This window comes from Paenibacillus abyssi, from assembly GCF_014640295.1.
Classification (GTDB): Bacteria; Bacillota; Bacilli; order Paenibacillales; family Paenibacillaceae; genus Paenibacillus_D; species Paenibacillus_D abyssi.
The window spans coordinates 1-57671 of the sequence record NZ_BMGR01000022.1; the positions used below are offsets into that span (position 1 = coordinate 1).

Annotated in this window: 49 protein-coding genes, 1 rRNA gene, 1 other RNA gene, 2 pseudogenes, 1 riboswitch and 1 other annotated feature (1 of these 55 running past the window's edge); of the genes and pseudogenes, 16 read left to right on the forward strand and 37 right to left on the reverse strand. The window is 48.8% G+C overall.

Going from position 1 to position 57671, the window contains the following annotated elements; genetic code table 11:
- The 17 genes from IEW11_RS23420 to rpoE form a co-directional block, all read right to left on the reverse strand.
- Positions 1-59 (reverse strand): 16S ribosomal RNA (locus IEW11_RS23420); the annotation flags it as partial.
- A gap of 343 nt (positions 60-402) precedes the next feature.
- Positions 403-666 (reverse strand): pro-sigmaK processing inhibitor BofA family protein, encoded by a 264-nt coding sequence (locus IEW11_RS23425; protein WP_188533521.1) that lies wholly within the window; start codon positions 664-666, stop codon positions 403-405.
- Positions 663-932, reverse strand: coding sequence for a DUF2508 family protein (locus IEW11_RS23430; protein WP_188533522.1), 270 nt, complete (start codon positions 930-932; stop codon positions 663-665). Before IEW11_RS23430 ends, IEW11_RS23425 begins: the two co-directional genes overlap by 4 nt.
- A 242-nt stretch (positions 933-1174) precedes the next feature.
- Positions 1175-1774 carry a recombination mediator RecR gene (gene recR, locus IEW11_RS23435; protein ID WP_188533523.1) on the reverse strand — a complete coding sequence of 200 codons (600 nt, stop codon included), beginning with the start codon at positions 1772-1774 and terminating at the stop codon, positions 1175-1177.
- A gap of 3 nt (positions 1775-1777) precedes the next feature.
- Positions 1778-2089 (reverse strand): YbaB/EbfC family nucleoid-associated protein, encoded by a 312-nt coding sequence (locus tag IEW11_RS23440; RefSeq protein ID WP_188533524.1) that lies wholly within the window; start codon positions 2087-2089, stop codon positions 1778-1780.
- A 30-nt stretch (positions 2090-2119) separates the two neighbouring features.
- Positions 2120-3937: a DNA polymerase III subunit gamma/tau gene (gene dnaX, locus IEW11_RS23445; protein WP_188533525.1), complete on the reverse strand. Its 1818-nt coding sequence runs from the start codon at positions 3935-3937 to the stop codon at positions 2120-2122.
- Between the two features lie 89 nt (positions 3938-4026).
- A complete protein-coding gene (locus IEW11_RS23450; protein WP_188533526.1) occupies positions 4027-5490 on the reverse strand; it encodes an ATP-binding protein in 1464 nt (487 codons plus the stop codon).
- A 214-nt stretch (positions 5491-5704) separates the two neighbouring features.
- Positions 5705-5971: signal recognition particle sRNA large type (ffs, locus tag IEW11_RS23455), an RNA gene on the reverse strand.
- 61 nt (positions 5972-6032) lie between these two features.
- The gene (locus tag IEW11_RS23460; RefSeq protein ID WP_188533527.1) at positions 6033-6446 is read right to left on the reverse strand and encodes a hypothetical protein; all 414 of its coding nucleotides are present in this window, start codon (positions 6444-6446) and stop codon (positions 6033-6035) included.
- Between the two features lie 77 nt (positions 6447-6523).
- Positions 6524-6721: a 50S ribosomal protein L31 gene (gene rpmE, locus IEW11_RS23465; protein WP_188533528.1), complete on the reverse strand. Its 198-nt coding sequence runs from the start codon at positions 6719-6721 to the stop codon at positions 6524-6526.
- Between the two features lie 106 nt (positions 6722-6827).
- A complete protein-coding gene (locus IEW11_RS23470) occupies positions 6828-8096 on the reverse strand; it encodes a radical SAM family protein (RefSeq protein WP_188533529.1) in 1269 nt (422 codons plus the stop codon).
- Between the two features lie 20 nt (positions 8097-8116).
- Positions 8117-9454 (reverse strand): transcription termination factor Rho, encoded by a 1338-nt coding sequence (gene rho / locus IEW11_RS23475; RefSeq protein WP_188533530.1) that lies wholly within the window; start codon positions 9452-9454, stop codon positions 8117-8119.
- A gap of 52 nt (positions 9455-9506) precedes the next feature.
- Positions 9507-10760: a UDP-N-acetylglucosamine 1-carboxyvinyltransferase gene (gene murA / locus IEW11_RS23480; protein WP_188533531.1), complete on the reverse strand. Its 1254-nt coding sequence runs from the start codon at positions 10758-10760 to the stop codon at positions 9507-9509.
- 148 nt (positions 10761-10908) lie between these two features.
- Positions 10909-11763, reverse strand: a complete 855-nt coding sequence (gene fba / locus IEW11_RS23485) for a class II fructose-1,6-bisphosphate aldolase (RefSeq protein WP_188533532.1) — start codon at positions 11761-11763, stop codon at positions 10909-10911.
- 133 nt (positions 11764-11896) lie between these two features.
- Positions 11897-12295, reverse strand: coding sequence for a response regulator (locus IEW11_RS23490; RefSeq protein WP_188533533.1), 399 nt, complete (start codon positions 12293-12295; stop codon positions 11897-11899).
- A gap of 201 nt (positions 12296-12496) precedes the next feature.
- The gene (pyrG, locus tag IEW11_RS23495; protein WP_188533534.1) at positions 12497-14101 is read right to left on the reverse strand and encodes a CTP synthase; all 1605 of its coding nucleotides are present in this window, start codon (positions 14099-14101) and stop codon (positions 12497-12499) included.
- A gap of 217 nt (positions 14102-14318) precedes the next feature.
- Positions 14319-14897, reverse strand: coding sequence for a DNA-directed RNA polymerase subunit delta (rpoE, locus tag IEW11_RS23500; RefSeq protein ID WP_188533535.1), 579 nt, complete (start codon positions 14895-14897; stop codon positions 14319-14321).
- Positions 14898-15279: 382 nt separating this feature from the next.
- Here rpoE and IEW11_RS23505 point away from each other — a divergent pair, with 382 nt between their 5' ends.
- On the forward strand, positions 15280-16413 hold the full coding sequence (locus IEW11_RS23505; protein WP_229725625.1) for a S8 family peptidase: 1134 nt from the start codon (positions 15280-15282) through the stop codon (positions 16411-16413).
- 14 nt (positions 16414-16427) lie between these two features.
- On the opposite strand, the gene argS is transcribed toward IEW11_RS23505, so the two are convergent.
- Both argS and IEW11_RS23515 read right to left on the reverse strand, forming a co-directional pair.
- Complete coding sequence (gene argS / locus IEW11_RS23510; RefSeq protein ID WP_188533536.1) at positions 16428-18113, reverse strand: arginine--tRNA ligase; 1686 nt, start codon at positions 18111-18113, stop codon at positions 16428-16430.
- Positions 18110-18574: a YwiB family protein gene (locus IEW11_RS23515; protein WP_188533537.1), complete on the reverse strand. Its 465-nt coding sequence runs from the start codon at positions 18572-18574 to the stop codon at positions 18110-18112. Before IEW11_RS23515 ends, argS begins: the two co-directional genes overlap by 4 nt.
- A 111-nt stretch (positions 18575-18685) precedes the next feature.
- Here IEW11_RS23515 and IEW11_RS23520 point away from each other — a divergent pair, with 111 nt between their 5' ends.
- Complete coding sequence (locus IEW11_RS23520; RefSeq protein ID WP_188533538.1) at positions 18686-19507, forward strand: AraC family transcriptional regulator; 822 nt, start codon at positions 18686-18688, stop codon at positions 19505-19507.
- Between the two features lie 48 nt (positions 19508-19555).
- Positions 19556-19803 (reverse strand) — a binding site (T-box leader).
- A 10-nt stretch (positions 19804-19813) separates the two neighbouring features.
- On the opposite strand, the gene speB is transcribed toward IEW11_RS23520, so the two are convergent.
- Both speB and speE read right to left on the reverse strand, forming a co-directional pair.
- On the reverse strand, positions 19814-20683 hold the full coding sequence (gene speB, locus IEW11_RS23525) for an agmatinase (protein WP_188533539.1): 870 nt from the start codon (positions 20681-20683) through the stop codon (positions 19814-19816).
- 34 nt (positions 20684-20717) lie between these two features.
- Positions 20718-21545: a polyamine aminopropyltransferase gene (speE, locus tag IEW11_RS23530; RefSeq protein ID WP_188533540.1), complete on the reverse strand. Its 828-nt coding sequence runs from the start codon at positions 21543-21545 to the stop codon at positions 20718-20720.
- Between the two features lie 185 nt (positions 21546-21730).
- Here speE and IEW11_RS23535 point away from each other — a divergent pair, with 185 nt between their 5' ends.
- Complete coding sequence (locus tag IEW11_RS23535; protein ID WP_188533541.1) at positions 21731-23848, forward strand: transglycosylase domain-containing protein; 2118 nt, start codon at positions 21731-21733, stop codon at positions 23846-23848.
- A 275-nt stretch (positions 23849-24123) separates the two neighbouring features.
- Here IEW11_RS23535 and IEW11_RS23540 read toward each other — a convergent pair whose 3' ends face one another.
- Positions 24124-24630: a YwhD family protein gene (locus IEW11_RS23540; RefSeq protein ID WP_188533542.1), complete on the reverse strand. Its 507-nt coding sequence runs from the start codon at positions 24628-24630 to the stop codon at positions 24124-24126.
- Between the two features lie 161 nt (positions 24631-24791).
- On the opposite strand from IEW11_RS23540, the gene IEW11_RS23545 reads away from it, so the two are divergent.
- From IEW11_RS23545 to IEW11_RS23580, 8 genes are all read left to right on the forward strand, one after another.
- Positions 24792-26795 (forward strand): M1 family metallopeptidase, encoded by a 2004-nt coding sequence (locus tag IEW11_RS23545; protein WP_188533543.1) that lies wholly within the window; start codon positions 24792-24794, stop codon positions 26793-26795.
- 10 nt (positions 26796-26805) lie between these two features.
- Positions 26806-27621 carry a hypothetical protein gene (locus tag IEW11_RS23550; protein ID WP_188533544.1) on the forward strand — a complete coding sequence of 272 codons (816 nt, stop codon included), beginning with the start codon at positions 26806-26808 and terminating at the stop codon, positions 27619-27621.
- 225 nt (positions 27622-27846) lie between these two features.
- Positions 27847-28034, forward strand: a riboswitch (cyclic di-AMP (ydaO/yuaA leader).
- 5 nt (positions 28035-28039) lie between these two features.
- Positions 28040-28543, forward strand: a complete 504-nt coding sequence (locus IEW11_RS23555; RefSeq protein WP_229725627.1) for a C40 family peptidase — start codon at positions 28040-28042, stop codon at positions 28541-28543.
- 102 nt (positions 28544-28645) lie between these two features.
- The gene (locus IEW11_RS23560; protein WP_188533545.1) at positions 28646-29995 is read left to right on the forward strand and encodes a cryptochrome/photolyase family protein; all 1350 of its coding nucleotides are present in this window, start codon (positions 28646-28648) and stop codon (positions 29993-29995) included.
- 150 nt (positions 29996-30145) lie between these two features.
- Positions 30146-30712: an RNA polymerase sigma factor gene (locus IEW11_RS23565; RefSeq protein WP_229725629.1), complete on the forward strand. Its 567-nt coding sequence runs from the start codon at positions 30146-30148 to the stop codon at positions 30710-30712.
- A complete protein-coding gene (locus tag IEW11_RS23570; protein WP_188533546.1) occupies positions 30696-31967 on the forward strand; it encodes a hypothetical protein in 1272 nt (423 codons plus the stop codon). Before IEW11_RS23565 ends, IEW11_RS23570 begins: the two co-directional genes overlap by 17 nt.
- Positions 31968-32303: 336 nt before the next feature.
- Complete coding sequence (locus IEW11_RS23575; RefSeq protein WP_188533547.1) at positions 32304-33197, forward strand: mechanosensitive ion channel family protein; 894 nt, start codon at positions 32304-32306, stop codon at positions 33195-33197.
- Between the two features lie 63 nt (positions 33198-33260).
- The gene (locus IEW11_RS23580; protein ID WP_188533548.1) at positions 33261-34055 is read left to right on the forward strand and encodes a VLRF1 family aeRF1-type release factor; all 795 of its coding nucleotides are present in this window, start codon (positions 33261-33263) and stop codon (positions 34053-34055) included.
- Between the two features lie 334 nt (positions 34056-34389).
- On the opposite strand, the gene IEW11_RS23585 is transcribed toward IEW11_RS23580, so the two are convergent.
- The 3 genes from IEW11_RS23585 to IEW11_RS23595 all read right to left on the reverse strand — a co-directional run bounded on the left by IEW11_RS23585 (position 34390) and on the right by IEW11_RS23595 (position 38926).
- Positions 34390-36153: a 5'-nucleotidase C-terminal domain-containing protein gene (locus IEW11_RS23585; RefSeq protein WP_188533549.1), complete on the reverse strand. Its 1764-nt coding sequence runs from the start codon at positions 36151-36153 to the stop codon at positions 34390-34392.
- A gap of 203 nt (positions 36154-36356) precedes the next feature.
- Complete coding sequence (gene gdhA / locus IEW11_RS23590; protein ID WP_373289386.1) at positions 36357-37730, reverse strand: NADP-specific glutamate dehydrogenase; 1374 nt, start codon at positions 37728-37730, stop codon at positions 36357-36359.
- Between the two features lie 209 nt (positions 37731-37939).
- A complete protein-coding gene (locus tag IEW11_RS23595; protein WP_188533569.1) occupies positions 37940-38926 on the reverse strand; it encodes a diaminopimelate dehydrogenase in 987 nt (328 codons plus the stop codon).
- Between the two features lie 609 nt (positions 38927-39535).
- On the opposite strand from IEW11_RS23595, the gene IEW11_RS23600 reads away from it, so the two are divergent.
- Together IEW11_RS23600 and IEW11_RS23605 are read left to right on the forward strand one after the other, a co-directional pair.
- Positions 39536-40315 carry a 3'-5' exonuclease gene (locus IEW11_RS23600; protein ID WP_229725631.1) on the forward strand — a complete coding sequence of 260 codons (780 nt, stop codon included), beginning with the start codon at positions 39536-39538 and terminating at the stop codon, positions 40313-40315.
- 43 nt (positions 40316-40358) lie between these two features.
- The gene (locus IEW11_RS23605; protein ID WP_188533550.1) at positions 40359-41123 is read left to right on the forward strand and encodes an exodeoxyribonuclease III; all 765 of its coding nucleotides are present in this window, start codon (positions 40359-40361) and stop codon (positions 41121-41123) included.
- 131 nt (positions 41124-41254) lie between these two features.
- Here the strand turns inward: IEW11_RS23605 and IEW11_RS23610 are convergent, their stop codons facing one another.
- The 7 genes and pseudogenes from IEW11_RS23610 to IEW11_RS23640 all read right to left on the reverse strand — a co-directional run bounded on the left by IEW11_RS23610 (position 41255) and on the right by IEW11_RS23640 (position 47547).
- On the reverse strand, positions 41255-42058 hold the full coding sequence (locus IEW11_RS23610) for an ankyrin repeat domain-containing protein (RefSeq protein ID WP_188533551.1): 804 nt from the start codon (positions 42056-42058) through the stop codon (positions 41255-41257).
- A gap of 501 nt (positions 42059-42559) precedes the next feature.
- A complete protein-coding gene (locus tag IEW11_RS23615; RefSeq protein WP_188533552.1) occupies positions 42560-43081 on the reverse strand; it encodes an SRPBCC family protein in 522 nt (173 codons plus the stop codon).
- Positions 43082-43114: 33 nt separating this feature from the next.
- Positions 43115-43459, reverse strand: a complete 345-nt coding sequence (locus IEW11_RS23620) for an ArsR/SmtB family transcription factor (protein ID WP_188533553.1) — start codon at positions 43457-43459, stop codon at positions 43115-43117.
- 142 nt (positions 43460-43601) lie between these two features.
- Positions 43602-43874: pseudogene (locus tag IEW11_RS23625) on the reverse strand (GH32 C-terminal domain-containing protein); the annotation flags it as partial.
- 113 nt (positions 43875-43987) lie between these two features.
- Complete coding sequence (locus tag IEW11_RS23630; RefSeq protein ID WP_188533554.1) at positions 43988-44905, reverse strand: hypothetical protein; 918 nt, start codon at positions 44903-44905, stop codon at positions 43988-43990.
- Positions 44906-44926: 21 nt separating this feature from the next.
- Positions 44927-45454, reverse strand: a complete 528-nt coding sequence (locus IEW11_RS23635) for a GNAT family N-acetyltransferase (RefSeq protein ID WP_188533555.1) — start codon at positions 45452-45454, stop codon at positions 44927-44929.
- Positions 45455-45822: 368 nt separating this feature from the next.
- Positions 45823-47547 carry a restriction endonuclease gene (locus tag IEW11_RS23640; RefSeq protein ID WP_188533556.1) on the reverse strand — a complete coding sequence of 575 codons (1725 nt, stop codon included), beginning with the start codon at positions 47545-47547 and terminating at the stop codon, positions 45823-45825.
- 213 nt (positions 47548-47760) lie between these two features.
- Here IEW11_RS23640 and IEW11_RS25050 point away from each other — a divergent pair.
- Positions 47761-48034, forward strand: a pseudogene (locus tag IEW11_RS25050) (transposase); the annotation flags it as partial.
- A gap of 63 nt (positions 48035-48097) precedes the next feature.
- Here the strand turns inward: IEW11_RS25050 and IEW11_RS23650 are convergent.
- From IEW11_RS23650 to IEW11_RS23660, 3 genes are all read right to left on the reverse strand, one after another.
- A complete protein-coding gene (locus IEW11_RS23650; RefSeq protein ID WP_188533557.1) occupies positions 48098-51784 on the reverse strand; it encodes a PIN domain-containing protein in 3687 nt (1228 codons plus the stop codon).
- Between the two features lie 568 nt (positions 51785-52352).
- A complete protein-coding gene (locus IEW11_RS23655; protein WP_188533558.1) occupies positions 52353-53210 on the reverse strand; it encodes a sulfurtransferase in 858 nt (285 codons plus the stop codon).
- Positions 53207-54430 carry an MFS transporter gene (locus IEW11_RS23660; protein ID WP_188533559.1) on the reverse strand — a complete coding sequence of 408 codons (1224 nt, stop codon included), beginning with the start codon at positions 54428-54430 and terminating at the stop codon, positions 53207-53209. Before IEW11_RS23660 ends, IEW11_RS23655 begins: the two co-directional genes overlap by 4 nt.
- Positions 54431-54634: 204 nt before the next feature.
- Here IEW11_RS23660 and IEW11_RS23665 point away from each other — a divergent pair, with 204 nt between their 5' ends.
- Complete coding sequence (locus IEW11_RS23665) at positions 54635-55099, forward strand: GNAT family N-acetyltransferase (RefSeq protein ID WP_229725634.1); 465 nt, start codon at positions 54635-54637, stop codon at positions 55097-55099.
- A gap of 52 nt (positions 55100-55151) precedes the next feature.
- Here the strand turns inward: IEW11_RS23665 and IEW11_RS23670 are convergent, their stop codons facing one another.
- Positions 55152-56390 (reverse strand): EAL domain-containing protein, encoded by a 1239-nt coding sequence (locus tag IEW11_RS23670; RefSeq protein WP_188533561.1) that lies wholly within the window; start codon positions 56388-56390, stop codon positions 55152-55154.
- 140 nt (positions 56391-56530) lie between these two features.
- The gene (locus IEW11_RS23675; protein ID WP_188533562.1) at positions 56531-56824 is read right to left on the reverse strand and encodes a hypothetical protein; all 294 of its coding nucleotides are present in this window, start codon (positions 56822-56824) and stop codon (positions 56531-56533) included.
- Between the two features lie 214 nt (positions 56825-57038).
- Between IEW11_RS23675 and motA the strand changes: the two genes are divergently transcribed.
- Positions 57039-57671, forward strand: partial view of a flagellar motor stator protein MotA gene (gene motA, locus IEW11_RS23680; RefSeq protein ID WP_188533563.1) — the 5' portion only. The gene runs 168 nt beyond the window's last position; the window shows 633 of its 801 coding nt (coding positions 1-633); it begins with the start codon at positions 57039-57041; its stop codon lies beyond the right edge, outside the window.

The window sequence follows — 57671 nt, forward strand, 5'->3', positions numbered from 1 at the left end:
TGCATGTATTAGGCACGCCGCCAGCGTTCGTCCTGAGCCAGGATCAAACTCTCCATAAAAGGTGTCTTTATCTCTCGGCTGAAAGCCGATGGATAATGAGCGCCGAATGTGAGCTGATTGCTCATTACGTTTATTGCTTTTCTATAGCTCAGTGAGCTATAGGGCATTTCGCTCGTTGTTCAGTTTTCAAAGAACAAATATTGTTTCTTTTTGTCGACCACCTTCTCAGCGGCGACCTTTATAATATATCACAGTAGGCATCCATAATGCAAGCATTATTTTTTTACCAGCTGTTTGCATCTCGCATCCTTTAATCAGGCGCGAACAATAATGTAGCATAGATCGATCCCGTGAGTCAACACCTTATTTCTTTTCACTTTGATATTTGTCCTAATCCTCTCTTTACAGTACTGTCCATTGAAGGCCAAGAATAAGCAGGATCCCTGGTACGCCTAATAAAACCACTGTGGCAACGGTGGCTGGATTAAGCGGGATATAAAATCCTGCGATCCACCCTGAAAAGTTTAGAACATATAACACCAAGGCAACTGCAATCAGATGAAGTGCAAATCGCTTCAACACCGCCCCTGTGATTCGATTTCTAATGAGAATTACAATTAACATGACCAGGGAAACAATAAGCAATGTAAGCCACACTGTCTTCATCCCGTTTCTCCCTCCCTGCACGACGACCAATTAACAGGCATCTTTTTCGCATGTCTAAGCAGCATTTCATAACGTTTCTCCGCCGCTTCAATAGCAAAAATCGCATAATCAACCTGATCCTTCCCCAATGCATATTCAAAATGCCGCTGAGCATTGACCCAGTCACGATGTGCCTCCCAGATCTCGTTAACCAAATCTTGCACCAACTGATCCTTTTCGCCGCTTATTTTGCTGCGTTGTATTGACCCCTTTATCCACCACTTCATCCTGAACCCCTCCCGCTTGTCCCGATTAAGCGCTCACTATTACCATCTTATCGATGGGGAGTTAAACTTAGAACCAATCCAGGCAAGAGATTCTTATGCCAAGCAGAAACGGCTTACGCCGCCTTTGAAGACGGAGAGATCCGTTCGCGGTAAATGCTAAAAAAGTATAGAGTGAAAACTTATACAAGCTTAGCATTCAAAAAAACCGTCTGGACAATTTGTCCAGACGGTTTCTTCACAAATCAATGCAGTTCACGGCGGCCTTCAAGCGCCTTCGATAAAGTAACCTCATCCGCATACTCCAGATCGCCACCTACAGGCAATCCATGCGCGATCCGGGTGACTCGGATTCCAAAGGGCTTCACAAGCCGCGACAAATACATCGCAGTAGCTTCGCCTTCAATATTCGGGTTCGTTGCCAGGATGAGCTCTTGCACGCGTTCATCGCTCAGTCGCCCTAACAATTCGGCGATCCGGATCTCTTCCGGCCCAATCCCCTCCATCGGAGATATGGCCCCCTGCAGCACATGATACTGGCCTTGAAATTCCTTCGTCCGTTCCATGGCCACAAGATCCCTCGATTCCTGAACGACACAGATCACTGACGCGTCACGCGTCTTATCCTGACAGATCCGGCACGGATCGACATCTGTAATATTACAGCACACCGAGCAGTAATGAAGATTTCTTTTGACGCTGACAAGCGCTTTGGCAAAATCGATAACGTCATCCTCTTTCATCCGCAGCACATGAAAAGCCAGCCGAGCGGCGGTCTTAGGACCGATCCCCGGCAAACGCGAGAATGCGTCGATTAATTTGGCGATCGGTTCGGGATAAAACATCTTCTAGAAGAGTCCCGGAATTTTCATGCCGCCGGTAAATTTGCCCATGTCCTGGTTAGACATTTCTTCTGCCTTAGTCAAAGCGTCATTAACAGCCGTCAGGACCAGATCCTGAAGCATTTCTACATCCTCCGGGTCCACTGCTTCCGGTTTGATTGTAATATCAAGAAGCTTCTTATGGCCGTTTACAGTTACAGAGACGACGCCGCCACCGGCAGTTCCTTCAATTGTCTTGTTTCCGAGCTCCTCTTGAGCCTTCATCATTTGCTCCTGCATCTTTTTCACTTGTTTCATCATTTGATTCATATTGTTCATTTCCATTCACCTCATCATATGAATATATAACTATTTCCCATCCTCGGTTACGACGACCAGCTCTTCACCAAACAGCTTCACCGCTTCATCAACCCATTCCGGACGGCCAGGCTCAGAGCGCGGATCCTCTGACTGCAGTTCGAGCAATTCACCTCCGGATGACTCCGGCTGCCCCTCGGAGGCCGCCATCCAATCCTTCACCATTACCGTCGTAAATTTTAAATCCCGCTTAAATACATCTCGTAATACTTGCTCGATAACCTCTCGGTTGGCGGGCTTCTCCGTCGTTTCCCGATGAATCGTATTTTTGAAAGCGATAAGAACGGAATCATCAATCGCGGATACCGGCTCCCCATTAATTAACCAAGCGTGGATCGAAATCCCCGCCTCTTTCACACGCTGCAGCACTTCACTCCACTGCATCCGTATCTGCTGGAACTCCGCACTGTTACGCGTTCCAACATAAGGGTCAAGTTTGACTGGCATCCGGCTTATGCCACCGCCTGATGGGCTGCCGGCAGCCCGGTTGCCAAAGCCGCCGCCTCCCCGTGACGGTGCAGCAGCAGGGGCTCCCGCCCCCGTATGCTGGGCAGCGCCCGGCGCAGAGCCTGCAACAGACGGGCCGCTGCGCAGCAGCTGCTCAAGCTTGCGCTCAAGCGCTTCTACCTTCTGCTGCAGCTTAACCACTTCTGCGGTAGATGCCGCCCCGCCTGTGGATGCCTCCTGATAACCTTGCGCTTCGGAAGAGGCTTGCGCCCCGCTGTCCGGGAGCGTGCAGATTTTCATAAGTGCAACCTCAAATAAAGTCTGAGGCTGTACAGCGTGCTTCATTTCCACCTGATACTGATGCAGTACATCAATCATCCGAAACAAGCGGTCGCGGTCAAAAGCCTGAGCCATGGACCGGAACCGCTGCGCATCGACGATTCGCTCGGTCATCGCTTTGCCATCCGGAATCAGCTTTAACAACAACAAATCGCGGAAATAATACACGAGATTCTCCAGACATTTATCCGCAGCCTTTCCTGCCAGCATCAATCCGTCCACGAGCGGCAGTATGGCCGCAACATCCCGTTTTTGGATGGCTTCGGCCAATTGGGCAAATTGTTCAGAGGCCATTCCGCCGGTCACATCGACCGCATCCTCGAGCGTCACGCGATTCACCGCAAACGCAGAAACCTGCTCAAGCAGGCTGATCGCGTCGCGCATACCCCCATCCGATAATCTGGCAATATAGACTAACGCATCTTCGTCCGCATCAATCCGCTCATCCTCGCATATTCGCCGCAAGCGTTCGGTCTGTTCCTCAAGGGACACTTGACGGAAGTCAAAACGCTGGCATCTGGAAATGATCGTTGCAGGAAGCTTGTGCGGCTCGGTTGTCGCAAGAATAAAGACGACATGGCCCGGAGGCTCTTCTAATGTTTTTAGCAGCGCGTTAAATGCCTCGGAGGTCAGCATATGCACTTCATCGATAATATAAACCTTGTAACGAACCTCCGATGGCGCGTAACGAACCTTATCTCTTATGTCTCTGATTTCATCAATACCGCGGTTTGATGCGGCATCAATCTCCACCACGTCCATAACTGAGCCGGCTGTTATGCCAAGGCAGGCCTCACATTCATTGCAAGGCTCCGTGGAAGGGCCGTCTTGGCAGTTAATCGCTTTCGCGAAAATTTTGGCCGCGCTTGTCTTGCCTGTTCCCCGGGGACCGTTAAACAAATAAGCATGTGAGATACGCTGCTCCCGAATCGCATTCTGCAGCGTTTGGATGATATGCTGTTGACCAACCATATCCTGAAACGTCTGCGGACGCCAGGCTCGATATAAAGCGATATGGGACACACAGACCTTTCCTTTCTACCCGCACCTCGCGGATATTCATCCGATGGTTCTATTATACACTATCATTATCGTTAGAAAAACTCCTGGCATCAATCCGCCGTATTCCGTGCCCGCTCTTCAATTGAGCACGGAATACTCACTGTAAATATCGTTCCGATCCCCTTCGTCGAGACCCGAATGACACCACCCATCTCATGGATAATGCGCTGGCAAACCGATAAACCCAGCCCTGTGCCATTTTGCTTTGTCGTAACAAAGGGATCAAATATTTTATCAATGATGCCGGGCGGGATTCCCGGGCCGGTATCATGAATATCGATATTGATCCAACGGACAAACCCGTTAACACGTTCAATTTTACCGGACACGGTCAAGACACCGCCTTCGCTCATCGCCTCAATGCCATTTTTGCAAATGTTGAGGAACACTTGCTTGAGCATCTCCCGATCCGCCACAACCCGCGGCAGCGACGCATCCGGATCAAACTGGACCACAATGCCGTGCAACAGCGCTTCATTGCTTACAATCGGCATAATCTCCTTTAACACCATACTTAGCTCCACAATATCAAAATTAACGTCTTTGGGCTTGCTGAGCAGCAGAAATTCACTGACCAGGTTATTGATCCGTTCAATCTCGTTTAGCATAATTTCAGTATAGCCGAATTCCTTATCCAACCCCTTTTCAAGTAAGGTGCTTTTAAACATTTGCAGAAACCCTTTAATCGCGGTAAGCGGGTTGCGAATTTCATGTGCCGTCCCGGCCGCAATCTGCCCGATCATCGCCAACCGGTCGCTTCGCTGCACCTGTGCTTCAAGTGAACGCAAGTCGGAAACATCTTTGAATATCACATAAGCGCCAAGCAATTGATTCTGTTCATCCTTCAGCAAATTGGCATCCATTAACAGTTCCCGCCGCTCGTCTCCACTTGCCCACTGCAAAGGATGGTTACGAACCGGTATTTCTTCAACCACCATCTGCTTTAATAATTGATGCTCCAGCGGTGCTCGCAGGAACAGTTCCTCCATTGTCCTGCCCACAACATCCTGGCATCTGACGCCCAAAACCCGACAAGCCAGCGGACTCATATCGCTAACACGGAAATCGGGCTGCAGCAAAATCACGCCCAAACTTTCATCCCTCAAAATCATTAAAGCGAACTGCTGCAGCAAATCCCCGGTTTCCAAGGGATCTGTACGGTGCAATAAGGCAAGCCGCCGCATTTCTGAGGATTCGTTCATGAATTTCATCATCGCCAAGTCCGCCTCCAGATTCCCGCCATTCGCCTTTCGTACCCTAACGGCGGCAGGTCGTCTCCTCTCCTTAACCTTCGATGTAGCCCGTTCTTCTAACTGTTCAATTATTTCATACATTGATTTCCCGGCAATATCCTTCCCTACGAAGCCAGTCTGCCTCAAAAACAGATCGTTTGACCTTTCTATAACCAAATCGGAATCCATAAGAATCATCATTGTATAGGGGAGCGTGTTCAATAAAGTCTCCAATGCATCATCGCGGACAAAAATAACATGCTCGGATGGTTCACAGTACAACAGCTATCACCCCTTCAGTCCGTTCATACCGCAGCTTGCATGCTTAGACCATTTCAACTATTTCTTTTAGTATTCTCTTCCATTTCATAAGATTCCTTCCTATTTTGAGAGCACTAGCCCTGAAATGAAAAAAAACATCTTTCAAGCAGTCTGTTGGTAGTCAACTCTGCTAAAAAGATGTTCCTCATCTTAACTATTCATGGTGAAAATGTTACCGTGCACCTGCCCTTGATTAATGCGACCCAGGCGGCACTCTTGATTCCAGCTCTGACCAGGCACTCCCCCGGCACATAGACAAACTTGCTTACGGCTGCTTCCTTCCGGACCTGACCGGGTTCACAAGCGTCCATTGCGGAGGACCCGACCGTCAACACTGTTCACAAGCGCCAGACCCTACATCAACATAACCTAAAGCAGGAATTCAACCTCGCTACAGCGGATTGCGAGTTACAGGGCACCGCTACCTCCCCGTCTAGCACGGCAAAAATAAGTATATCCGATTCCACTCCAATACGCAACCTGGCGGATAAAGTTAACAAGTCTCAGCGTTTTATCTTTACATGAATCGTATAGCGCGGCATATTGAACTGCAACATCTCTTGCGCTTCTTTCGCAAGGCTTTCGATTTGGGCCTCGCTAAGACCCCTGTTAGGAACCAGGCGCACATAGATATGGGGATCTTGATTCGTAAAGTGCACATCTTCAATTCCGCCAAGCTGCCGCAGTTTTTCTTCCATAAAGTTAAAATCATTGGTGTAGCTGTAATAATGGATATTATTGGGCAAATTCGGATTGCTGTTGGACAATCCCAAATAACCATCGTGCCCGTAAGTTTTCGGTCCGGTATCACGCAAATGATCATCGCCGCATCCGGATAAAAGCAACACGCAGGCCAGCAGGACAAACCAGGCTAACGCTTGTCTGCGAGTGTATTTAAAGCTGATCAGCCTTATCATAAAAAAGCCTCCCTTCATACCATAGGATGGCTGAGGGAGGCTCTTGTATTCTGCTAATTTGAGGCAGATGCCGGTAATTAGATACCGTATTTCTTTTTGAATTTGTCGACGCGTCCACCAGCATCCAAGAACTTCTGCTTCCCGGTAAAGAACGGGTGGCAAACGGAACAAATCTCAACACGCAGGTTCGGTTTAATCGAACCGGTCTCGAAGCTGTTGCCGCATGCGCAGGTTACAGTGGTGACATGGTACGTCGGATGAATACCTTGTTTCATCGAGTTCACCTCTTTCTGCCCTGAGTCAACGTGCGGACCCAGAGTTAAATCACACATAAACGAAGTATAACATGAAGGGTTCACTTTATGCAATGGAATTATTCGCTCAGCGCGGCGTGCCGTCCATTTGCCTTTTGATCGGCGGTACATGTGTATAAGATCCCATAACGACATCCGGCAGCTCCGCTTCAAATATTTCCATGGCCTGCTTCATTCCGTAAATTTCACCCTGCGCTTTTGGAATAAGCTCCAAGTAGCTCTCCGGATCAATGTTCAAATTACGAAACTGAATGAGCCTCAGGCCCGTACGCTTGGCAAATCCGATCATCGCTTCAATTTCCTCTTCCCGATCGGTGACTCCTGGAAAGATCAGATAGTTAATCGAGGTATAGACCCCTTTATCCGTCGCATATTTAAGCGACTTTTCCACATTAGCAAGCGTATATGCCCGCGGTTTGTAATACGCGTTATAATGATCATCCAGCGCACTGATGGTGCTGACGCGCATCAGATCAAGGCCCGCGTCGACAATCGCACGGATATGGTCGGTCAAGCCTGCATTGGTGTTAATATTGATATACCCGAGTGAGGTTTGGGCACGCACCCGTTTCATCGCCTCGACAATAATCGCCGCTTGCGTAGAGGGCTCGCCCTCACAGCCTTGTCCAAAGCTTATAATGGACTCTGGCGTTTTTAAATGCTCCAGCATAATGTCCACGACCTCATCAACCGTAGGCTTGAAGTTCATCCTCGTTTGAGGGGCAGGAAAGCCGCTGTCATCCGGCTGCTCGGATATGCAGCCAAAACATCCGGCATTGCAGGAATAGGAGACGGGAACCGCTCCTTCCCACCGCTGTAGAAATGTATTTGATGCGGTCAAGCATTCGTAGCCAAGAGCGCAATGGGACAAGTGCTTGTACAGACGGTTCTCCGGATATTTGTCGAGCAGCTCGTTTACACGCAGCTCCAGCTCGCCGCGGTCGCAGTTGAGCGGATTCCAACGCTCTGGATCGTCCGTTGGTTTGGCAGCGACATAGAAAGCCCCGTCCTTCCAAACCACAGCCGAGTATCCAAAGAGCGGAAGCTTCTGTTCTTTGTCCGACTTCACGTAACCGGGTAGAGACAAGCGTGTGAAGCCTTGCGGCAGCAGCGCTCCGACCGCTTGCACCTCACCGGGCAGCAGCTGCATTTCGCCCGTATTCGGGTCCATGCCAACCGGTCTGGTAAACGGCAATCCGACAAGCGTCGCTCCATCGGGCAGTGGAATTAATTCGTCCTCAAGCAGCTCCACGACCATATCGCCGCTTCGGCCGAGCCCATAATAGTCCGGATGATCGAAAACATTGCCTTGTTCATCGGCAAATACGAGATTCATGTTGTTCTACCGCCTTTGTCTTAGGATACCGGCGTCGACCGCACCGGCCGCCTGCCAGTCCCCCCGCTTCCCGAAGACGCCTGCCGGTTCGACCCTGGTCTTTCCCCAACTGTCGAAGCATCCAGCGCATCGAGAAACTCAGTATTGGTCTTACTATCTGCCAGCTTCTTCAGGAAGTTATCGACGAATTCCAAGGAGTCATTCATTCCTTTGCGAATCATCCATACTTTATCCAGCTCTTCCTTCGTCAGCAGCATTTCTTCACGGCGTGTTCCCGAACGGCGAATATCGAGCGCAGGGAAGATCCTCCGCTCAGCCAGTTTCCGATCGAGATGGAGCTCCATGTTACCGGTTCCTTTGAATTCCTCATAGATGATATCATCCATACGCGAGCCGGTTTCGATCAGCGCCGTCGCGAGAATCGTCAGGCTGCCGCCCTCCTCTACGTTCCGCGCGGAACCGAAAAACCGTTTCGGACGATGGAACGCAGCCGGATCGATACCGCCGCTAAGCGTACGGCCCGAAGGCGGGATAACCAAATTGTACGCACGAGCCAGACGGGTAATGCTGTCGAGCAGAATGACTACATCTTTCTTGTGTTCCACGAGCCGCAAAGCTCGTTCAAGCACAAGCTCCGCTACCTTGATATGGTGCTCCGGCAGTTCGTCGAATGTAGAAGCCACAACTTCCCCTTTAACCGAACGTTGCATATCCGTTACTTCCTCTGGACGCTCATCAATCAACAGAACGAATAGCTCGATTTCCGGTTGATTTGTCGAGATACTGTTGGCGATCTCTTTCAGCAGGAGCGTTTTACCCGCTTTGGGAGGTGCAACAATCAAGCCCCGTTGTCCAAGCCCGACTGGGGCAAGCAGATCCATGATACGCGTTGATAGATGGGATGGAGAGGTTTCTAGCACCAGTTTTTTCTGCGGATATAGAGGGGTTAGAGCAGGGAAATGAAGACGTTCTGAAGCATTATCGGGATTCTCCCCATTGACCGCATTCACTTGCAGCAGTCCGAAATAACGCTCATTCTCCTTGGGCGCCCGACATTTGCCGGAGACGAGATCTCCTGTCCGGAGATCAAATTTACGGATTTGCGATGCAGAGATGTAAATGTCTTCGGTGCTTGGCAAATAATTAATCGGCCGGAGAAAACCATACCCTTCCGGCAAAATTTCAAGCACGCCCTGCATAAACATCAGACCGCTTTTTTCCGCTTGGGCTCTTAAAATGGCAAAGATCAGTTCCTTCTTCTTAAGCTGCCCATAATAAGGAATTTGATATTGCTTGGCTAACTTATAAAGCTCCGTCAGCTTTAACTCTTCCAGATCTGCGATCTGCAGTTCCGTCATGTTCTCACCACTTTATTCAATTTTCATCCAGCATTGCCGGATTTCGGCCTATCTATTCGTTCTCACGCCAAACATCGGCTCCGAGACGCCTCAAATTATCAACAAGGAAATCATAACCCCGGTCGATATATTCAACGCCGGTAACTTCTGTGACGCCTTCGGCCACCGTCAAGCCAGCTACTACTAAAGCTGCACCTGCACGTAAATCAGCCGCGCTGACCTTGGCCGCATTAAGCGGCCCGCCCTCGATGATGGCAGATCGACCCTCAACACGAATATTCGCGCCCATGCGCATCAGCTCAGGTACATGCTTAAAACGGTTGCTGTATACAAAATCAGTCAAAATGCTGACACCGCTCGCTTGCGTAAGCAAGCTGGTCATCGGGGATTGCAGGTCGGTTGCGAATCCTGGATAGATCAGCGCCTTCACATCCACCGATTCATAAGATGGTTGTCCGACGATTCGGATCGATTCATCCATCTCGTAGACATGAACGCCCATCTCCTGCAGTTTTGCTGTCACAGCTTCCATATGCTTGGGTATAACATTATCAATCAGGACATCACCGCGGGTTGCGGCGGCGGCAATCATGTACGTCCCTGCTTGAATCCGGTCAGGAATAATGGAATGTCTGCAGCCATGCAGGCTGTCTACGCCTTCAATTCGGATCGTCTCTGTTCCTGCGCCTTTAATCTTGGCGCCCATTGCGTTCAGAAGAGTAGCTACATCTATAATTTCAGGCTCTTTTGCCGCGTTTTCAATAATTGTGGAGCCTTTTGCCCTGGAGGCAGCCAGCATAATATTAATCGTCGCCCCTACGCTCGCGACATCAAGATAGATCTTAGCGCCGCGCAGTTGCTTTGCTGAAATACGAATCGAACCATGATCATTCGTAACTTGTGCGCCTAGCGCTTCAAAGCCTTTAATATGCTGGTCAATCGGCCTGGGCTCAAAGTTGCAGCCTCCCGGCATGCCGATAACTGCCTCGCCGAATCGGCCAAGCAGCGCACCCATTAAATAATACGATGCGCGAAGGAGCTTCACTTTGCCGTTAGGCATAGGAATCGAACGCATGGAGGAAGGATCAATTCTTATTGTATCGCCTTCCCAGGTTACCTTGCCACCCAGATCCTCCAAGATTTCACTAAGAACCGCTACATCACTCAATTGCGGTAAATTATCCAGCACGACCTCGGATTCAGCTAGTAAAGAGGCCGGCAGTAAAGCAACCGCACTATTCTTTGCACCGCTAATTTGTACAGTGCCGCGAAGCGGACGACCGCCTCGAATCATTAATTTCTCCATGTGTATGCTAATCCTCCTATTTGGAAGAAAACAAAGGAAAACCGCCCGCCAGTGGCAGCAAAGGTAGACTCCATATACCAAATTACCCTGTGGATCGACATTTGCATCGCCAAAGCTGGCAAAGGCGGTTATCACTCTGCTTCGGAAGTTAGGCTTGGTTGCTGCTGCCAAATAGCCGGATTTTCTCTTGAACGACAGCTTTCATTGCATTACGGGCAGGTGTCAAGTATTTACGAGGATCGTATACAGTAGCGTTGCCTGCAAGCACTTCGCGGATCGAATTGGTGCAAGCGACTTGATTCTCGGTATTTACGTTGATTTTGCCTACGCCTGCTTGGATAGCCGAACGAATCGCTTCGTCTGGCACGCCGGATCCGCCATGAAGAACAACCGGTACCGGAATCGCATTGGCAACCTGTTGAATGATATCATAATGGATTTTCGGCTCGCCTTTGTACATACCATGTGCAGTACCAACAGCAATAGCCAGGCAGTCTACGCCTGTTTCTTCGTAGAAGCGAATCGCTTCTTCCGGTTTTGCCAAGCTTGCGTGCTCTTCGTCAACGCTGATATCATCTTCAACGCCGCCGATTGTTCCCAGCTCGCCTTCAACGGATACACCCATCGCACGAGCTGCTTTAACGACTTCTTTAGTCAGAGCAATGTTCTCTTCGAGAGAGTAGTGGGAACCATCGAACATAACCGAGGAGAAGCCAGCGCGGATACATTTCATCGCAACTTCAAAGCTGCTTCCATGGTCCAGATGCAGTGCAATCGGCAGTCCGGACTGTTTTGCAGCCGCTTCTGCGATCGCTACGGTAAATTCGATACCCATGTATTTCAGGGCGCCTTCGCTGACACCAAAAATAAACGGGGATTTTTCTTCCATCGCTGCTTCAACAATCGCCTGAGCAAACTCCAGGTTGTTCATGTTGAATTGTCCAACAGCAAACTTGTTGGCTTTTGCTTTAGGCAAAAACTCATTCATAGAAACCAATGGCATGGTAACTCTTCCTCCTACACACTTATTATCTCAAGCCCGTTCCGACTTGTCATACTGAGTTATTATACCACATTAGGACAGGGATTGGTAAAGGGCTTTTGGACTGGCCCGGACAAAACAAAAAGAGGTCCGGTCAGGACCCCATGGCGTAAATATTATTCGACTCTCCGCCTCGAAGCTGCATATTCACAGCCACACGCATCTCATCGATATCAAAAGGCTTTGTAAAATGCATGAGCGCACCCAAATCCGTCGCTTCCTTAATCATGTCCAGCTCGCCATAAGCCGTCATCATGATTACTTTGATCTCCCGATTAATCGCTTTGATGTGCTTCAGTATTTCCAGACCGTCCATTCCTGGGATTTTCATGTCCAGCAGCACCAGATCCGGCGGCTCTTTCGTGACGATCTCCAGTGCAAGTTTTCCGTTGGAAGCCTGAAAGGTATGGTAACCTTCGCTGCTGAATACTTCCACGAGAAGTACGCGAATTCCGTTCTGGTCATCGACAATCAACACTTTCTTCTTCTCCAACTTAAACCCTCCTACAAGTGAGCGACACGTTCATCCGATTGGTCAACTCTTCCATAATCGTTAATATATTCGCGCCGCTCTGCCCATTATCCTGCTCGCAGCTGGAAAAAAAGTAAATCCTTTCTGAATCAACTAAAACGTTAATTTAAAAACAAGGCCGTCTCCTCCATCAGAAGAGAGACAGCCTTGACTTACAAACCGTTAATTTCCGGAATATTTCAATGCAGCTTGAACGAAATCACGGAATAACGGCTGTGGACGATTCGGGCGCGATGTGAATTCCGGATGGAATTGAACCGCGAGGAACCACGGATGGTCCGCGATCTCAATCATCTCAACGAGCCTTCCGTCAGGCGATGTGCCGGTAATGCGAAATCCAGCCTGCTCGATCTGTTCACGGTATTCATTATTGAATTCATACCGGTGACGATGGCGCTCATATACCAGCTCATCCGAATACGCATTCCAAGCCAGCGAATTCTCTGAAATTTTGCACGGATAAAGCCCCAGGCGCATTGTGCCGCCCAGATTCTCGATATCCTTCTGCTCCGGAAGCAAATCAATAACCGGAAAGGATGTGGATGGATCGATCTCGGAGCTGTTGGCATCCTTCAAGCCGGCAACGTTGCGCGCATATTCGATAACCGCAACCTGCATGCCCAGGCAAATGCCGAAGAACGGCACTTTCTGCTCGCGCGCGTGGCGAATGGCCGTGATTTTCCCTTCGATACCGCGGTCGCCGAATCCGCCCGGAACAAGAATGCCGTGTACGCCCTGCAGCGCATCCGCCACATTTTGATCGGTCAGCTCTTCAGCGTTAACCCAGCGCAGCTTCACCTCGGAATCGGCGCTGATGCCGGCATGTCCGAGCGATTCCACAATACTGAGATATGCGTCATGCAGTGCGACATATTTACCGACGATCGCAATTTCGGTCGTCTTTTTAAGCGTTTTGACCCGTGTGACAAGCTGTTCCCACTCTGTCATATCCGGTGCATTTGTATTTAATTTCAAGTGGTTAACGACAATGTCATCCAAGCCTTGCTCACGCAGGTTAAGCGGCACTTCATAAAGATTCGAAGCGTCTACGCACTCTACCACCGCATTGGCATCGATATCACAGAATAACGCGATTTTGCGCTTCATATCCTCAGACAATGGATATTCCGTACGGCACACGATCATATTCGGCTGGATGCCGATGCTGCGCAGTTCCTTGACGCTATGCTGAGTAGGCTTGGTCTTCACTTCGCCTGCCGCCTTAATGTAAGGAATCAACGTAACATGAATATACATCACATTCTCGCGGCCGATGTCGCTCTTGATCTGCCGGATTGCTTCCAGAAATGGCAAACTCTCGATATCACCGACCGTACCGCCGATTTCCGTAATGACCACATCGGAGTTAGCTTCCTTGCCTGCACGAAACACGCGTTCTTTGATCTCGTTCGTAATATGCGGGATAACCTGTACGGTTCCACCCAAATATTCGCCGCGGCGTTCCTTGGAAATGACAGTAGAGTAGATTTTACCGGTCGTGACATTGCTGTTCTTGGAAAGATTAATATCAATAAAACGCTCATAATGACCGAGATCAAGGTCGGTCTCGGCCCCGTCGTCGGTGACGAATACTTCACCGTGCTGATAAGGGCTCATTGTCCCCGGATCGACGTTGATGTATGGATCAAATTTTTGAATGGTAACTTTCAGCCCTCTGTTCTTGAGCAGTCTGCCGAGCGATGCGGCCGTAATGCCCTTGCCTAGCGATGAAACAACGCCGCCCGTTACGAAAATATATTTTGTCACTGTGTTGATACCCTCCAAGCTCTCTATGGTTAATGTTAGGTTTGCCCAATTCGGCGATATAAATGGCACACCGAGCACACTAAAAAACAAAAAAAGTGACACCCGTCGCTACGGGGCACTTTTCGTCTTTTTCGAAATATAAATGTTTCGCAAATCAATAGCCCATGCAATAGTTTACTCTGTCCCACTTGCGCTGTCAAGGCTTGTATAAAACCGATTATTTGCGGTCATCATCATCCGAGTCATCATCTTCGAAATCTTCCGTTTCTTCTTCATCGTCGGACTCGTCAAGGTCTTCATCATCCGTCTCTTCTTCCAGATCTTCATCGTCGATAACCACTTCTTCATCGACTTCGGCTTCTTCTTCGCCTTCTTCGAAGATGTCTTCGCTATCTTCATCATAGATATCGTAATCTTCGTCATCCGCTACATAGGTTTCTTCTTCCTCATCCGTGAACATGTCATCATCATCATCGTCATCGTCGTTGATAATGCGCGGACGTTTGGCATTGCCGACCGGATCCTCAGAACGTTCAACCGGATACCACCGCTTAAGCCCCCACATGTTGCTTCCTACGCAGGCAAATCTGCCGTCAATGTTAATCTCCGTATACACCTGAGCGATAATCTGGTTGATCTCGTCCTGGGACAGCTTGCGGATTCTGGCGATCTCCAGTATTAAGTCCCGGTAGTAGAACGGAGTATTAGCCGCCTTTAACACCTCAAATGCCAAATCAACCATCGGCATCTCTTTTATTCGTTCGGGATCGATCTTCAACGTTATCTCGCTGCTCATATCGACACTTCCTCTCACGCAATATATGCTGGACTTCATTATTCCTATCCATTATCACCCTATAGTAAAACCTATTTCCATCAAAAAAGCAAGCACCTTTACCGCCATGCCAGAGGCTTGTCCGTCTATGAACGGCTTGTATGCAAAAATGAAAAAGCGAAGGGGCAAACCTTCGCTTTGACTGTATCCTCCCGGACGCGATTTTGATACCGGTCCGAAATGGCAAGAGCCGAACACGACTCTCACTTCCATACTATGTCCGCTGCTCCGATTTGACAAAGCTCCCAGCCCATTTGTTTGAAAAAAGGCCACTTGCTTATACAGCTCGGGACGCTCGTTCATACAATAGTGCAGCATGGTCCGTCGGGAGGGGAAGCTAATATTGGATACAACCGCTTTTCTCCGTTGGTTGCACAGCATAATGGCCGGTTCGGGCAGTGGAACAAGAAAGCGGATTATCCGTTTTCGACACCGTAAGGATTACCTGCAATTTATCCAAGCATCGTCAAAATCGACACAGACCCGGCCGCTTTTGCAATCTGTAAAACATCTGCCGCTCATTCAAGCGATCTCCTGCCCCCTCCCGGATACGGGAATACTTCCGTACCTGGGAGACCGCATATGGGTAGAGGACGATCGCCCGCTGAACGTACACTCCATCTTGAAGAAATCTGCCGCTGTGGACAAAGGGATTCCCTGGGGAGTCAAGCAAATCAAAGCCCCTTTAGCCTGGAGCCAGACAACCGGCCACCGCATCAAAGTAGGCGTAATCGACACCGGAGTGGACTTCAACCACCCAGATCTGCGCCATTCCTTATCGCGCGGCATCAACCTGCTGAGCCGCGGCATGCTGCCATACGACGATAACGGGCATGGCACGCATATCGCAGGAACCATTGCCGCCGCCAACCAGCTCCACGGCATGATCGGCGTCGCTCCCCGATCGACGATATATCCGGTTAAAGCGTTCGACTATAACGGAAGCGCCTACGTATCTGATATTATTCTCGGCATCGAATGGTGTGTGCGCAATCAAATTCATGTCATCAATATGAGCTTTGGCATGAAAACGCGCAGCAGAGCGTTATTGAATGCCGTCATTAACGCTTACAATGCCGGAGTCGTTATTGTCGCTTCTGCAGGCAATGACGGCAACCGCAAATCGGTCGACTATCCCGCACGTTACCCTCAGACCCTTTCCGTTGGCGCCACGACAAGGCTTCGCCGCATCGCCCCGTTCAGCAACCGCGGGAGCGATATCGACATTTATGCCCCCGGAGATAAGATCGTCTCCGGCTGGCTGCGAGGCCATTATAATGAAATGAGCGGCACCTCGATGGCTACTTCACACGTCAGCGGCGCGATTGCGCTGCTGCTTGCCCGGCATCCCGCCATGTCGCCAGCGGATATCAAAGCGACCCTTAGGCGGTCGATGAGGCCGCTAAGAGGAACGAAAGCTCCCCGATCAACCGGGGAGCTCGATATATTGAAAATGCTGCAGGCCGCGGACCGATAAGCTTTGCGGCCTCGTTACATACGTTCCGGCGCGGATACACCGACAAGCCGCAGTACGTTTGCGATGGCAGTACGCACCGCTGCCAGCAGCGCGAGGCGTGCCTTGGTCTGCTCCGCATCCTCTGTAATGACCCGCTCGGCACGGTAATAGCTGTGGAACAACGAAGCCAGCTCATACACATACCGGATTAAACGGTGCGGCGCATATTGTTCCGCGGCTTCAGCTATTTCCTGCGGCAGCTCCCCGATCTTGCGCAGCAGATCGAACTCTGCCTCTGCCGTCAGCTTCAATAGATCGGCCGACTCCAACCCGTCAACGGCAATCCCTTGCTCTTCAGCCTGACGGAAGATGCTGCAAATCCGCGCATGCGCGTACTGCACATAAAATACCGGATTCTCGTTGGAGGTCGAAATCGCCAAATCCATATCGAAATCCAGATGCGAATCCATACTGCGCATGGTGAAGAAATAACGGATCGCATCTACGCCTACCTCATCCATCAAATCTTCCATCGTGACCGCCTTGCCGGTCCGCTTCGACATCTTCACCTTCTCGCCGTTCTGATAGAGGCTGACCATCTGGGCGATCAACACGACCAGCTTCTCCGGATCGTTGCCCAGCGCAGCCATCGCCGCTTTTACACGAGGGATGTAACCATGGTGGTCGGCACCCCAAATATTGATCATCCGGTCGAAGCCGCGGCCGTATTTATCGCGATGATAAGCGATATCGGGCGTCAAATAAGTATAGGTTCCGTCATTTTTCACAAGCACGCGGTTTTTGTCATCCCCGTATGGCATCGTGGACAACCAGGTTGCCCCTTCCTCCTCGAAAACCTGGCCCCGCTCGCGCAGCGCCTCCAGCGCCTGCTCAACTTGCCCGCTTTCATAAAGAGAAGTCTCGCTGTACCATACATCAAAGCCAACCCGGAACCGTCCAAGGTCGCGCTTAATTTTGTCCAGCTCCCGTTCCAGTCCGAACTGGCGGAAGAAGGCGTAACGCTCTTCCTCCGGCAGCGACAGCAGACGGTCGCCCTCCTGCTCCACCAGCTGGTTGGCAAAGCCGAGGATATCGGCGCCATGGTAGCCATCTTCCGGCATTTCCGCATCCTTGCCGAGCGCCTGCAGGTAACGTGCCTCGATTGATTTCGCCAAATTGGCAACTTGATTGCCCGCATCATTGATATAATATTCCCGCGTTACTTCATATCCTGCATAATCAAGCACATTACACAGAACATCGCCGACAGCCGCACCCCTTGCGTGCCCTAGATGAAGGCTGCCGGTCGGATTGGCGCTGACAAATTCCACCTGCACGCGTTGTCCGCTGCCCACGCCGATGCGCCCGTAATTGTCTCCTGCCTGCAGCACTTCCTGAATGACCGGATACAAGTAGCTTTTATCCATGCGAAAATTAATGAAACCCGGTCCGGCGATTTCAGCGGACACGATCGATGCGCTCTCTTTGTCCAGATGGGCCAGGATCGCTTCGGCAATCTGTCGCGGATTGCGCCGTGCCAGCTTCGTCAGCTGCATCGCCGCATTGGTCGCAAGATCGCCATGTGTTTTTTCCTTCGGCACCTCCAGCGCGAATGCCGGCAGCTCTTCTTTTTCCACGAGCCCTGCGGCTGCAACCGCCTCGGCGATCGCCTGTTTCACCTTCGTGTGCAATTGCTCCAATACATTTTCCTGTATACTCATTGTTCAGAAACCTCCTCAATTTTTAGCCGGATTTGAAATCGGCCGATATGCTGTTCATTCATCCATAATGTATAGCCCCACTCGATCGTAAGCGGCAGATCAAAGGGGACGCCATCCCCTGCCGCATCGCTGTCGCTGCCGGGTGCATCTGCGTAAAATGACAGCCCGTCTGTGACCGTCTCCATGGCAAACGCCACGTTTGCCGTGCGGTAGACGCCTGGCCTGCGCACCCCCGGCGCGAATGTTTGCTCTGTCTCCACATCGCCGCGCCGCGTAATTTTCAATTCCTCTTCGTTCCATCGGACGGTCGTTCTTACCTGACCATCCTCCTCCGATTCCTCATAAAGCAGAAAAACGGAGCGATGCTTCTGCACCCATTCCCCAACATATTCATGCATCGTCACCTCGTCTTCCTGCCTGCTTTCGAGCGTTATATGCACCTTTCGTTTTGCTGACCGCATAATATTCCCGCTTTCCCTCAGTATGGTTGGCTTTTGGACCGAACCTCGTTATGATGAGAATAGCACAATATTCATTTTCATAGAAGGGACGTGCAAAAGGTGGATTTCAGCTTGTTCCCTATCCTGACCGACCTGGAACGTCGCTTGCCCATCTATTTGAACAATTTAGGCGGATGGATTCATCAGGACCTGATGGAACGCCCGCACGGCTTCGCCGAATATCAATGGCTGCAGGTAACCAGCGGCAGAGGCTTCCTGCGCGTTCAAGGCCGCGAGATGACGATCGGTCCCGGTCAAGGCATGCTGCTGCTGCCGAATGAACCTCACGCTTACGGACCGCTTGAAGCCCCGTGGGGAATTAAATGGGTGACCTTCACCGGCAATCGGACGGCAGAAATGCTGCAGGATCTTGACCTGCACTGCTCGGAGGTATTTTATCTCGGCAATCCCGATGTTTCCTTAAAACATCTGCAGGAGATGTATTCCCTGCTCCAATCGCCGCATCCGACAACCGGACTCGAAACCTCCGCAGTGATCTACCGCTTACTGCTCGACATATACCGCTACGGCTCGCGCACGGAGCTGCGTTCACGCAAGCATCAGATGGACGTCCTCTCGCCCGTGCTGGATTATATGGAACTGCATTACGATCGAACAATCGCCCTGGCAGAGCTGGCGGAGCTGCTGAAAGTCAGCCCTCAGCACGTCTGCGTGTTATTCCAGCAGGCGCTTGGCGTACGGCCGATTGAATATTTGACCCGCATCCGGATCCGCAAGGCCAAGGAATTGCTGCTGCTGCATCCCGATGCTGAGGTCAAAGCCGTGTCTACCCAAGTAGGCTATGAACATCCCAGCTACTTCATTAAGCTGTTCAAGCAGCAGGAAGGCCTCACGCCGGTCATGTTCCGGCGCATCCATCTGAGCAGGCTGTGAGCTGCATTGGGCAGTCACTTCGAAATAAACAAAAAGCCCCGTCTCTGTGAAAGAGACGGAGGCTTGGTCCGCGGTGCCACTCTTCTAGTATCCGTCCGCTTGCTCACAGACAGATCCTCTTTAACATGATAACGGAATGACCGGATTCCCCTAATGAGCGCGCCCGTTCACAGGCAGTCCACGCTTCAGGAAATCAACTCCCGGGTCCGCTTCCATCGCTCTCCGCACCGGCTTCCACCACCCCGGCTCGCTATCGCTAAGAGCTAGCGACGTACTCTCCCGTTCCTTGTTGTTGCGTATATATACTTACTTCACAAACCCAAGCAGCATCTCACGGATCAGCTTGGAGGCAACGATCTGCGTTTGTTCTGTCGGGTCATAAGCCGGCGCTACTTCCACCAGGTCAAAGCCGACGATGTTCACGTCAGAGCCCGCAATCGCGTGAACCGCTTCGAGCAGTTCCTTCGACGTAATGCCGCCTGCTTCCGCAGTGCCTGTGCCAGGCGCGCAGGAAGGATCCAGCACATCGATGTCGATGGTCAGGTACACCGGACGGCCTGCCAGCTCAGGCAGCACCTTCTTCAGCGGCGCCGCCACTTCGAACGGATAGAAATTAATATTCTCGCGCGCGTACGCCCACTCCTCGCGGGAGCCCGAACGAATGCCGAATTGATAAATATTTTTACCGCCCATCAGCTCAGCAGCCTTGCGTACCGGCGTCGAGTGCGACAACGGCTCGCCTTCGTACTGCTCGCGCAGATCAGCATGCGCATCGATATGAATAATCGCCAGATCAGGGTACTTCGCGTACACCTCCTGGAACACAGGCCACGATACGAGATGCTCGCCGCCCAGGCCGACCGGCATCTTGCCATCGGCCAGAATGCCGCGCACAAATTCACCGATAATCTCCAGGCTGCGTCCTGCGTTTCCAAAAGGCAGCAGCAGGTCGCCCGCATCGAAATATTCAATATCCTCTAAGCTGCGGTCCAGATAAGGGCTGTATTCCTCCAGCCCGATCGATACCTCGCGAATACGCGCCGGGCCGAATCGCGAGCCCGGACGGAACGATACCGTGTAGTCCATCGGCATCCCGTAAATAACTGCCTTCGATGCGGCATAATCGTCAGAGCTCAGGATAAACACGTTACCTGAATATTTTTGATCGAGTTTCATAAGAAGCTTGTCCTCCTCGCTATCAGTTGTTGATTTACTTCACGAGATCTTCCACAAACTTCGGCAGCGCGAACGCCGCTTTGTGGAGACGCGGGGAGTAGTATTTGGTATCGATGTCCGGAATCGTCGTCTCATCGACTTCGAGCGGATCGTATTTTTTGCTGCCCATTGTAAAGGTCCACAGACCGCTTGGGTACGTCGGCACATTTGCCCAGTATACGCGTACGATCGGGAACACTTCCTTCACATCGCGGTTTACGCTTTGGATCAGGTCCGCTTTAAACCATGGGTTGTCCGTCTGTGCGACGAAAATGCCGTCTTCCTTCAATGCTTCATAGATGCCTTGGTAGAAGCCGCGCGTAAACAGGTTCGCTGCCGGGCCTACAGGCTCGGTGGAATCGACCATGATCACGTCGTACGTATTCTTATGGTCATGAATGTGCATAAAACCGTCGTTCACGATCACCTCTACACGAGGATTGTCCAGCTCGCAGGCAATATTCGGCAGATATTTCTTCGAATACTCGATTACTTTGCCGTCAATATCAACCAGCACCGCTTTCTCGACTTTCGGGTGTTTCATGATTTCGCGGATTACGCCGCCGTCGCCGCCGCCAACTACGAGTACATGCTTCGGATTCGGATGCGTATAGAGCACCGGATGAGCCACCATTTCATGGTAGACAAACTCATCCTTATCGGTCGTCATAACCATGCCGTCCAACACCAGCATCGTGCCGAACTCTTCCGTTTCGATCATCGCGAGCTCTTGGAAATCGGTTTTTTCGTGCACATAGGTTTCTTTAATCTTCGCTGTGATGCCGTAAGTGTCCGTTTGCTTTTCTGTATACCATAATTCCATTGTATGGATCCCTTCTTTCCGTCAATCGTTCTTCCGTTATTATAGTAAACCAGGACGAAAAAGCAACCTTTCTGCACCTTCTAAACAAAAATTAATATGACAACATTGCGAATGAATAGGTAATTCCGCATTTTTCCATACTAAGGGGAAGGAGAAGTTTTCCAGCCGAAAGGAGAAGCTGCCTCATGCGCAAGTCAACATCCTGCACCAATAAGCCCCGCCGCTGGCGGTTATCTGCCCGAATCGAGCAGTGGCTGCCTTTCTTATGGCGTTTAAATAAGCTCATTCAATTAGCAGGCATCGCCTTAACGGTCTGTTTGGTCGCAATGGCCGGCTTCCTGCTTTATTTACGCGCGCAGTCATTGCCTGCGGCGAATATTAGCCAAACCTCACAAATGTTCGATCTGCAGGGCCATGTCATTGATACCTTCCACACGGGTGAAAACCGCCGCTCCGTGCCGCTTGCCAACATTTCGCCCAATCTGGTGCAAGCTACGCTGGCCGTCGAGGACCGGAGATTCCGCGAGCATTCGGGCTTTGATATGAAGGGAATGGCGCGTGCCGCATTCGTCAATCTGGAGAGCCTCTCCAAGAAGCAAGGCGCCAGCACCCTGACGCAGCAGCTCGCCCGCAACCTGTATCTTACCCATGAACGAACATGGACACGTAAGCTCAAGGAAGCGATGTACACGATCCAGCTTGAGATGACCTATTCCAAGGATGAAATTCTAGAGATGTATCTGAACCAAATCTATTACGGCCACGGAGCCTACGGAATTGAATCGGCAGCCCAGCTGTATTTCGGCAAATCTGCGGAGGATCTCACCCTTGCGGAAAGCACCATGCTGGCGGGCATCCCGAAGGGGCCCAAATATTACTCGCCCTATATGAATATGAAGAACGCCAAGGACCGTCAAAAAATGATTCTTCAGACGATGGCCGATCAAAGCCTGATCACGCAGGCCGAAGCGGACGCGACATATGACGAGCTGTTATCCCTGCGCACGCTCGGGGAAGGCAGCCAGGAAGGCTTCGCGCCTTATTTCCGCGATTACATCCGGCTCATCGCCGTGGATAAGCTCGGCATTGACGAACAGCTCTTAACGGAAGGCGGCATCCGGATCTACACAACACTCGATTCCAGCATGCAGCAGGCCGCGGAAGCGGCCGTTGCCGAAGGCATGCCGGAGTCGTCGGAGATGCAGGCCGCGCTCGTCGCGATCGATCCGCGAAGCGGTTATGTCAAAGCGATGGTCGGAGGGCGGAATTATAAGGCCAATCAATACAACCGCGTTTTCGCCAAAACACGGCAGCCCGGCTCTTCGTTCAAGCCCATTCTCTATTTGACGGCGCTGCAGGAAGGGGGAATGACACCCGTCTCGCAGTTCAAGAGCGAGCCGACGACATTCACCTACGACGAAGGGCGCCAAACCTATGAACCGAGCAATTACAACGACAAATACGCACATGAATTTATTGATATGCGCAGGGCGATCGCCAGCTCCGATAACATCTACGCAGTCAATACGGTCATGGCCGTCGGGCCGGAGAAGGTCATTAACATGGCGCGCAGGCTTGGCATCGACAGCCCGATGAAGCCGGTGCCCTCCCTTGCGCTGGGGACCTTCCCTGTCAGCCCGTTCGAGATGGCTTCGGCATTCGGCACGCTGGCGTTCGGCGGCAAACGCGTCGAGCCAACGGCCATATTGCGGATTGAAGACCGGCGCGGTGATGTAATATACGAAGCGAAGCCCCAGGAGACGCAAGTCGTTGAACCGGCGCATGCGTATGTACTGACCAGCTTGATGGAGAGCGTATTCGAAGCAGGCGGGACGGGGTACCGCGTATCGGCGATGCTCAAGCGGCCGGTAGCCGGCAAGACCGGCACAACCTCTTCGGATGCGTGGCTGGTCGGTTACACGCCGGAGCTTGCGACTGCGGTCTGGGTCGGCTACGATAAGGGCCGCAGCATTACACCCGCCGAAGCGCACCGGGCGGCACCGATCTTCGCCACCTTCACAGAAAAGGCGCTGGAGGCGGTACCGCCAAAGATCTTCCCGATGCCTGAAGGCGTCGTGAGCGTCTATATCGATCCGGCAAGCGGCCTGCTTGCTTCAGCCGCTTGCAAAGACAAGCGCTTGGAAACCTTCGTCGCAGGCACGGAGCCGGCGCTGCCTTGCGGCGGACATAGCGAAGGCACAGCCGGTTCTTCTAATGGCGCTGATCTACAAGAGCTCGAGGATATGCATGAGGAAAAACACCGTTCCTGGTGGAGTCATCTGAAGCGATGGTGGGGGGAGTAGCTCCGGGGATAAGCGCAAAAAGGCGTCCGCAGCCGATCAAATCGGCTGCGGACGCCTTCTACAATTCTTCTATGGATACGAAGCTGCCTCAGGAAACGATCTTTCCAACTTTTCCACGCTTGCCTCTGTCTGTAACCTTATGTTCATCGTCCGTCGGAAGAGTTGAAATCGCAATGACCAAGCAAGCCAAATAATTGCGCAGTTTCATTACTATTCCTCCCGCCACATGTGTTTAATCATTATTAACCGCGGCGGCATGATTTGAAACAGGGCATTTACCCCTCCAAAGCCGCTTTCAGATCCGGTGAGTTATTCCACCATTCCTCGTTATGTTTAACAAGCAGGTCCTTCAGCAAGCCTTTTTCCTTCTCCCCCAAATTATCGACAATGATACGCCGCTTGATCGCATAGTCGAGACGGTTTACATGGTCGGCGAGGATCTTCCAGCCGCGGCGCGCTTCGGTATCGACGAGCATCTCGCAAGCCGTCGCACCGGCATAATAAGAGCCTTCCTCCTTGCGGTCCACGGCTACCCATACGATCCAGCACTGCCGGCCGTTCGGTACATCTTCCTTATTCATGCTAAACTTGATGCCCCGCTCAACCTTGCTTTTTGCATGCATCGCTCCAACATCAATATAAGCTTCATTGCCATCAATAATGATACAAGATACCGAGTTGAGATCAATCGAGCCCGCTCCGAACCCTTTATGTTCCTTCTTGCTGACAACGTTCAGCGCCAGCTGTTTCTTCTCTTTCTTCTCCGTATTCCCCTGATCCATCCTTACAACACGCTCCTTTATACAATCTTCTTATCATAATCAAACCCATGCTGCACGCGGGTTCCAAGGCTGTCCGCAGATTAATTCCATTTTAGCTAATATTCCGTGAAATGCAAACATATACATGCTGTAGATGCTTGTCAACGGGAGGTAATCGACCAATGTTCCCACGTTATATGAAACGAATTACGCTTTTTACACTCATCGCCGTCCTGCTCGTCATCTCGATCCAGCAGGGATTCGGGGACGCCTGGATATCGCGATACAGCTATGCGTTTGCCCCCGCTTCCAATCCGGTTCCGCAGCCTGTCGTCCCGCGTCCGGCCGAGACGTCCGAACCGAACACAGTAATGAAGCCCAAGCCCCAAGCGCTGAGCAAACGGGTTGTCGAGTATCACATCGACGTTCACCTGCACGAAGGCGACAAGCTGCTGCACGGCGAGCAGACGGTCACTTGGACCAATCCGGGCAAAAAAACGGTGTCCGAGCTTTATTTTCACCTTTATCCGAATGCCTTCCTCTCCAAGGACACCACCTTCATGCGTGAATCCGGCGGAAAACTGCGTGATGATGTGGCCACTGCGGAAAGCACCGGCTACATGAAGCTGGAATCGCTTCAAACGATGAGCGGCAGCAACCTGCTCCCCCGATTGCAGTATGTGCAGCCTGACGACGATAACGTTAACGACATGACGCTGGCAAGACTGCGGCTGCCAGAGGACGTCGCACCGGGACAATCGGTAACGCTGCGCATGAAGTTCCAGGTGAAGCTGCCGAGGGTATTCGCGCGCATGGGCTACGCGGATCATTTCATCATGGCTGGTCAATGGTTCCCCAAGCTTGCCAAATATGAAACGTCCGGCACACGCGGCCGCCTGCATGAGGGCTGGAATACCCATCAATATCACGGCAATTCCGAGTTCTACAGCGACTTCGGCATTTACAATGTAAAGATTCAAGTGCCTTCGAATTATAAGGTGGCGGCAACCGGCTTTCCGACCCAGTCCATTGCCGCGCAAGGACAGACCAAGACGTATCATTTCTATGCCGATGATGTTCATGACTTTGCCTGGGCCGCCTCTCCTGATTTCGTCTATGCGGAGGAGCCATTCTCGGCAAAAGGCATTCCAGGGGTGCGTATCAAGCTTTATTTGGACCCGCTTCATGCGGATCTGAAGGAACGTTACCTGCATGCCGCCAAAACAGCACTCATGAAATTCGCGGAATGGTACGGCGAATATCCGTACTCGACGCTTTCGATCGTCGTCCCTCCAAAAGGCGGAAACGGCGCAGGGGGAATGGAGTACCCAACGTTAATCACTGCTTTTGAAGCCGCAACGGAAAACCCGGGATACGAGCTGGAGCGCGTCGTCGTTCACGAGATCGGCCATCAATATTGGTACGGGATGGTCGCCTCCAATGAGTTTGAAGAAGCATGGCTGGATGAGGGCTTCACTTCCTATGCCGAGGATAAAGTCATGGAAAGCGAATACGGAATTGAGCCGAATCTGCAAGTCGAAGCCAGCTATCTTACCGACCCCGCGCCGCTTAAGCAGTTATCCTGGTCCTACCGCAATCATGATCATTATGCCGAAAATGTGTACATGCGGGCCAAGCTCGTACTTGTCGGAATTGAGAGGCAGGTCGGTGCCCAAACGATGCGAAAAATTATGCGGACCTACTTTCAAAAGTACAAGTTCAAGCATCCGTCGACGGCGGATTTCCAGCGGGTTGTCGAGCAGGTAACCAAAACAAAGTGGGACGACTATTTCAGCCAATACGTCTATGGCAGCCTTATGGCCGATTTTGAAGTGGAGTCGATTCATGTCCGGCCGGTCAAGCAGAAGAGCGGGACGGTCTATGAATCAGTGGTGCTTATTCGCAAAAATGGCGGCGACCACAACCCGGTCCCGGTCATATTCCGGTTCGCCGACGGCACGACGATGCCAAAGATCTGGGACGGAAAAGAAACGCATATTCAATACAAAATGACCCATACCTCACCGCTGGAATGGGCAGCAGTAGACCCGCAGAACAGCATCGTGCTTGACAATAAACGCATTAACAATTTTATGAAAGCAGAAATTCCCGAACAGGTCAGCATCCGCTGGAATCTGGGTGTCGTAAAAGTAATTGAGGGGCTGTTAAGCTCCTTAGGATGGTGAGGTGATCACAATGAAACAGCATATTAAGCATGGCTGGCGGCTCGCAATCAAGCACTTTTATATCGTTATTCTACTGTTTCTCTATCAACTGTTATGGGGATTCTTCCTCTACCGGTTCGTCGAATCGGTCGTCGTTCCGCTGCTTAAGCGATATCCTGACACCCTGCCATCGGAGACGGCTGTACAGTTATTCCTTATGGAGGCGCAGTTCCAGATCTTCAAAACCGATCTGATAAAACCCTATCTTTGGATACTCGGAGGACTATTCGCCGCGCGTATGCTCATCACGCCCTTAATCAATGCCGGCTTGTTCTATTCTCTTCACCATACGAAAGACAATGGCGGCACACATTTCTTTCTAGGCATACGCCGTGTCTGGAAACCGGTCCTTCTGCTGTACTGGCTGGAAACTGCGCTCTTGCTTGCTCCCGCTTGGTGGCTGCTGCCCCGGGCGTTCCAAATGCTGCTCGGAACAAGCTCCCTGACACAACTGGCAGCAGAGATCCTGCCGTTTGCGGCCGGTTGGCTGGCGTGGTGCGGACTCATACACCTTCTATTCCTTACTATGCAGTTCGGTGCGGTAGCCCAGACAAGCATATTCGGCTCGCTTTGGCGGTCCCTGCGGCATTTCCTCCCATTTGTAGGCGTCTCACTTATGATGTGGGCGATCGGCGCCGGACTTGGATTGGCAGTATCCTCTATCTCGCTTGTCTGGGCCGGGCTGCTTGCGCTCATTTTGCATCAGAGCTATCACCTTGTGCGGACCCTGGTGAAGGTATGGACGGTGGCTTCGCAATATGATGTATGGCAGAGCAGGCAAACCTAGGCTTGTAAGCATAAACACCGCCTCTTCGGGGCGGTTTTTGTGCTTTTATACGGTATGTATCCTCCTATTTTTCCCCGTCATTCGCACAGATTTTCTCTCCTTATTTGTCCCTTTTAAGCCGCCAAAGTCTGATTATCCCTATGATTTCAGGCTTTTATGATAGTTTCGAAGATAAAAGGAGGAGATTTGAGAAAAAGATCGAATTCTTAGCGAGTGCATAAAATACATAAAAAAATGCCGAATTCCTGTTTACAGGAAACGGGGGAACCAATTTTGGGTGAATTGATCCCGGCATGCTGAATTCCGTTGGATAGTAAAGGTCGTATAACAACGGTTCGTATCGCCTGAGGGTATCATAGGGAGCCTTCAACCGAACCCCACAGCTAACCTCGCAGGCGCCGGAAGGAGTTTTAAAGCTTTGAAGAAAGTGGCATCTATGTTATTGGCACTTGTATTGGTTATGGCTTTTTCCACGGGTACCGTTTTTGCAGACTCCAAGATGGACAAGGCGATCGATGAATTAATCGGAACACCTTATAAATACGGAGGCACCACACCAAGAGGCTTTGATTGCTCCGGATTTACATCCTTTGTGTTCAGACAATTGAATATCGATCTGCCCCGCACTTCGGGATCCCAAGCCAAGGTTGGCAAGAAAGTGGTCAAGAATGACTTGCGGCCTGGAGACCTCGTATTTTTCAATACCAGCGGCAAGGGCATCTCCCACGTAGGCATCTATGTTGGAAATGGTGATTTTGCTCATTCCTCTTCAAGCAGAGGGGTACGGATCAGCGGAATAGAAGACGCTTACTATGAGAAGCGTTATGTGACCGCCCGCCGCGTCATGAGCACGGAAACATTCGAGAAATACGCCGACGAACCATCCGATGAAATTGTCGATGCAGGCGGTGACACAGATTAATGTTATGGCGATAAACCGCAGGTGTTTGTTTCGGACAAACCATGCGGTTTATCTTTTTTATATAGACTATACTACGCAGGACAGAAGGAGCATGTGCCAAGGATGTATCTATTTATTCATCGCAAAGATTTGCGAAGCCGTGATCTGCGTGCTTTCGAAGCACTTAAAAAGCGCCGGATGCCAGGCCTGCATCTGGTCATTCTTGACCCTGCTCTCCTCCAGGGCCGGCTGACCAGCCACAGCGGCCAAGCCTTTCTGCGGCAGCTCGCGCAGCTGCGGAACCATTATAGCGAAGCCGGAAAAACCCTTCATCTGTTATACGGCCCTCCATCCGACATCGTTGATCACTTGCTCAGCCGGCATCCGATCGCCGGCATCGTCGTTCATGCCGACTACACGCCGTATGCGCAGCGAAGGGATGAATCCTTGTTGTATACAGCCGATCGTCACGGCCGTCCCTTGGTGCGGATCGATGATTTGTCCCTTGCCTCATTAAAAGAGTTTCACGCCTTCAGTGAACGCAGTGAGCCGTATAAGGTTTTTACTCCGTTTTACAGAAAATGGAGCAGTTATATGGAACATTATTATTCGCCGTCCGGGGATGTGTCGATTCGAGAGTTGGAGACTGTTCGTTCCATTGATGAAGCGACGGCTTCACGGTTTGCACTGCCGCCTGATATGACCGCCGCCTTGGAAGCGGCCGACGGACAAGCAGGGCTTGATCCGTCCTCCGTCCTGAAGCGGTTCACCGCCTCGGGATTATCGCAGTACAACGAACGGCGTGACGCCTTCGGGAAAGCTGGAACGAGCGGCCTATCCCGTTACTTAAATTTGGGCGCACTATCGGCCCGTACCGTCTATGAAGCGGTACTCGGCAAGCCTGGTTCAGAGAGCTGGATCCGGCAGTTGGCCTGGCGGGACTTCTATCTTTATCAAGCGGTCTACAACGCCGACTTCTTCTCCTACGAGAAGCGGTATGATCTGTCGCCTCTGACCGGCCGGTATTTCGAAGCCTGGTCGCGCGGGGAGACCGGCGTCCCGATCATTGATGCCGCGATGGCACAGCTGAATCAGACCGGCGAGCTTCCTAACCGGCTGCGAATGGTCGCTGCCATGTTCTTAACCAAAAATCTGCTCTGTCCGTTCACGCTTGGAGAAGCGTATTTCCGCAAACAGCTGGCAGATTACGATAATACGCTTAATCGCGGTGGCTGGCTGTGGAGCTCATCGCTCGGTTATGATGCTGCGCCTTATTTCAGGATTATGAACCCGACCACACAATCCGCAGCGCATGACCCTACCGGCGCCTATATCAGGACATGGCTGCCCCGCTTCGCTCATCTGTCCGATCGTGAGATTCACCATCCGGCAAGCCATGCCATCGTCGATTTGAAAGCGTCGAGAGCGCGGGCTATCGAGGTGTACAAAGGGATTCTGGGATATAATAAATGATCGTATATCGATACTAAATAAAGTAATTAAGGAAAAATTTATAAAAAAATCAAAATACCCCCTCCCGGAAGTCAAAAGTATTCATTATAATTAACTAGTTATAATGAACCGAATCGATGTCTGATTCGTCGATAAATAGAGGTGGCTGTATTGAATGCTGATTCCAATTTTGATTATTTGAAAGCATTAACCGATAGCGATGATAAGAAAACGATTTTAAACGAGCTCATGACCACCTACGGTAAAGATGTTTGGAATTATGCTTACAGCATGACACGCAAATGGGAGCAGGCCGATGACATTACACAGGAAGTGTTCTTGAAGGTATACCGCAGCTTATTTACCTTCCGCAGCGAAGCATCCCTGAAAACCTGGCTGCTGACGATTACCCGCAATACCGTGCTGGACTACCGCAGATCCGCTTATTTCCGGAGGATTACTCTGGTTGATTTCTTCCATAATGAAGGGGGTGCCAGACCCTCCGCTGAGCAGGAGGTAATGCAGACGCTGGCCACCAACCAGATGTGGAATCTGGTGCTTCAGCTTCCGGCCAAAAACCGTGAGGCAATCATTCTGTTCGCTCATCATCAGCTTTCAATCAAAGAAATTTCGCACATTCTCGGAGTCAGTGAAGGCACAGTCAAATCGAGGCTGCACCACGCGAGGCTGAAACTATCCAAGCTAAAGGAGCGAAGCAACAATGAATCCGAGCGATAAGGATTTACGCCGGGAATTGGAGAGCGAGCCGTTCGTACGAAACGGATTTGACCATAAGCTGCAGCGGAAAATCTTGGAGCAGGCAGGCCGCATCGATCAGCCGAGGCGAAGAGGTTTGCAGCTGATCTGGGCGGGCGGCGCCTTATCGATCGCGCTCCTGTTCACCATCTTCATGATGTATGGACTGGATGGCCAACGTGCAGGTGAGACGTCCTTAGCCACACAGACACTCCCTTCGGCGAAGCAGGCCGCACCCGATTTCGTCGGCGCAGGCGATGACGCAGCTTTCCATTCCGCACTGCTGATCGGACTTCGCACAGACTATCCCGCGCAGGCCGCAAAAGCAGCCTACAGTACCTATCGCACCCTGCTCATTGCCCCGGAAGATGGCAAGCTGATTACAGCGGCCGAGGGAGAAGGCATATTAATGCCTTACAAGATGGATTTCTGGAGGATCGAACCGGTCAGCAGTACGAAACAAGGGAAAGAAGTACAGATTTTATCCGCCTCGTCAGCTTCAGAAGGATCAAGTGGCAAAAGCTCGTCCAAGTCGGGCACTCCTTCAACGTCCGCTCAGAACATAACCGAGCCGCTGCTGGTCTCGGAAAAGCTGCTGTTTGCCGGCAACCGCAATCTTGCCGTGGAACAGAAAGTATCCACAGCAGCGGAGTCCGGAGAAATGACCAAAACGTATGTATGGGTTAAACAGATCGAGCAGCTATCCGGCAATCGGCAGACAAGTTATAATCCGGCGCTGGAACCCCATGTGTCCCTTCAGGAGATTTTCCCGTCGCAGGCCGTGGAGGGCAGCAACCACAATAACGCGTCCTTATATAGTAACTGGACCATTATCCGCAAGCCTGGGCGCTGGGTCGCACAAGAGGCGGTGTGGAATGCCTCTTCTTCCAATCCTGATCAATTCACGCTCAAGGATCTGCTTCTGCCTCTGCCGAAGGAGGTTGCGGTGCACGATACGCTCGCAGTCGCATGGGAGGAAATATGGCAGCGCCAGCCTAATGCCGTCGACGCCTACTCGTCGCCATCGGCAGATACAGTCGTCGTACTCACAGATAAGGTAATTTCGTTTTATTTGAACGGAATTGGCTTGGCATTGGACCCGGCACTCGTTGTAGAGCTTGAGCCCGCGGAATCGGTTATCATGGTACAATGGGCGACCGGTCATTATGTGGAGCGCTGGAAGCAGCAGGGACAAAAGCTGTTAGTTCCGCAGGTTGAAACGGAAAAATCTAAGTAAATGCTTACGCTTCATGATTTCTTAATAAGATGAGGAATTGGCGGAGAAACCAGCAGCGGAGCCTGCGAGATTCTATACGGTGAAATCCGGCGATCCCGGACAGAAGATCATTAGAGATCGCCCGCTGGCTGCTCAGCCGCGGGCAATCTCTTTTTTTTGCAGCGTATGACATTAGTTATAGGCTGTTTGCTATATACGCAAACTTTTCTATGTCGTTTCCCCAAATCCCAAGCTGTTTTTTGTTACAATAGAAAAATACGGCCTGTAAATAAGCTGGAGACATCTACAGTCTTAAGCGTCCTATGCCGGTAAAATATTCTGACAATGGAGGTATGCATGGATTGGGTTAAAGAACAATTCCAGGAATATGTCACTTTAGAGTTTTGGGTTGATTTTTTGCAGTTGTTATTAAGCAGGTCGTTAATCTTGGCGTTTATTATCTTGTTGACCTGGATCGTGCTTCGAGTCCGTATGGTGGTCATTCACCGCGTATTCGCAATTGCCCGGCTCGATAAGAAACAGCGTGAGACGCTGGAGTCGCTGCTGATGTCGTTTACCCGCTACGTCATCTTCATTATTGCCGGTCTGCTCTGCCTGAGCAACATTGGTATGGACGTCGGTCCGATCATTGCAGGTGCTGGTGTCATCGGCCTGGCGGTAGGCTTCGGTGCGCAAACATTGGTAAAGGATTTAATTACAGGATTTTTTATCATCTTCGAGGATCAATTCTCTGTCGGTGATTATGTCTCTATCAACAGCGGTGAGATCAACGGAACCGTTGTAAGCGTCGGCCTGCGCGCGACCAAAATCCGTACCTGGGCACAGCATGTCGTCGTTATTCAGAACTCGGAAATCAAGATCAGCCAGAACTTTAACCGGGAGCGGATGCGGGCCATTATTAACGTAACGGTCCCTTATGAATCCGATCCGGCGGATATTGAAGCTGCAGTCAATGCCGTATCCCACAACATGGTCGGCCAGATGCCCCATTTATTCTTGCTTGATGATAAAGGGCAGGTTATTGAGCCGCCTCAACTTTATGGCATTACTGATGTAGAGAACAACGCTCTTGGAGCTAAATATACGGTAGTCTGCCTCGTTAAGGATGAGCATTATTGGACCGCTTGTAATCAAATGCGTAAAGGACTCGTTGCAGAGCTTAAAAATCTTGGCGTTCAAATCTCCTATCCGCGGCGAATCGAAAGACATGATGTGGACCGGGATTGGTAAATACGGTTTCAAAACATGGTGATGTGGGTAATAGGGAAAAACCAAAAGGAGGGTAAGCGCCTTATGCAAATTTTGCAACAATTACCCAAATTGAAGAGTTATTGCCCTAAGCCCACTGATCGTGTGTTAACGATTTACTTGAACACTGAGCCGGACAGCACTCAACAATCCGCTTGGAAAATTCGTTTGAAAAATGGGTTGAAACGTCTTCGGGAATATACCGAGGCGGAAGGCATTCAAGAACAGGTGGATCAATTCGATAAGCTTCAGCCTCAAGTTGAAAAATGGGTCGATGAGCAGCGTAATGATCTCAAGAAAGGATTAATTTTATCGGCCTGTTCTTCTGGTGAGTTATTGTTCTTGGACAGAGTGCAAATTCCCGTGCCCAATGCGTTCTATTGGTCGGAGAAGCCCATGCTGGAGGATTTCGAAGCATTGCTGAAGCAGTACCCTGCTATGGGTATCATTCAAATTGGCAGTGAAAATGCCACGGTTCTCGACACCTGTCTTGGAGAAATTCTAAAGGAAACCCGCTATGAGTGGGACATCGACCAGGAGAGTTGGAAGGAAATGCGAGGATTGGCCCACAGCAATAAGCAAGCCTCCAGTGCCAGCCATAAAGATCAGTTCAACAAACGCCTCCGGGTAAACCGCCAGCGATGGCTTAAGGATTTCTGTTCCATACTGAAATCTCATGAGCGCAAGAACAAATGGGATGAAGTTGTACTTACCGGCGAAACGAGCCTTACTTCCGAGATGACGAAGACGCTGCAGCCCGATTCTTACAGGGTATTGAATAAAAATCTGAACGGTATGCCAAACCCACAGGTACTAAAAGAAGTCTATTCTTTCGTGTAGGATCGACACCCTCCATGAATACGGCCGATTATGCAGCTTTCATATATGCTTCTATGAATAAAGGGACATTACCATCAACAACGATGGCATTGTCCCCCTTTCTTTACAGCAAGAAAGATAACGCAGCTATAGCTACCGCGCAATGAAATGCGAAGTCCAAGCCATTTTTACTATGCAAGGGAAGTAACTGTACAGCCCGGTAGACGCTTCGCCCAACAATAATGAGGAGAGCAATCTGCAATAGAAGACTCGGCAGTTTTCCCGCCCCCTTTCGTATTCGTCAGCGCAAGGCTATCTAATACATATGGGGGAAATACGGATCTATGCATATTTTTTAAGGCAGTATAATTTTTTGTCCCGGATAGATGCGATCCGGGTTTTTAATTTTGTTGATCTTCTGGAGCTTTTGCCATGTTGTGTTGTGCATTTTGGCGATTTTCCAGAGCGTATCCCCCTTCTTCACGGTGTAAGTCTTGACCGGCTGCTCTTGGACAGGCTTCTCTGTAACCGGCTTTGCAGGGGCCGGCTTGGAGACAGGCGGCTGCTTAGGCGCGAACGCATCAACGACAATACGGCCTTCAACCTTAGCATTTACCCGTCCAACTTTCTGAATGTAACGGATCAGTGCCTCCTCCAGGGAAGAGTAATCATTCACGATCGGCGGCGCTCCGAGCATATCGTAGGCATCGCCGCCGGCAGCCATGAAGTCATTTGTCGCCAGCAGATAGCTTTTCTTCACATCTAACGGTGTGCCTTTAATCATGACGGAATGGACACGTTCGCCCTTCGGCTTCCCCGCATCGAACTTGAATTTCATGCCGGCCACATGGGGAAATGCGCCCAGTGAATCCGGGTAAGATCCGACGCCGTGCTCCAGCGCAGCCTTGAGCTGGGCGCCGGTAACGTATTTGGTCTGAATGTAGTTGCCAAATGGCAGGACGGTGATCACTTGCCCTATGGTAATATCGCCAGCCGGGATGGAAGCCCGGATGCCTCCCCCATTCGTAATAGCGACATCAGCGCCCGTCTCATCCAGCATCGCATCGGTAATCAGATTGCCGAGGTTCGTTTCCCCCGTCCGGACATAATCGCGCTCCCCGTTCAGGTCAACGGCGGTCATGCCGACCACTTCGGAAAGTACCTCCTCTTGTTCGGTTTTTACTTCATTGATGATATCCAGCACCGCCGGATCGGGGACGATCGATTCGGCTTCTTCACGGGTAACCAAGCGCGCTTGCTTGCCGCTGAGCCTTCCTTCTTCAATCGTAAGCTCGATGACGCCGATATGCTCACCATATTCGCCTGTTTGCGCAATCAGCGTGTCCCCTTCGACAAGGCCGTTCTCTAGTAACGTATGGCTATGTCCGTCGATGATAATATCGATGCCAGGCACTTGCTCAGCTACCTTTAGGCTGGTATCCCTACTAGAGGCATCCAGACCGAGATGGGATAATGCAATAATAATATCCGCTCTGCCGGACAGTTCGTCGACCATTTGCTGCGCTTCCGCAACAGGATCGGCAAACGTCAAGCCCTTCACATTATTCGGATGTGTCTTGTATAAGGTTTCAGGAGTAGCAAGGCCGAAGATCGCGATGGAAAGGCCGCCGACTTCTTTAATGACATACGGCTCAAGAAACCGCTCACCGTTCGCTTTATAAACATTGGCGCCTAAAACGGGGAAGCTTGCCATGCCGGCCAATTCCAACAGCCGGTCGCTGCCGTAATTGTAATCGTGGTTGCCGCTTGTCAGAGCATCAAAGCCAATTTCATTCATAATTCGGACGATGCTTTCACCGCGAACGAGGTTTGCAATCGTCTGTCCGTGCAGCGTATCTCCTGCATCCAGGACAAGGGTATTCGGATTGGAAGCTTTTAAATCCTTGATGAATGAGGACAGCCTGGCATACCCGATGCTGCTGCCGGATTCCTCTACACGGGAGTGCATATCATTAACATGCACGATCGTGATGCGCTGCCCGTCACCGGCAGCCGCAGCAGGATCGTCCGGTTCCGCCGCCACGATGTAACCGCCGAACTGCATCAACAGCAAAAGTCCGGCTAACATTGAGGCAACCTTTGTTCTCCATCGTTTCATCTCTCTACCTCCGCTACTCTATGTATTTGATTACGTTGCTATTGTAGCATGAGATCTTTGTAATAAAATGTCATATTTCAGAATATTAAAATTATTTTTTTGTTAATCCGGGGTATAAGGTATCCATGCTTTGAATTCAAAAAAGAGAGACCGCATGGATTGCGGTCTCTCTTCGTTATTATTGAGATTTACAGCGAAATTTATTACACAACGCCTTGAGCAATCATCGAATCCGCTACTTTAATAAATCCTGCAATATTTGCGCCTACAACCAGATTGCCGGAATAGCCGTACTCATCGGCTGCCTTCACGGCATTCGCGTAGATGTTTTGCATAATGCTGTGCAGCTTCGCATCCACCTCTTCGAACGTCCAAGACAGTCTCATGCTGTTTTGGGCCATTTCCAGTGCGGATACTGCTACTCCGCCTGCGTTTGCCGCTTTTGCCGGTCCGAACAGAACCCCATTGTTCAGGAATACTTCGATCGCTTCCAACGTGGAAGGCATGTTTGCACCTTCACCGATTGCCTTCACCCCGTTAGCGACCAAAATTTTCGCCGACTCTTCATTAATTTCATTCTGTGTTGCACACGGAAGAGCGATATCGCATGGGATGGACCAGATGCCCTCGCAGCCTTCGGTGTATACAGCTTGCGGATGCTCATTCACATACTCGCTGATCCGTTTGCGTTCTACTTCCTTCAATCGTTTAACGGTCTCTAGGCTGATGCCGTTTGGATCGTAAATATAGCCGCTGGAGTCACTGCATGCGATGACTTTCGCGCCCAGCTGCTGCGCTTTTTCCATCGCGTAGATCGATACGTTACCCGAACCGGAAATGACAACCCTGCTGTCCTTATAATCCAGGCCTTTGGATTTTAACATCTCGTTCACGAAGTATACGCAGCCGTATCCGGTAGCTTCTGTTCTCGTAAGACTTCCGCCGTAGATGATGCCTTTGCCTGTAAGCACGCCCGCTTCGTTGCCGCCGCGGATCCGCTTATATTGTCCGAACATATAACCGATTTCTCTGGCGCCTACACCGATATCGCCTGCCGGTACGTCAACGTCCGGACCGATGTATTTATACAATTCGGTCATAAAGCTTTGCGTGAATCTCATGATTTCATTATCCGATTTGCCTTTAGGGTCAAAGTCGGATCCGCCTTTACCGCCGCCGATCGGTTGGCCGGTCAAGGAGTTTTTGAAAATTTGCTCAAAACCCAAAAATTTAATAATGCTGGCATTAACCGATGGATGGAAGCGAAGTCCGCCTTTGTAAGGTCCGATCGCACTATTAAACTGAACGCGGAAACCGCGGTTTACTTGTACATTGCCATTATCATCCAACCAAGGAACCCGGAAAGAAACGATGCGCTCCGGCTCTACGATGCGCTCGAGGATGCTGTGGTTCATGTACTTAGGGTGCTTCTCGAATACAGGAATCAGGGAATCTAAAATCTCTTTGACTGCTTGATGGAATTCGTATTCATGCGGATTACGTTTAATGACGGTTTCATATACTGACTGCACATATTTTGCTGCTGTTTCGTTTTTCTCAGAAATGACAGTTATCACTTTTAAACAACGCTCCTTCAACGCAACCACTTATGTCAAACAAAGTATTTGCATTTATTGTATGAATATTTGCATTTATAGATACAAATTTTATACAAACTGCCGCTGTTTAGCCAATCAATAATATTTTTATGCCTGATTAAAAACCTCTATATAGCAAAAAAGCCCTACCATCAATAAAGATGGCAAGGCTTGATGTTTGCAATCCATTACAGCAATTCGCGGCGAAGCTCTTCCGGCGATTTAGGAGACAGATAACCCAGAGGGATATCGAATACCGTTTTAGCGCCTGTAATTCCCTCATTGCTCAAGCGGATGGCCGCTCTTGCATAAGCGACAAGCACGCTTGCCGTGAACTCCGGATTGCTCTCCAGCTTCAAACCGAACTCGATGATTTGCTTGGTGCCTGCTCCGGTAATTCCGCTGCGGATAACAAATCCGCCGTGCGGCATGCCTTCATGCTCGGCTTTTAATTGCTCTTCCGAAATAAACGTAACCGTCGTGTCGTAATCAGCAAAATAGTTCGGCATATTCACGATTGTTTCTTGGATCTGCTCTTGATCAGCGCCTTCTTCGGCCACGACAAAGCATTGTCTCAAATGTTTCTCGCGTGTTTCCAATTCAGGCGTTTCTCCTGAACGGATCCGATCGATGACTTCCTGAACAGGAACCGTGTATTGTACGCCGGCTTTTACGCCCGGTACCCGGCGAATAGCGTCGGAGTGGCCTTGGCTTACGCCTTTGCCCCAGAACGTGTAGTCCGTTCCTTCAGGGAGAATGGCTTCGGCTAACAGCCGGTTAAGCGAGAACAAGCCTGGATCCCAGCCTGTTGAAATAACGCTTAAGTTGCCACCTTGTTTGGCCGCAGCATGGACTGTTTCATAGAATTCAGGAATTTTGGCATGCGTGTCGAAGCTGTCGACCGTATTAAACATCGCTGCGATGGCAGGGGTTTGCTCAGGCAGATCGGTCGCTGAACCACCACATAAGATCATCACATCAATTTTCCCTTTATACTGCTCTGCTGCGGAAATATGTTCAAAACGGACGCCTTCTCCGTTCGATTGCAATTGCTCGGGTTGTCTCCGGGTAAATACCGCAACCAGCTCCATATCCGGATTTTGAGCGATCGCTTTCTCAACACCTTTACCGAGGTTACCATAACCTACGATACCTACTTTAATAATCGTTGACAGAAAAAGCCCTCCTTTTGTCTTTCCATGTGTTGTAGTACTCAATTATTAAGTATAAGGATGTTACATGAAATGTAAACAAAAAGAGTTTAACTTTACTGTTTTTATCACAATTTTTTTGTAATATTTGGATAACTGCAACGGGCCGAAGGAACGCGTATCCGTATTCCTCCGGGGTCGAAATGAGAATGGCATCACCGGATTTCTCCTCTGACTCCAAGTTCAAATAACGAACGGCTAACTTTCCTTCATGCAGGGACGTATCGTAAAATGCCGGTGTGACAAAGCCCTTATCGTCAACCGCCTCCACGGAAGGGAAAACAGAACAAGCGGACAATAGGAGGGTGGCCAGAAGCATACTGAACGGGCGGTAGAAAAGTTAGAAAAAAAACCGAAACAGGCCTCTCCCATCGCTGATGCAGAGCTGTCTGTTCCGGGTTTTCTCATCGTCTCTACCCGTTTATCTCTATTGCGTATAGAATGACTTAGTGAGATCGAAACTTAATGTCGGAACCTGGCTCCTTGAGAAATCTATCCTTTTTGAAGTTCTTTTATCGCAGGGCATCTTTTTCTGATAGAATGGTAGATACGAGTAATCGATCGGGGGCTAGGATGTTGGACTATATTATTTTGGATATTGAATTTAATGGCCGGAAGTTTGCCAGCGATTTGCCGATGGAGGTCATTGAGATTGGAGCTGTAAGGCTGGATGCCTCCTTGCGGCAAATGGATGAATTCTCATCCGTGATCCAACCGCGGTATTTCTCCAATCTGAACCGGTTCATTAAGCAGAAAACCGGAATCGCACAGGAAGAAATCGACCGGGCCAGCGGGTTCCCGAAAGTTATTGCGGATTTTACAGCATGGCTGAATCGAAGTGAAGCTTTCCTGCTCGTCACATGGGGCGGCGAGGATTTGAAGCGCATCGTGTTTGATACCCGGATGCACAAGCTGGATGATGCCTACTGGATGGCCGCCGACTATTTGGATTTATTAAAGGGATTTTTACGGTATAAAAATGTAACGAACGATATGAGTGTCGAAGCTGCACTGCTCGATCTCAATATTGCTGCCTCCGGATCGGCTCACCGGGCTTTGGACGACTCGCGGATGACGGCTGAGATCTTCCGGGCGATATTTGACAAGCTGGATTTCGACAATATCCAGCAGTTCAAAGACACCTACACAAATGCCAAGGAACGAAGAATGGTTAAAAATGCCATTCGTTCGATGCATGCTCAAAACATCATTCCGAACTGGGAATTGCTTGTCGAGCATTATCTAAAGGGCAAGGCATCCTCTGCCGATCCAAGGAAGCTGGCGGAACTGCAAGCTGTGTTTGCCGCAGAAATAGAGAAGACACAACCTTCCGTTGCAGGAAAATTAGGTTGATTTGAGATAAGAAACTAAGGAAACCGCAAGGAGATAGACGATAATGAAGCTGGTCTCATGGAATGTTAACGGTCTGCGGGCCTGTGTGAAAAAAGGATTTGACGATTACTTCAAAGAGATGGACGCGGATATATTTTGTATACAGGAATCGAAGCTGCAGGACGGACAAATTAGTCTGGAGCTTGGGGAGGAATATTCACAGTACTGGAATTACGCGCTTAAGAAGGGTTATTCCGGAACCGCTATTTTCACAAAGATGAAGCCACTTTCGGTCCGGTACGGTTTGGAGGAGGATCTGGAACCTGAGGGCCGGGTCATCACACTGGAGTTTGACACCTTCTATCTGGTCAATGTCTATACCCCAAATGCGAGACGGGATCTGTCCAGACTTGAATTCAGACTGGAGTGGGAAGAGCGGTTCCGCAGTTATCTGCAACAGCTGGATCGTCTTAAGCCTGTTATTATTTGCGGCGATTTGAATGTTGCCCATCAAGAAATTGACTTAAAAAACGCCAAATCCAATAACGGCAATTCCGGCTTCACATTGGAAGAACGGGAAAAAATGACGTTATTGCTGGACGCCGGCTTTATCGACACCTTCAGACATTTCTACCCTGACAGGACGGATGCCTATACCTGGTGGTCCTTTATGCCAAAGGTAAGAGAGCGTAACATCGGATGGCGCATTGACTATTTCCTCGTTTCTTCGAGGCTGCAGCCTGTGTTAATCGATGCCGGCATTGACTCTGGCGTCACAGGCAGCGATCACTGCCCGATTATGCTGGAGATTGGGGAGATAAACGCGTAACGAGCGGTATGAAGCTTTGCGGCAAAATAAGTATCGACATCCCTGAGAATTACACTTTCGTCAGCAGGGAGAAAATGATTCACTTCCCAACCGAACGCAGTAGAACGATGTTCCTCGTCAATCACGTGGATTCAACCTGGAACGATACGGACGCATTCGCCGGCAGATTTGGCGCCTTGACTATGCAGCCAATGAACAAGATCAGTAGCAGAACTACGATGCGCTGCGTCCAGTGGAGTTAATCCATCCCAGACGGATATCCAGTTCAGTTCGGCACCTTCTTCGAGGAGATATTCTGCAGACTGCAGCTGTCCTCCGTGGCAAGCGCACCAGAAGGCAACGGTAACCTTGTCCGGAGGAGAAGCGCTATTTGCTCCCCAAGGATATCGCTCAGAAAGCGTGTTCCCGGCGAAATAGGCTTTTATTACGTCCATCTGCCCAAGCGCAGCCGCATGCCAGAGTGCACTCATCGCTCCGCGTTCAACCAATCTACGGGCTGCATGCCATTGTGCGAACGCAACTGCATCGTCCAGTGGTGTGCCACCGGCAATTACTGCACCTGGTGCTTCGATGTCGGCGCCAGCATCAAGAAGCGCGTCAAGCACTTCAATGTCATCGGAGCTCGCAGCCCAATGCAGCGGTGTCTCCGAGTTCGAACCCGTGAAACGAGCGTTCACCTCCGCACCGAATTCGACTAACACTCCCACAGTAGCCGATCCGTTCGGGAAGTGACCGGGCCAGTCGGTCACCACATGCAACAGTGTTCGAGACATCCTACAGCTATCGCCTTCGTTACTATTGTCTCTTTCGATAATTCTTGCCCTTGCCAAACCTGGATTCTCGACGAGCAGTCGCTTCAACGATGGAATATCGCCAGTATGGATCGCTTTGACAATGGTTACTGCCAGTGTTTCATCTTCGTAAATAAATTCCATATCCAAACCTCCCAATATATAATCAGTCCCATCTCTATCCCTTATGGCTCAAATGGTAGTTTAAATACTGACTTAAATTTGATCGTAAATTTGCCGTACTTGAAGTATTCGTGGATTGTTTATAATGTCCTGCTCGTTAGTAGATGGTTGCTGTCCCGACTGCCGGGCTGTGGCTGACTCCGGGGTTCCTGCAACTGCTTTCTCCGAATTCTTGTTTGCAAACTGTTGAAAGGAAAGCCCAAAGAGGGCCGCAACAGGTCACCAACCAGCAACCAGTCACAGCCCCAAACCCGCGTCCGACGCGGCCTCTCGGTTCTTATTCTTCGCCTGTCGCAATCGGATTCTCCTCATACGAGATCTAATCGCTCCAGCTATCAATTTTCTCCGTAAGCAACCCGGTCCTTTGACGGGCGAGATCACGCATCGGCAAAGATGTACTTCAGTTCAAAATAACGTAATTAAAACGGCCGCCGGCTTTCAAAGCCCGGCGGCCGTTCCGTATTACGAGATCTTTTTCAGATACGCTTCGAGATTGTCCATCGTTTCGGTAATGCCCTGCATCATGCCCATATCCTTCACTTGCTTGAGGGCTTCCGCCGTGGCGTATTCCGAATAGCTGACGATCTTCATCTTGCCGTTGCCCAGGTCGACGAACTCGTTCCGGACCTTGGTCGCCGGCATCTCGGTGTTCTCGTTGCCCTCTGCATCCGAGAAATAGTCGGTGTACGTGAAGCTCTGCGGCGCGTTGATTTCATGGTAGATGCCTTTGCCCCAAGACTCCATGCCGAACCACTCGCCCATGTTGGGATCGGTGCATTTCATGCAATAGTGCCAGACGCCGCCCGGACGGAAATCGACGGTGCAGTGAGTCACTTCGAAACCGCGTGGCCCCCACCAATGCTTGAGATGCTCCGCTTCCGTATAAGCCTTGAACACGAGATCGCGCGGCGCGTTGAATTCGCGCTCCAGCACGAGCGTCTTGCCGTCGTTCTCCACTCTCGAAACGATTGCGTTGTTGGACATTTTCAGTACCCTCCCATGAAATGTTGAATGATTTTAGGATTGATCCCCATCCTGCAGTTTCTTCAGGTAGTCGTCCAGGTTGCCGAAACGTTCTTTCATCAGCCCCCGAAACGAATTCACCCAGTTGTCCAGCGCCTGAAAAGGCTCGGCCCGGAGCCGGTAGTACCGGCGGTTAGCTTCGGCCTGCACCTCCACGATCCCGTTCTCGCTCAGCACCTTCAGGTGCTTCGACGCTTGAGGCTGCCGCATGTTCAGCCGTTCGGCGATCTCATTAACGGTCAGGGGACCGTCGCGGAGCAGCTCCACGATATTCATGCGGTTCGGTTCGGCCAGGGCGCTCAGCGTTGTCATGTCCATGCCGGAATGCTTTCCTGACATGTCGTTCACCTCATCATGGATTGATCTCTCTCTAGGATCTCATCTCCCTTATCAAGGTCGTCAGTTTCTCGTTGACCTAAATATACTTCATAGAGAATATTCCTGTCAAGGGATATTAAAACCTAAATAAAAAAGCACCGGGTTAACCCGATGCCAGTATCCAAAAGTCCGGCCGGTCGATGGCCGCGGCGCCGTCTTTAACGTAAAACCGGATTTCTGCGCCCGTACGTTCCGGGAAATCGAATACGGTCATGAGCGCTAACCCATCATTAATGTACAACTCTACGGCGGAGCGGTCAAGGAAAACGTGGTGGGTGAGATACCGCTCATCGGCAGTCCCCGCCTTGCAAGACTTCACGCCTTTCGGTCCTGCTCCGGCACTTGTCCGGTCGAAGAACGCTTCTTCCGACGCCGGGCGGTATCGTAGCGGCCACCGTCAACCTGATCAAGCCGCGTACAAAGTCGCTTACCTTCGATTCATGCGGAAGCCCGCTTCCTCCGCGCGGCCGTAGAACCAACCATATGAGATCATATCTCCCTGCCCGCGGCAACGAGCAAGAACACATTATCCTCTAACGGCTGGCAAGCATTTTTCATGAGCTCGATTTTCTCTTTTTCGCGCAGGTCGTTCGTTCGAATTTGCTCGGCGGCCTGTACGTATTTGTCCCATAAAAGGACGCTATTTGCTTCGTCCCAAAGCGTCATATATTCGTTCTCGATCAGATTGTATAAACGGCTTTTTTTGATCAAATTATAGGTAAAGAAGTCGTTCGCCGTAATTCGTTGATTCTCTTCATCTCGATTATGCATGAACGGCCCCGACACGACATGCATGTCTACCTTGTAAGTATCGCTGAACAGAGGTTTCCTTGTAAACCGCACCTCGCAAACTTGATCGACAGGACGATTCGCTTCCATGCATGCCTTCACGATTGCGCCAAACACTTTGCAATAATTATCCATGACGCGGTCGTTTTCTCCGTAAACCAATTTAAAACCTTCCATCCATGGAGGCGAAACTAATACTTTTAGGACTGCGCCTTGCTTGATCGCCTGCGACAAACTAGCGGAGATTTTGCTGGTCAGGATCAGCCGGTAGCCCGATACCCATACTTCTCTGTCGCAAGTTTTCAGCAAGTGTTCCAGGAGCAATTGCTTATTGAAGTGCAGATCGCTGATGCCGAATTCATGGATTCCTTCCAGAAGCTTATCGTTCTCATGATTTTTATATTTAACGAAAATATCGGACACGAGCGAGAAGATGGACGCAAGCAGCGACGTAGCGAAGGCCATAGCCAACTCCGGTACCAAGGGGCTTGCTTTCAACGGAGATACATAAATCACGATGAAACCGAGCACGCTCACCGCCAACATCAGAACGGCATAGACATTGTTATGCAGCTTATAGGCTTGTAGCTTTTGCCATAAGGATCGTTTCGTATCCATAGATATGCTGGTTCTCCTTATTTATTTGCGATAGTAGACGGTGTCGAGTTCAGGGCCCCGTCCGTTTTTGATTCTTTTAATTTCTTGCATCCCGATTTTATTCAGCACACGGATATGGCTGTCGTTCGTAGACCAGGTTCTCGTCATGATCGGCTGATTTTCTTGCTTTGCGATTTCCGCCAGTTCCTCATAAAAACGCCTCGTGATTCCTTGGCCGCGATGCTCTTCACCAACGATCACGGTCGTCACGTATATTGTCTCGATCCCGTCATTCAAATCTTCAGAAACGAAATGCGTACGAAATGACATGAACCCGATAACCTCATCCCGATCCAGCGCCAGCAAAAAAGATTGCCTTTTCAGCGTTTCAAAGTATTGCTTCGGCTCTTGTTTGGCCGTTGGTCGAACGGTCAGATCAGTCTGATAAGAATGCTCGCGCGCGGAAAGCGGCGGGATAAATGCATGGTCATAACGGCACAGCAATTTCCACACACCGTCCAGCATATGGGGCTTTGTCAGCATGTCGTACAATTGAAATTGGATCGGCATATTCATTCCTCGCTTTTCTTCAAGAAGTGTACAAACTATTATACTTCAAAATGGACAATGAGTAGCGATCTATTTAATCAACTCGGAAGGAAAAGCTATGAGTGATTTTATAAGCTGTACAGACCGGTACGAGCGTGCGCTCAGTTCGGGGCTGCATGTAAGTATTTCAGAAACCGCTTGTTGATTCCTTGTTGACTTCGGGCCATAAAAAATACAGAGCATCGGGTTCGATTTACACCGTGCTCTGTATATAGCTTACAAACTGCTATTCGTCCCGTGGCTCCTCGTCTCCAACGGCAATTGGGTTCCCCGCATAACTAACCCAATCGCTCCAGCTTACGAATATGCTGCCCTTGACTGAAAACATTTTATTTTTTATTCTCTGCTATAATCTTTTTAGCTTCTCGCAGATCAATTTTCGCCCGATGCCCGTGCTTTTCTAACAGATGCAACAGGTTCGATCCATTTAAAAGCGTTATGGGCTTACCTTTTGCGAATTCATATGCATCAGGACCATAATCAGCAGTGGATACTAAAATCCCCTTTGTTGCGCCCTCGTTTACAACCGTACCGTATAAATCTCTAACAGCTGAAACACTTACTGTATTTGTGTATCGTTTGGCTTGTATAATAATTTTCCCGCCACGAATTGGATCCGGATCAAATGCAACAACATCTACTCCTCCATCTCTGCTCGCTTGTGTTACTCTTACTTCTCCGCCATTTGATAAAAACTCTTTTTCAAATAGCTGTCTAATTAGATGCTCAAAGTCCTCCCAATTCATTGCTGCAAGGTTTGTTGTGGAATCGATTTGATTTGCTACCTCATAGCCTTCTATAAATCGTTTGTCTTGCTTACTTATCTGAAGTAAAGGCTGAATGGGTGTTAATGTGCTTAATTTACTACTTGCAACCCCTTTAAATTTTCTAAAGCAAATTTTCGGATCGACATTAGCCAAATCAACTTTTATGAAATCAATTTTCTTAATTTGAATCGTAAGGATACAATTATTCTCAAGCTTACCTGTTGCTTTGTTTATTGCTTCAACCCAGCCATTAAATGAGACAGCATCAATTGCATTTGCCGCATCAGCTTCAAATATTTCGTGAATTGTTCTAAGCGTAATCTTATACAAAGTCTCGTCAAACAACTTTTGTGTATATGATTCAGGATAATACGTTTCTTTCAATTCTTTCTTAGATGCAATATATTTTACCTCTTTAATTGTTGGCATTGAATCAATTGAGGGCAGTTCATATTCAATAATTAATATTTTGCTCTCAGGTATGTATTCCAACTCATAATTCTTTGGAAAAGTGTCTGGATAATCTGAATTATTTAATACCATATCACAGTATTCCAATATTGAATCAGAATTGAGATTATAGTAGGATTCTTTTAAATGATCAATTTTCACATTGAATTCTTCCTGTAATTTCAAAAATTCATTTTTACTTCTAGTCCACTCCTCAACTCTTTCGTTCCACTTCTGTAATTCCAATTGATGTTCTTGTTCAATTGATTGATTATAGATATCTATTTCGGATTTTACTTTCTCCCAGCTTAGGATAGAAACAGCAAAGAGATCGTTATATTGTTTTATTTTCCTCTCTTTTTTCGACTTGAAGATTCTCTCCATTAAACTAAAGACAGGCACTTCTTTTTCGGGTTGTTCTGGGTATGATTTCTTTGGTTTCGGCTGTGGTTTAACCGGACAGTCCTCCGAAAAATTATCTTTCTTTTTCAGACTGTCCCAATTTACTGAGTCATCAACAGATAAAGTGTGCAATAGTAAGTTTTCAATTGCCCTAACCGCAGTCTCCGCTTCGGCAGTCCTCATTTGCGCTTCGCTTATACTTGCTTCCATTTGTGCGTATTTTCTTTGTTTTGTTTCAATAACATCCCACTTTTCCATCCATTTCTGAGCTTGTAAATTCACTTTGTTTTGAAGAATATCTAATTCTGGAGCAGATATTATTTTATGCTCTTTAAGTCCCTCATGATACATCTCAAGTGAATATTTTAATATACGTGTTCCTGTCGCGTTCCAGTGTGCTTCAGCTGTGCTTACATTTAGATGCTTATAACTCATATTAACACCCCGATATTAATTTTGGAAATATGTCTCAATTATATCGTTCCGAGCTCGTATTTCATAGAATTTTGTCAAAACAAAACGACGAATCCAATTTGAGATTCGTCGTCTCCTTACTATTTGCTAGTCAGGTACGCGACTCGGAATACTTCTCCCATCCCTCATACACGATCCTTGAAGTATACCAAGCCCAAGAGCGCCCTTCCTAGATTTCAGTACACATCGAAGCCGTTTAACCGCATACTCTCAAAGCTTGGCATCCAAGGCAGCCACTCGAGACGCGGTAACTGTTTTGACAATGCCTGTATTGAATCGTTCTTTTTAGCATTTAAAAACCGAGAAGATTTATCTTAGCCATCTGCAAACGATACCTGATGTGGAGCAGGCGATCCACGAGTATGTCTTGTTCTACAACAATGAACGCTTTCAGCAAAAGCTAAACGACCGTTCCCCAGTGGAGTACCGGGAAACGGCCGCAGCATAAAGATGTCTTTTTAGTCGTGTCTACTTGACGGGGTTATGACCAGAGAGGAGTGGTGTTTATATTTTATTGTTCTGGTTCCAACATCTCTTGTAATGATTCGCTAACCAACTTATATAGAGGTTTAAGATTTAGAGGTTCTCTCAATAACTCATACACCCAACTTGCATTCAAGCCTATACTAATTGCCGTACGGACAAATTCTTCATGAATGGTACCATAAAAATGAGCTGATTTATCGTTAAGAATATACTTGTATATCTCTTTTAGTTTCTCAAAATAACTTTTTTTCATATCTTCATCCGACAATGAATTAATATAAACTGAGTACTGTAACAGCACATCACTGTTTAATGGATATAGGTATTTCAAATGGAGAAGTCTCAGCAAGAGATCCAATAGTTCTTCGTAAGTAACCAAACTTTCTGAGATTAGAAACCCCATAATATTTGTTGTATTAGTACTATTCGTAACAGTGTGTTGTATCTTTCGAATAAACAAATCATCACAAACCAGTATCCTATTTGTCTTCTTACTTAATTCAATAGTTTCAATATCAACATCTAAACTGAATTTGCTGATAGGATCATATAAATTAACATCATCAATAGTAACTGCTTCAACAGTTAGCTTGGACACAGCAAGGCGAAGTGATGTCCACAATCGTCGTCTTGCTTTCTTATCTTCGTCTGTATAGGAGTAGCCTGTTAATTGATTTTCATCATCAAGTACAATAACACCAGTACTTATTTTTGTATGCTTTTGTGATTCTTTCATTCCAATCTCGATGGATTTAATAACCTCTGGAGAGAGATAACACTTACCTGATACTGCTTCTAGCTTATTTAACAAGCCAAGGTAAGCAAGCAAAATCAAAGAACTAAATGAAAAAATATACTCGGCATCATTATGTAACGATACCTCCCCAGCGTATAAATGTTGGTCTTTGTGATTTAGTATTGAGATTATCATTTCAGCATAACTTTCTATACTGGTACCAGACAAATAAGAAATTGGCATCCCAATTTCTACTCCAAAATTATACATTTCTAGCTGTTTGTGTTTCCCTTCATTTATCACTCCCATGGTTTTCTTCATTTGATCTATTAACTCTTCCGGTGTAGACCCACTATGGGTAATAAAATAATCATGCTCTGGATACTCTCCTTGTAGCTTCTCTAAGCAGTATCTAAAGAAGTAGACGTATATGCTTAAAACTTCAACCACTTCATATTTGCCATCTAACAACTCAACTTCTTCTGTCAATTTACCTTCGGATAACAAGAGAAGACTAACTGGATCGTCGTGAAAATAATTTTCGCATTCAAACTTAATTTCACCGGATTCTTTTAGTAGTTGTTTATTTTGGTGTATAGCAATTTTGCGAATATTGTTATCTTTCTTCAAAAATACAACTGAATTAATTACTGCGTGATCAAAATTGACATCTGGTTTTTCTTTATCAATATTCGAGAAGTGAAGAGAAATATAGCCGGCCAGCGTCTCCTTATTAATCCGTTCAAATGATTTATAAAGTGTCTCTAAAGCAATCGTCTGTGCTTCTCCCCACTTTTCTTGTCTAGCCCTTAATGATGAAACAAGGAAATGAAAGGAGGCATTCGATGTATTTAGTAAATAGCCTATTTCATCTTCTATACCGTCATAATCCTGTCTTTGCATTTTTGATATTACGGTATTGTATGCGGAATAATCGTCCAAACCAAATGTCATTTTGTATTCTTCTAACGTTTGGATCGCTTTTCGCCAATTAGGAATAAGCATTTCAATATCAATTTTATATTTCAAAAGTGTTCTAAATCTTACGCTCTTGTTATATAAATCCTTTATTTGCTCATAAGCCGACGAGGTTTCATGAGAAAACTCTTCAAAATGACCGAAAGAAGCAAAATATTTAGATAATAGCCCCTCATGGTATCCTATTCTATTGCTCAACAACTCTCTAACTTCTTCCCCTTTATGAAAGTCTAAAAGGACTTCAGCTAGATAGTTTAGATCAGCGTCATCTAATGATGATTTGGATCGTCTAATGATTTCCATTAGAGCTTCAAATTTTTCGCTATCATTATTCTCAAGCATAATATGTACAAGCTCTTTCAAAAGGAATACAGCGTCTGAGAATTTTTCAGCTAAAGTAATGATTTCCTCCTGAACACTGGTATATCCACACGTTTTATATTTAGCTTTTAATATCAATACCTCGATTGTTGGATGAGCAGTGTAGTTTTCAGAAGCGGTTACATCCGTTCGTTGAATTATTGATTTCCAGTCTTTTTCGATATCGAAGATATGGAAAAGTTGGACTGTATTCAAAGTATTAAGATTCCATAATTCTAATAAAATTGCTTTTGCCGGTTCGTACATATCATTGCAATAATAAACACGAGCAAACAAACTCTGAATTCCTTTATTTTGCCGTAGTGAGTCTTTAATATTTTCGATATTGGAAAGTGCCGTTTTCGGATCAACTAATAATGATAGTTCAGTAACTACCTCCCAAAAACCCACCTGATTTTGTTCTTTGAAAAAATCAGTAATATATGATACTCCCAGCAGCTCAGAAACTAATCTCTCTGTATCCCCAATAAATTCTTTCGTTCTTATTAACTGATTTTCCTTATCACTCATTGTCATGTAGTACATAGCAACGAGAGCATTGTATTTGTAGAATATGTTTTTATACATATCCCAAGACTTCGAAAATGCGTTAAATGCGCCCTGGAAGTCATTATTTCTTAACAAAACATGTCCAAAATAAAAATAAGCGATATGATGCTCTAATAGTTCTATTTTTAAGTGACCATCTGCACTTAATAATTCGTCAGCTTTGTCAAAATTCCCAGCCGCAATCTCGAAATACGCTTCTTTTAGCAACAACTGCTCCCTTGAATATCTGAAGTCTCTAAAACGTGATAATACTTCATTGAAAAGATTTTTTTCTTGAGAATTACAAGCAATATGGTAATCGATTTCAGTCAGAAATTTGGAGTCGCCGTTTATCCTCGCAATTTTCTCCTTGATACTTGAGAGCTTTTCATAACTATGAGTAACAATAAAAATCCGAGCTTTTTGATAATAAACTTCCTCTCTTTGAAGTTTACTCAATAAATGCTGCGACTCTAATACCGAAGATAACTCTTTATCTGCTTCATCTAGCTGGCAAAGATCAATCATGCTTTTGATTTGTTGTATCTTTTCATCTGCAAAAATATTATCTTCTCGAAGTTTTTCAACTTGTTCAATCATGACTTCTTTGAGCATCTCTCTAGACTCCTGAATCTCGTCAACGATGATGGAAGTTTGTACAGAAGATTCAAGAGACAATAAATTACCTCTTATATGTACTAAAAGATCAACTAACTCGGTAAAGTACTCATAGAAAATACCTTCATTTTGAATTTTATTTCTTTTGATTCTTTGATAATGCTGGTTCACGTTCTCAATAGCCTCTTGAGCCATCTTAATCGCAAATTGATCTATCGGTTCCAAGTTAACCTTGTGCGTTTCAAAAACCCTAGAATAAATCAGAGAAACTATTTCTGATCGCTCAATGAACTTTTGAAACGCAAAAGTGTCCAGCTCTGTATTATCAAACCTTTTATTAAAGTCACTAATCCTTAAACCTATTGCTTCTATTGTTTTTCTATCATCGCGTTTTAATTTTTTATCCCATGCTAAGTTGGTGATCCAGTTTATTAAAAAACCACTTGCTACACTACTTAGAACTTCTCCCATTTTAGCCCGCCTTTTCTCATAACGTTACTTACTTGATGAGTATGAAGCTCACACGTTCATACGGAAAAAACCCTCGCTTTATCCTCTGCAAATAAGACTTTAACCGTCAAAGTTCATACGGTCTGTTTTCAAATAAGGCCTAATTATCTGGTAGGCACAGTTCTACATGAAATCGTTAAGTTCAAATCATTTAGTAAACACCACTGACTCCCCTCCGATCCCAGACATTCGTTACCTCTAGTTTGTTTGATTCCTCGTTGAATCGACAAATCCTTCCATGTCAACTTCGACTCATAAAAATAATTGAATGTCTTCGTGGGGCAAGTGTTGACTCCTTTATTCTTTTGAATTGTTGACCGCATGTGACAATCAGGAATCAGCACGCGCTATGGAGGGCGTCCGGCCCTTTGTCTGTTTGAACAGGGCATTACGAGGTATACAAGCGTGCTCTGGTTTGACCCGTTCTGTGAGTACTTTCAGGTACCTATTGTTGACTCCTCGTTGACTTCGAGCATTAAAAATACACCGCCAGAGCCGTTAGGCAACCTGGTGGTGTATTCGTCAATTTTCAGTTCTCTTCGTCCCCGGTCTTAATGGGATTCCCCTCATAGCTAATCCAATCGCTCCAGCTGCCTGCATACAGCTTCACGTTACGGAAGCCTGCCGCTTCGAGCGCAAGCACGTTCGGGCAGGCGGTCACGCCGGAGCCGCAATAGACGATGATCTCGTCATCCGGCGATAGATCGGCAAACCGCTCACGCTGCTGCTCTGCGCTCTTGTATCTTCCTTGTTCCGTAAGGCCATCCTTCCAGAATCGGTTAACCGCGCCAGGAATATGTCCTGCCACCGGATCGATCGGCTCCGATTCACCGCGGTACCGCGGCGCTTCACGCGAATCGACCAGTACGGATCCGGGGCGATGCAGCCGCTGCCGCACTTCGGCCTGTGTGACCACCATCCCGTCTTGAATGCGGGGCACATATGGATCCGCTGTCGCGCTAGGCGATGGGATCTCGGAACTCACAGGATAACCCGCTTCCTTCCAGCCGGCAAACCCTCTATCCAGAATAGATATCTCACCATCATGTCCCGTCCAACGCAGGAGCCACCATAAGCGCGCGGCCATGGCACCGCCTTGGTCATCGTAAGCAACAACATGATCACCAGATATAATGCCGATTCGGGAGAATACGGTTGCAATTAAATCCACATCCGGCAGCGGGTGCCGCCCGCCGCGCACATCCGGCTGTTTCGGCGCTGACAGGTCGCGCTCCAAATCCAAATAGTAAGCCCCCGGGATATGCCCCTCCCGGTAAGCCTGTTCCCCTGCATCGGGATCATTCAATAGAAAACGGCAATCCACGATCACAACCCGGGAAGATGCCAAATTGTCCTTTAACCATGCCGCTGATACGAGCCCCTTCATTCGATAACCTCCGGTCCTTTACTTTGTAGTTGCATTCCCGATTGAGAATGCGATAATTGCTTCCCGATCACCATCATCGCCAGAACAAGAACAACCATCAGTATACTCATCCCCGCGATCATGCCAAGCGTCCAGCTTGCATCATACTCGTCCATTAACCACCCGGTCAACCTCGGGAACAGCGCGCCGCCCATGCCGCCAAACGCGACAAGCAGGCTGGTTGTCCGCTCTGTCATGCCTGGCAGCAGTTGGTTCACGTACACCAGCGCAATCGCGAACACGCCTGCAAACGACAATCCGCTGAGTCCGATAAAAAATAAGCTCCAGCCTGCGTGACTGGTAAAACTGATCAAGATCAGTAAAACCATACCTGCCACCACGCAGCCAAGAAGAAAACGGCCATAACCGGTCCGCTCTGCCACCCGTCCGGCAAAAATACGGCCGATCACCACCATACCCCAGAATAAACTGATCGTGGTGGCCGCTGTCGCTTCATCCATGCCCACCCGCTGAATCATAATGGAAGGCAGGTAATTGGAGAAACTCATTTCCATTCCGACATAGAAAAGAAAAAAAGTGATGCCAAGAATGAGAAATGGCATTGCGGCAAGGTTATACCTGGCTCTGACAGGCTGGCTGACCTGCGCCGTCCTCGGTTGATAAGCGATCAGATCGTCCACCTTGCCAAAAGACAATGTAAGCCACAATAAGGTCGTCAATCCCGCCATCGCGGTAATGACCGGAAAGGCCATCTGCCATATGTCGTTACGAATTAACAGCGCGCCGACGATCGGCATAATAAGTGCGCCAAGGCCAAAAAACACTTCTATCCTGCTCATCGCCGACGCTTTCTTCTCTTCCGCATACTCAATGACCATGGCTCCAATCACCGCCTCCGTCATTCCAAAGCCGAAGCCTGCGATCGGTGCGATCGCCAGCATCCACTCCCAAGGCAGGAGCAGGCTGTATGCCGCCTCTGCAGCGGTTAAGCTGCCCAGCGCAAGCAGCAGCGCATTCCGCTTGCCGATGTACCGTGTCACCCAGGGAGAGATAAGCACACCGCCTAAAAATCCCAAGAACTGGTTCATAATAAACTGCCCGCCATCACGGTAATTAAGACCGTAATGAGCCATTAAAGGTTCTAATATGGCACCCGATACAACATGTGCCATGCCAATCACTAAATAGGACAAGCAGGCAAGCCAAATCATTTTTCGCATAAAAACACCTTCATCATCCACTTCTTATATATTATGTAATTGCCCTAAATCATCATATCATGTTCCATGTAATTTGGTATAATGATTTCATCATCTTAGGGGAGGCCACCCATGCCGCAGCAAACATCCCGGCTTCACAATAAATCCAACCCCGCCATCTGCCCTGCTCCTCCAGCCATTCCAGTGGAGCTTGCCGTTGTGCCGATGTCGGCCTTGCATGCGCAAACCATATGCACATGGAACTACCCGCCTCCTTACGATTTGTTCAATTGGCCAAGCTGGGAGCAAATGAGCCTGAATCAAACGGATTTTGGCGACCCCGAGCTAAGGGAGCGTCAATTTGCCTCCATTATTGACACGACAGGAGATTTGATCGGCTTTGCGCAATTTTTCCCGCTGCTCGGCGTTACCCGTCTTGGACTTGGGCTTCGTCCGAGCCTATGCGGCACAGGACTGGGCGTCCCTTTCGTACGTGTAATCGCCGAGGAGGCACAGCGCCGCGCACCTTTTGACGAGATTGATCTGGAAGTGCTGACATGGAATACGAGGGCAATCCATACCTATGAGAAAGCCGGTTTTCAGATCACTGACACCTATCAGCGAAACTCCTTACACGGCCCTGCCGAGTTCCACTGCATGGTACTCAAAGCTCCGGTCATCCCGTCTTGACCGTAAACAATCAAAAACACGCCCCCGCGGCGTGTTTTCTTGGCCCAGCCCATTATATTATCGCCATTTGCGCATCTTCTGTATCGATCATATCGATAAACAATACACAGCCTTCTCCGATATGCGCCGTTAAGGTCCGCATTCGCCGCTGCGTATCCAGATCGGTATAAGTGCAGGATACGATCGCTTCAGACCGCCCCTCCAGAATGAGCAAATTTGAAATGAAATACGGTCTCCAGCTCCAGTTCGCACCCCGGTAATCTGTCTGCTTGCTCCATACTCCTTTATCGGCTCTAAAAAAGTTTGAAGATATCTGGATCCCATTATCCCGGCACAAATAAACCCGAACGCAGTTATCCCGCAGTCCGGGAAGCATTTGTTCAATATATTCGTCGGCAGCTTGCGGGGATTGAAAAGGCATACCCGGCATACCGGATACAAGCCTCACTAGGCGGTTCGCCTGCCCGCGCCAATACTGCTGGGCCGATACAAGCTTGTTTCGATGTTCTTCCAGCTCCTCCTCGATCAGATCGGAGAAATCCCCTGATACCCGAAAATCCGGCTCAGCCCGGGAGAACAAGAACCCTTGCACATATCTCGCCCCGATTTCGATTGCCCGCTGCAGCTCCTGTTTGGTTTCAATGCCTTCAATAAGAAGAGAAGCGCCGATCTGCTCGGCTAACGTTGAAAAGGACCGCAACACACCGAGATAACCGGCATGGACGGCACTTTTTTTCATCAGATGAATATCAACCTTAAGCAGGCTTGGCCCAATCTGGGCGATTCGGTCCGCATTGCTGAAGCCCGACCCCACATCGTCAATGGCAATCTGGCAGCCGTACTTACGGTAGACGTCGATCACCTCCCGCAGCGCCTTCATCGATCCACGGAAGGCCTCCTCCGTTACTTCAACAACGATACGGGTCGGATCGATCCGATATTTGTCCAGCAGCCGCAATGTAAGCAGTTCTCCGGTTTCATGGTACATCTTATACATCCAGGAAGGCCTAAGATTAATAAACAGCTTCGTCGGTTCCGGCGTCTGAGCAAGCTTAGCGAGTGCATCCTCCCGAACTAAGCGGTCAATGCGCAGCTGATCGTTAACATCCACCCTTGAATCGGCAAAAAAAGGGCCAAGCGTCTGGTAATTTTCTCCGATCCGCTCTCTGCCCAGCACCTCATACCCGACAATCCGCCTTGTATCCAGCGCCACAATCGGTTGATAACAAGCCGCAACCCGCTCTACTTCCGGCATGGCAGGTATTGCATTTAAGTTCGTATGATTATACATGACGGTCTCCCTCATGCAGTATGCATGTCAGAATACATAACATTAGATATGTACCGATTGTAAGGGAGTCAATAGTGAAAGTAAAGGTTATTGTAAATTATTGTTAGTATTTCGCAAACTTTTCACGTTATCGCCGCATTTTATGTCAATCTGACGATCCGCAGCTCTTTGCCGTCCACTGACACCTCAATAATATGGAACTTGGAATGGTAGGTGACCGAGCCGTGTCCGACATGAATTACCGGCGCTTCCCCCAAGCCATAGAACACGTCATCAGCCAAAGCTTCAAGCACTTCATGGCGCTCTTTATCCTCCAGCTCCGTCCATTCTTCCTCCGTCATTTCAAAAAACTCATAGCTGTTGCTGATTCCACCGACTGCTTCAGTCAAGTCCGCTAAAATATCATGGTACTCCCGACCGTGTTTGACGCCCATATCATAAACCACCTTTCTAACATGTTTAATCCTAACAGCCTTATCAACGTCATTATAGTTTATTCTGCCACAATTCGGTAATAAAAGAACTCGTTTATCTCTAATCTAATCCTTAATTCTGACGATATATATAGAATAGAGTTGTCGAATGAGCAATGATATTGCAAATTTTTCTCGCTTTATGCTCAAACCTAATTTTAAGACGGGGTGTCACATGGAAAAATCAACAATTATTGGCGTTGTACTCGGACTCGTCGCTGTTCTGCTTGGAATGTTTCTCAAGCATGCGCCGCTATCCAATCTCATTAATCCAGCTGCATTTGTTATCATTCTTGTCGGTACGGCAGCTTCCCTGTTCATCGGTTTTCCCATGTCGGAAATAATGAAGTTTCCCAAACTCATCAAAATGACCTTCATCAGCCAAAATCTTGTTTCCCGCGATGAGCTGATCCGTTTGTTCATGGATTGGGCGACAATTACCCGCCGTGAAGGCTTGCTGGCACTCGAAGCAAAGGTCGATGAAATCCAAGATCCCTTCCTGCGCAATGGGATGCGTATGATTATTGATGGCAATGATCAGGATTTTGTCCGCGACGTATTGCTGGAAGACATTGCTGCGACAGAAGAACGTCACAAGGCGGGCGCCCTAATCTTCACCCAAGCGGGTACTTATGCTCCGACACTGGGGGTTCTAGGAGCCGTTATCGGTCTGATCGCGGCACTTGCGGATATGAGCGATATGGATAAACTGGCACAAGCGATTGCGGCTGCATTCGTAGCCACGTTGCTCGGGATATTTACCGGTTATGTGCTCTGGCATCCGATTGCCAACAAATTAAAACGTCTG

Excerpts from the sequence above, each read along its gene's own strand:
- IEW11_RS23425 (WP_188533521.1), bottom strand. The coding sequence starts at position 666 with ATGAAGACAGTGTGGCTTACATTGCTTATTGTTTCCCTGGTCATGTTA.
- IEW11_RS23430 (WP_188533522.1), bottom strand. The coding sequence starts at position 932 with ATGAAGTGGTGGATAAAGGGGTCAATACAACGCAGCAAAATAAGCGGC.
- recR (WP_188533523.1), bottom strand. The coding sequence starts at position 1,774 with ATGTTTTATCCCGAACCGATCGCCAAATTAATCGACGCATTCTCGCGT.
- IEW11_RS23440 (WP_188533524.1), bottom strand. The coding sequence starts at position 2,089 with ATGAACAATATGAATCAAATGATGAAACAAGTGAAAAAGATGCAGGAG.
- IEW11_RS23460 (WP_188533527.1), bottom strand. The coding sequence starts at position 6,446 with ATGATAAGGCTGATCAGCTTTAAATACACTCGCAGACAAGCGTTAGCC.
- rpmE (WP_188533528.1), bottom strand. The coding sequence starts at position 6,721 with ATGAAACAAGGTATTCATCCGACGTACCATGTCACCACTGTAACCTGC.
- IEW11_RS23470 (WP_188533529.1), bottom strand. The coding sequence starts at position 8,096 with ATGAATCTCGTATTTGCCGATGAACAAGGCAATGTTTTCGATCATCCG.
- rho (WP_188533530.1), bottom strand. The coding sequence starts at position 9,454 with ATGACGGAACTGCAGATCGCAGATCTGGAAGAGTTAAAGCTGACGGAG.
- murA (WP_188533531.1), bottom strand. The coding sequence starts at position 10,760 with ATGGAGAAATTAATGATTCGAGGCGGTCGTCCGCTTCGCGGCACTGTA.
- fba (WP_188533532.1), bottom strand. The coding sequence starts at position 11,763 with ATGCCATTGGTTTCTATGAATGAGTTTTTGCCTAAAGCAAAAGCCAAC.
- rpoE (WP_188533535.1), bottom strand. The coding sequence starts at position 14,897 with ATGAGCAGCGAGATAACGTTGAAGATCGATCCCGAACGAATAAAAGAG.
- argS (WP_188533536.1), bottom strand. The coding sequence starts at position 18,113 with ATGAGTATACAGGAAAATGTATTGGAGCAATTGCACACGAAGGTGAAA.
- IEW11_RS23515 (WP_188533537.1), bottom strand. The coding sequence starts at position 18,574 with ATGCGGTCAGCAAAACGAAAGGTGCATATAACGCTCGAAAGCAGGCAG.
- speB (WP_188533539.1), bottom strand. The coding sequence starts at position 20,683 with ATGAAACTCGATCAAAAATATTCAGGTAACGTGTTTATCCTGAGCTCT.
- speE (WP_188533540.1), bottom strand. The coding sequence starts at position 21,545 with ATGGAATTATGGTATACAGAAAAGCAAACGGACACTTACGGCATCACA.
- IEW11_RS23535 (WP_188533541.1), top strand. The coding sequence starts at position 21,731 with ATGCGCAAGTCAACATCCTGCACCAATAAGCCCCGCCGCTGGCGGTTA.
- IEW11_RS23540 (WP_188533542.1), bottom strand. The coding sequence starts at position 24,630 with ATGGATCAGGGGAATACGGAGAAGAAAGAGAAGAAACAGCTGGCGCTG.
- IEW11_RS23545 (WP_188533543.1), top strand. The coding sequence starts at position 24,792 with ATGTTCCCACGTTATATGAAACGAATTACGCTTTTTACACTCATCGCC.
- IEW11_RS23550 (WP_188533544.1), top strand. The coding sequence starts at position 26,806 with ATGAAACAGCATATTAAGCATGGCTGGCGGCTCGCAATCAAGCACTTT.
- IEW11_RS23560 (WP_188533545.1), top strand. The coding sequence starts at position 28,646 with ATGTATCTATTTATTCATCGCAAAGATTTGCGAAGCCGTGATCTGCGT.
- IEW11_RS23570 (WP_188533546.1), top strand. The coding sequence starts at position 30,696 with ATGAATCCGAGCGATAAGGATTTACGCCGGGAATTGGAGAGCGAGCCG.
- IEW11_RS23575 (WP_188533547.1), top strand. The coding sequence starts at position 32,304 with ATGGATTGGGTTAAAGAACAATTCCAGGAATATGTCACTTTAGAGTTT.
- IEW11_RS23580 (WP_188533548.1), top strand. The coding sequence starts at position 33,261 with ATGCAAATTTTGCAACAATTACCCAAATTGAAGAGTTATTGCCCTAAG.
- IEW11_RS23585 (WP_188533549.1), bottom strand. The coding sequence starts at position 36,153 with ATGAAACGATGGAGAACAAAGGTTGCCTCAATGTTAGCCGGACTTTTG.
- IEW11_RS23600 (WP_229725631.1), top strand. The coding sequence starts at position 39,536 with ATGTTGGACTATATTATTTTGGATATTGAATTTAATGGCCGGAAGTTT.
- IEW11_RS23605 (WP_188533550.1), top strand. The coding sequence starts at position 40,359 with ATGAAGCTGGTCTCATGGAATGTTAACGGTCTGCGGGCCTGTGTGAAA.
- IEW11_RS23610 (WP_188533551.1), bottom strand. The coding sequence starts at position 42,058 with ATGGAATTTATTTACGAAGATGAAACACTGGCAGTAACCATTGTCAAA.
- IEW11_RS23615 (WP_188533552.1), bottom strand. The coding sequence starts at position 43,081 with ATGTCCAACAACGCAATCGTTTCGAGAGTGGAGAACGACGGCAAGACG.
- IEW11_RS23620 (WP_188533553.1), bottom strand. The coding sequence starts at position 43,459 with ATGTCAGGAAAGCATTCCGGCATGGACATGACAACGCTGAGCGCCCTG.
- IEW11_RS23630 (WP_188533554.1), bottom strand. The coding sequence starts at position 44,905 with ATGGATACGAAACGATCCTTATGGCAAAAGCTACAAGCCTATAAGCTG.
- IEW11_RS23635 (WP_188533555.1), bottom strand. The coding sequence starts at position 45,454 with ATGCCGATCCAATTTCAATTGTACGACATGCTGACAAAGCCCCATATG.
- IEW11_RS23640 (WP_188533556.1), bottom strand. The coding sequence starts at position 47,547 with ATGAGTTATAAGCATCTAAATGTAAGCACAGCTGAAGCACACTGGAAC.
- IEW11_RS23650 (WP_188533557.1), bottom strand. The coding sequence starts at position 51,784 with ATGGGAGAAGTTCTAAGTAGTGTAGCAAGTGGTTTTTTAATAAACTGG.
- IEW11_RS23655 (WP_188533558.1), bottom strand. The coding sequence starts at position 53,210 with ATGAAGGGGCTCGTATCAGCGGCATGGTTAAAGGACAATTTGGCATCT.
- IEW11_RS23660 (WP_188533559.1), bottom strand. The coding sequence starts at position 54,430 with ATGCGAAAAATGATTTGGCTTGCCTGCTTGTCCTATTTAGTGATTGGC.
- IEW11_RS23665 (WP_229725634.1), top strand. The coding sequence starts at position 54,635 with ATGTCGGCCTTGCATGCGCAAACCATATGCACATGGAACTACCCGCCT.
- IEW11_RS23670 (WP_188533561.1), bottom strand. The coding sequence starts at position 56,390 with ATGTATAATCATACGAACTTAAATGCAATACCTGCCATGCCGGAAGTA.
- IEW11_RS23675 (WP_188533562.1), bottom strand. The coding sequence starts at position 56,824 with ATGGGCGTCAAACACGGTCGGGAGTACCATGATATTTTAGCGGACTTG.